The organism is Nocardia sp. NPDC058705, from assembly GCF_042749305.1.
In the GTDB taxonomy this organism is placed as follows: Bacteria; Actinomycetota; Actinomycetes; order Mycobacteriales; family Mycobacteriaceae; genus Nocardia.
This window is the reverse complement of sequence record NZ_JBHYRN010000018.1, coordinates 1-56,606: the sequence shown is the minus strand read 5'-3', so window position 1 is coordinate 56,606 and position 56,606 is coordinate 1. Positions and strand designations below refer to the sequence as shown.

The following is a 56,606-nucleotide window of genomic DNA, read 5'->3' as shown; positions in this document are numbered from 1 at the left end:
CAACCACGCTCGACCGGGAGCAGATCGAGGAGCTGGCCGCGGTATCCGATACCGAGCAGTTCTCGATGATCAGCGATCTGATCAAGCTGTCCGGCGCGAAGATCCCCGGTGGTGTGCTCGAACACCAGCGCACCTCGTGGCTGGAGAACCGCGCCCTGCTGGCGGTGGAGCCCCGTCAGTACGACGGCGATGTGGTGCTCTACCTGGCCGATCGCTACCACGACGGCGCGATCGAGCTCGAGCCCCGCTTCGCCGACCGCAGGCCGAACGGCGGCTGGGACGAGTATGTTCCGAACCTCGAGATCGTCCATATTCCGGGCGACCACCTGCAGATTGTCGACGAACCGCGGATCGGCCAGATCGGTGCCGACCTCGCTGCCAAACTGGCCGCGATTTCCGCCAAGGGAGAATAAGTAAGTGAGCACGACCGCCGAAAAGCTTGCCGATCTGCACGAGCGGCTCGAGCTCGCCAAGGAGCCCGCCGGCGCGAAGGGCATCGCCAAGCGGGCGCACAAGGGCATTCCCAGTGCTCGCGACCGGATCAACCAGCTGCTCGATCCCGGCACCTTCGTCGAGATCGGCGCGCTGGTGCGCAAGCCCGGCGACCCGACCGCGCTCTACGGTGACGGCGTCGTCGTCGGGCACGGCAAGATCGAGGGTCGCCCGGTGGCGGTGTTCTCCCATGATCAGACCGTGTACGGCGGTTCGGTCGGTGAGGCGTTCGGGCGCAAGCTGTGCGGGTTGATGCAGTACGCGTCGAAGGTCGGCATTCCGCTGGTCGGCATCAACGATTCCGGTGGCGCGCGCGTGCAGGAGGCGATCAGCTCGCTCGCCTGGTACGCCTGGATGGCCACCAATCTCGAGCCGCTGTCGGGCATGGTTCCGCTGGTTTCGGTGATCCTCGGCAACTGCGCCGGTGGTGCGGTGTACGAGCCGATCTGCACCGATGTGGTGGTCGCGACCGAGTCGGCGCACATGTTCGTCACCGGCCCGAAGATCATCAAAGAGGTCACCGGCGAGGACGTGAGCCTCGAGGAACTCGGTGGCGCGCGCACGCAGGCCCAGTACGGCAACATCCACCACGTTGCCAAGGACGAGGAGGCGGCGTTCGCCTGGGTGCGCGAGTACCTGGGTTACATGCCGAGCAGCTGCCAGGAACTGCCGCCGGTGGTGAACCCCGGCCTGGAGCCGGAGATCACCGATTCCGACCGCGAGCTGAACACGTTCATGCCCGATTCCGACAATGCCGGCTACGACATGTACGACATCCTGCTGCGCATCTTCGACGACGGTGAGTTCAAGGAGATCAGCGCCGACACCGGCCAGAACATCATCACCGGCTTCGCCCGCATCGACGGCCGCACCGTCGGCGTCGTCGCCAACCAGCCGATGGCCGCCGCGGGTGCCCTCGACGCCCGCGCCTCCGACAAGGCCTCGCACTTCGTGCGCCTGTGCGACGCCTTCGAGATCCCGCTGATCTTCGTCGTCGACACCCCCGGCTTCCTGCCCGGCGTCGAACAGGAGAAGGTCGGCGTCATCAAGCGCGGCGGCCGCTTCCTGTTCTCCTACGTCGAGGCCTCGGTCCCCAAGATCACCCTGGTGGTCCGCAAGTCCTACGGCGGCGGCTACGCGGTCATGGGCTCCAAGCAGCTGGGCGCCGACATCAACCTCGCCTGGCCCACCGCCCGCATCGCGGTCATGGGCGCGGAAGGCGCGGTAAGCCTCCTCGGCGCAGCCCAAATCGCGGCAGCCCCCGAAGACCAGCGCGCCGCCATCCGCCAAAACCTGATCAACTTCTACAACGAAAACGTAGCCACCCCCTGGGTAGCCGCCGAACGCGGTTTCATCGACGCCATCATCGAACCGGCAACCACCCGCCTCGAACTCCGCCGAGCCCTGAAGTTGCTCCAAGACAAGAAGATCCAGCGCAACCCCCGCAAGCACCACGTGTTGCCGCTGTAATCAGATCCCCCGAACGGGCCGCTACGGAAACCACCGAGCGGCCCGTTTTTGCGCGCGCAGGGTGCGACTGCGCGCTTGGGCAGTTGAAAGGCGCTTCGAGCGGCCCATTTGCGCAGGCCATTGGGTATCGTTGTGCCATGACCGCAGCGCCTGAGCCGCTCATGACGACCGGGGAGTTCGAAGAACTCGCTCGCGTTGCCGGTCACGTCTCGGAGGGTGTTCGGCTGGAGTACATCGAGGGGAAGCTGGGGGCGAAAGCAGTGCCGGACGGGGACCATGACTGCGTGCTCGAATGGCTGATGCGCATCCTGCTCGTGCTTCGGCCCGAACTGTGGCTCTTTCCGGAACGCGGCTTGAAGATCGACTCCTACCGCACGGGCCGAGCGCGACCGGACGGCACCCTGGCGCCGACTGGAGTATTCGCAGGCCAATCAGAGTGGGCAGACCCCGCCCCGGTCCTGATGGTCGTCGAAGTAACCTCCCACGACCAAGACACCGACCGTCGCGACCGCTGCGAAAAGCCTCGCGCGTACGCCCGGACGGGGATCCCGGTCTACCTCTTGATCGACCGAGAAAAAGGCTGCGTCGTAGTCCGCAGCAACCCGGTTGACGGAGAATACGAGCGAATCCTGATCCAGCCGTTCGGGGCCGAGGTCTCGATCCCGGCCCCGGTAGGTATCAGCCTCGACACCGAGCCACTGAAAGCGTGGGTTTCCTGAGTCGGGTCTGTCGCTGTCAGTAGTTCGATGCGCGTTGTACCCGGGCCGCCACCGAGGGAATCGGTGGCGGCCCGGTGCGCTGCGTCGAGAAGATTAAGCGACGGAAGCGGATTCGATGATGACGTCGTCGACGGGGACGTCCTGGTGGGGGCCCGCGCTGCCGGTGTTGACGGCGGCGATCTTGTCGACCACCTCGAAGCCGTCGGTGACCTTGCCGAAGACGGCGTAGCCCCAGCCCTGGCCCTGGGGGGCGGAGTGGTTGAGGAAGGCGTTGTCGGCGATGTTGATGAAGAACTGGGCGGTGGCCGAGTGGGGGTCGTTGGTGCGGGCCATCGCGACGGTGTACTTGTCGTTCTTCAGGCCGTTGGTGGCCTCGTTCTGGATCGGGGCCTTGGTCGGCTTCTGCTTCAGGCCGGGTTCGAAGCCGCCGCCCTGCACCATGAAGTTGGGGATGACGCGGTGGAACACGGTGCCGGCGTAGTGGCCCGAGTTCACGTAGTCGACGAAGTTGGCGACCGTGTTCGGCGCGGCCTGGTCGTCCAACTCGAGCACGATCGGTCCGTAATTGGTTTCGAGATTCACCTTGGTCATGCCGTCGAGTCTAGGGAGCGCGGAGGTCAGGAAGGGAGCGGGGGTCCGGGCGGGCGCGTCGCAACATCTACTCCCGCGTGCGCCCGGACTGGATAATCGCGGTAATCCCATCCGAGATGGATAACCATCCGGACTGATTCTCATGGGCATTCGAACCATATGGACGGCACCGGAAGAGTGTTTCGGACGCACCTGGGAAATGCCGAAATCCGCGCACTCACCGCAAGTGCACGGTATTGCCCGCGGAGTAGGGTTCGCAATATGTGGACCCGCGTGCGCATTACTGCGCACGCGGGTCTTTATCGCATGAATTTCACCGAATTCGAAGTGACTTCGTCGCGTTACCCGTCACCCGAATATTCCCGATGGAATCAGGGGCCGACCGTGATCGGCACCGCGGGTGTGGTGGAGTTGGCCACCTTGTAGGTACCCGTCACCGTGCCGGTGGTGGAGCTGGTCGGGCAGCCGAATCCGCCGGTCACCTTGATCGGTGCCGACGCATTGGACAGCGAGACCGTGGAAGGCGCCCCATTGGTCCAGGTGCCGGCGATCGAGGCAGGTGCGGTGGGCGCGACCACGGCGGTGCACGAGGCGAGGCCGCTGGTCTTGATCACCATGCCGCCGGTGGGAATCGCCAGGCTACCAGTGATGGGCGTGCCGTTCTGAGCGGTGATCCCCCAGCTGCCGCTGGTGGTGATGGTGGCGCTGACACCCCACATGCTGGTGGTGCAGCCGGAGAAGGTCGGCGCCCCGATCGACACCGAAACGGGTCCGCTCGGGTTCGTGTTCCCGGGTGCGGCGGGTACCGCGCCGGTCGTGCCGGAGCTGGTGCAGGTGACGGTCACGCTGCCCGCCACGAATTTCACCGTGCCCGAATTGGTCGCCGTCACATTCGCGCCCGCGGGTGCGATGGTGGTGGAGCCGGCCGCTTGGGCCGGTCCGATTCCGAAGGTGGCCGCCGCTGCCGCGCAACTCACGGAAACCATCGCCGCGCGCGCAAATACCTTTTTGTCGAACATTGCGTACTCCTAGGGTGAAACTGACAGCCATTCGAAGTGAAGCTGTCGTATTTAAGAATACAAGCGCAATTGTTTGGCGTGCATGATTCGTTCAGCTGATTTCGTGCGCGAAGGAACCTTGGTGATTTTCGTCCCGGACCTGCATTCTCGCCCTTAAAATGCGGGATCGCCATGCGGTCCGATGTTATTGCCACGCTTTCGATCAATATGTATTTTGCATACTGCTACCATCGGAAAACTTCTGTGCCGACTGGGGATGTCCACAGGCGCCGTGCCGATGGAAAAATTGATAGCCGATAGGCATGACACTAAAACGGCACGGTCCCGCCGCACCCGCCGACTGCTGTCAAGACGGCCTGACTCCACACCCGGTGAGAGCGACCCCTCAGAACCAGGGGCGGACAGATACCATGGCGAACCGTGCCAGACGCCGCAACAGCTGTTCTCACCAAGCCGCCCGCAGAACCGGTGGCATCCGCGAAGGACTTCCGGATCGCGCGATGGATCGCGATCGTCGCCGGGATCCTCGGTGCCCTGTTCGCGGTGGCAACGCCGTTCCTGCCGGTCACTCAGACGACCGCGCAACTGAACTGGCCACAGAACGGCACGCTCGGAAACCTGCAGGCGCCGTTGATGTCGCAGGTGCCGATCGATCTGAATGTGTCGATTCCGTGTAGCGCCGTGTCGACCCTGCCCGAACAGGGCGGGATGCTGCTGGCGACCGCGCCCCCGCAGGGCGATGCGGCGGCGTTGGAGGCGCTGTTCGTGCGCGTGTCCGATACCGCGGTGGATGTGGTGGATCGCAACGCGGTGGTGGCGACGGCGGAGCGGTCGGCGATGGACGGGTGTTCGGCGATCCACATCAGCTCCGATCAGTCGCGCACGAGTGCGGAGTTCGTGGGGCTGACCAAGCAGGTCGAGCGGCCGATCGCCGGTCAGCCGGGTGCGATGGAAACCGTGCAGGTGCCCGTGCAGGGTCAGCTCGCCGGTGACCTCCGCCCGCAGATCGTCGGTGTGTTCACCGATCTGAAGGGTGAGGTGCCGCAGGGTCTTTCGCTGACCTCGACGATCGACACCCGGTTCTCCTCGAGCCCGTCGCTGATCAAGCTGGTCGCGATCATCGCGGCCGTGCTGTGCACCCTGCTGGCGCTTGCCGCGCTGGGCCGCCTCGACGGCAGTGACGGGCGCGGGCACCGCCGCTTCCTGCCGCGTAACTGGTTGAAGCCGACGTGGGCCGACGGCGCGGTGATCGGCACGCTGCTGATCTGGCATTTCGTCGGCGCCAACACCTCCGACGACGGCTACATCCTGTCGATGGTGCGCGTGGCCCCCGACGCGGGCTATACGGCCAACTACTTCCGCTGGTACGGCGTCCCCGAGGCGCCGTTCGGCTGGTACTACTACGTGATCCAGGTGTTCGCCGAGATCTCCACGGCCAGCCCGTGGGTGCGCGTCCCGGCGCTGCTCTGCGCGATCCTGTGCTGGATGGTGATCAGCCGCGAAGTGGTCCCGCGCCTTGGCAATGCGGTGAAGCGCTCGCAGGTGGCGCTGTGGACCGGCGGACTGGTGTTCCTGGCGTTCTGGCTGCCGTTCGACAATGGCCTGCGCTCGGAACCGATCGTGGCGCTGGGCGCCCTGCTCACCTGGGTGTCGATCGAACGCGCCATCGCCACCGGTCGCCTGCTGCCCGCGGGTATCGCGGTGCTGATCGCGGCGTTCACCCTCGCCGCCGCACCCACCGGTTTGATGTGTATCGCCGCGCTGCTGGCGGGTATCCGGCCGCTGGTGCGGATCATCGTGCGCCGTCATCGCCAGTTCGGCACGACCGCGCTGCTCGCACCGATCGCGTCGGCCGGTCTGCTGGTGCTCACGGTCGTCTACGGCGACCAGACCTTCGCGGGCATCCAGGAAGCCAACCGGGTGCGTCAGGCCACCGGCCCGAACCTGGCCTGGTACGAGGACTACCTGCGCTACTACTACATGTTCGTCGAGACCGTCGACGGGTCGCTGGCCAGGCGCTTCGCCTTCCTGGTGATGCTGCTGTGCCTGTTCACCACGCTGCTGGTGCTGCTGCGGCGTCGTCAGGTACCCGGCATCGCGTCGGGTCCGACCTGGCGGTTGATGGGGATCGTCTTCGGCACGATCTTCTTCATGATGTTCAACCCCACCAAGTGGACCCACCACTTCGGTGCCTACGCGGGCATCGCGGGTGGGCTCGCGGCGGTGACCGCGGTGGCGGTGTCGCAGAGCGCGCTGCGTTCACGCAAGAACCGGGCGATCTTCCTGGCCGGGTTGCTGTTCGTGCTCGCGCTGTCGTTCTCCGGCATCAACGGCTACTGGTACGTGTCCAGCTATGGCGTGCCGTGGTTCGACCGCACCATCTCGCTGCGCGGCATCAACTCCAACACCGTGATGCTGATCCTGTTCGGTGTGGCCTTGGCGCTGGTCGGCTGGTACGCCCTGCGTGAGGATTACGTGAAGCCGGTGCCGTCGGCGAAGACCAAGCGCGGCAAGCGGATTCGCAAGTTCGCCGCCATCCCGCTGACCGTCGTGGTCGGGCTGATGGTGCTGTTCGAAGTGGTGTCGTTGATCAAGGGCGCGACCCAGCAGTACCCCGGGTACTCGCTCGGCCGATCCAACATCGACGCGCTGAGCAACAACTCGTGCGGCCTGGCCAACGATGTGCTGGTCGAAGCCGACCCCAACGGCGGCAGGCTCGACCCGATCGTCGACCCGGCCCGCCCGTTCACCAACCCCGACGATCCCCTCGCAGGCACCGGCTCGGTCGGCTTCACCCCCAACGGTGTGCCGGGCGACCTGTCCGCCGACGCGGTCGAGGTGAAGCCGGGCACCGGCAACACCAGCAACCAGTCGGTCGGCGCGGCCTTCGCCGAAGGTGAGAGCGCGGGCACCGGCGGCGGCGAGGGCGCACGCGGCATCAACGGTTCCACCGTGGCGCTGCCGTTCGGCCTCGACCCGGCGCAGACCCCGATTCTCGGCTCCTACCAGGAGGGCATGCAGCAGCCCGCCCACCTGGAATCGGCCTGGTACGGGCTGCCCGCCCGCTCGGACGACTCGCCGCTGGTCGTGATCAGCGCGGCCGGTCGCATCGCCTCCAAGGACGACGCCGGCGCCGACAAGTACGGGCAGGCGCTGTTCGTCGAATACGGCACCCGCAACCCCGACGGCAGCGTCAACGTCCTCGGCGCCTACCAGCCGCGCGATATCGGCCCTGCCCCGTCGTGGCGCAACCTGCGCGTGCCGCTGGCCGACCTCCCGGCCGAGGTCAACGCGGTGCGCATCATGGTCAACGACCCGATCCTGATCGGCGACCAGTGGCTGGCGTTCACCCCGCCGCGGGTGCCGAAGCTGCAGAGCCTCGACACCTTCATCGGCCGCGACCAGCCGGTACTGCTCGACTGGGCCGTCGGCCTGCAGTTCCCGTGCCAGCGTCCGTTCGCGCACCGCAACGGCGTGGCCGAGGTGCCGAACTACCGGATCCTGCCGGACCGTCCGCTGGCGATCTCGTCGACCGACACCTGGCAGGCGCAGGAGTTCGGTGGACCGCTCGGCATGACGCAGATGCTGGCGGCCCGGGTCACCATCCCGACCTATCTGAAGGACGACTGGGCCCGCGACTGGGGTTCGCTGGAACGCTACGACCAGTACGCGAAGGCGACTCCCGCCCAACTCGAGACCGGCACCGCAACCCGCAACGGCCTGTGGAGCCCGGGACCTCTGAGAGTCTTCTAGCCCGGTTTCCCTGTTCTCGGAGTTAAGCGCCGAGAACCGCGGCGCCAGCCGCAAAAGATAAAGGCGCGGACCACATAGTGTGGTTCGCGCCTTTTCGGTCGTGTGCGGCAGGAGTCAGACGTTGAGCATGCGACGGTTCAGGTCGCGGCGTAAAACCTCTTGTGAAGGCAGTCTTTCCAGTACCCGCATTACGGCCGGTCGTAGTTCCAGCTTCTCGTCGTTGCTGAGCAACTCGACGAGATCTCGTAGATCCATGTCATCGAAGGCTCCTGTCATACCCACCAGGGTACGTGCTCAAACGTGCAGGCACAGGTCCTTTACGCTGTCATTTACAGGTGTTTCATCTAATCGAAACCCTAACGGGCACTGAGTTTTTCGTAAGAGACACGCACAAGTGCCCGGTCACTGCCCTTGCGCTGCCACTGTCTCACTGTGCCCGAATTGCCGGTTCTTTCGCTAGACCCGACTGATCGATCACCCTCACCCCGATCTCCGCGGGCGGTGCGGGCTGATACGGCGTGAACCGCTCCAGCGAGCCCCAATCGCGGCCGAGATCGTGGTCGAGATAGGTGGGCACAGTCTCGGCCTTCAAGAGCAGATTTGTCCACCCGAGCGGGCCGCCGCCGATGTCGTCCTGCCAGGCATTGGATGCGTCGGACCCGACCCGATCGGGCAGAATCCGCCACTTCGGGGCCTCCGCGACGCCGTCGTGGTGTTCGAACGGGCGCTGGCAGGGGAACGCGAGGCCGACATGCCAGTCCAGCAGCACGGGGTCCTGATGGCCGACCACCGAGTCGAGGGTGACCAGTTTCGGCAGCCTGGGCGGGGTGACCGCGAGCCACTGCTTTCCGGTGATGTCGTTGTCCGCAGCGACCAAGCGCACCGCGTTCACCCCCTCGGGCAGCTGGTCGATCGGGACGCGCAGGTTGCGCCACGACGGCGACGGGCCGATGTCCAGGGGGGCCAAGGAGCCGGTCACGTCGACGGAACCGTCGGCGGCGCGGGTGCCGTATTCCACGCGCAGGTCCTGGCCGTAGTGCACGACGCCGTCGGTGTCGACGTAGCGGATGCGCCCGGCCGCGGTGATCACGAGGGCCTGGTAGGCGGGATCGTGGCGCACGCTGTCGCCGAGGTCGACGCGATACCACTGCGAGGTCAGCTTCGCCTGCTGCTGCACGCCGTCCTGGAAGGAACCGAGGACCGGCGTGCGGGCGGGGTCGAGGCCGAACGGGAGGGCGACGGTACTGCCGTTGATGCCGGGTTCGGCGCTGGTGCCGCCGCCCGTGCCCGCGCCGGTGGTCTTGGTGGTCTTGTTGGCGGAATCCTTGTCGACCGAGTTGGCGCCGCCGACCACGGTCTCGTCGGCGTCGGCGGTGAGGTCGTCGGCCACGCCGTCGGGGGTGAAGCCGGTGGATTCGGCGTTCAGGCCGTCGGCGGGGGAGCCGGTGTAGGGGGTGAGCAGGGAGTCGGCCGTATTCGACTCCACCAGAACATCATTGGCGAGGGCGCACGTATTGCCCTGCAGTGAATTGATATTCGACTTCGCGATGGAATACGCGGGGTACTGGGTGATCGCGCCCTTGGCCATCGACGCCACTTCGAACAGCACCAGCAGTGCTGCCGCGATGGTCAGCGGCATGGTGGCGAAGCGGTCGAAACGTGCTGTCGCTCTCAGCTTTCGATAGGGAGCGCGCAGGTGGAAATACAGTGCGACCAGCAGGGCGAGAATGCTGAGTCCGAGGAACAGCGTCGAAACACCCTTGCCCGCCACCATCGGCGCTTTGTCCCAGAACGGCACGCCGAAACTCGATACGTACCACCAGCCGTTGGAGCCGGTGAACGTCATCGCGAGCAGGAACAACACGGCAGCCGTGAAGAGCGCTCGGTTGCGTGGAGCCTTGATTCCGTTGGTGCCCACCGCAACCGCGGCCAGCGCCGCCAGCGAACCGGCCAGGCCCGCGTAGACGCCGAAGTGGTGGGTCCACTTGGTGGGCGTCCACATCATCAGCAGCAGGGCCGCGAAGACGATGCCGAGGATGCGCACCGACGGGCCGCGCGCGGTGCCGGGGATACGACCCTTGCGCAACACCTGCAGGATGCACACGAGCAGGCACAGCAGCATCACCAGCACGCCGAACCGGCGGGCCAGTGAGCCGTCGGGGGAGAGCATGAACAGCGAGTCCCAGCGGGTGCGTTCGTCGAACCAGGCGACGTTCGGGCCAACGAGGGTACGGACGCGGGTGGCCTCCATGACGGTGGCGAGCGTCTGGTCTGCGAAGACGATGATGAGCACCAGGGTGCCTGCGGCGATTCCTGGGGCCAGGAGTGCTGCGTAGCGGAAGATCTTGGTGCCCAACGACAATCGTGGTGCTGGTTCGTCCGATGTGACCCCCTCGTCGCTGTCCGCCGGGCGCAGACCCTGGGCGCGTTTGATGATGATCTGCATGACCGGCCGGGTGCCCGCGATCATGGCGGCGATACAGATCAGGCCCGTCGGGCCCGCTGCCAGCGAGAACGCGGCGACGAGGATCGCCAGTGCGGCAGGCAGCAGTCGCGCGGTGGCGATGGCGCGTTCGATGAGGCACCAGGTGAGCAGGGCGCCCGCCGCGATCAGCGGTTCGGGGCGAAGGCCGTTGTCGTAGGGGAGCCAGAAGGCCAGGAACACCAGGCCCGCCGTCCACAGCGCCACCTTGTCGCGGCGCACGCGAGCGCCCAAGCGGGGCAGCACCTCTCGGCTGATCACCGCCCAGCAGAGGAGTCCGGCGGCGAGCGCGGGCAGGCGCATCCACGGGCTGGCGTCGGAGATCTTCGTCATCCAGGCGAGTACCTCGTAGGACCAGCCGAACGGCGCCTCCGGCACCCCGAACCAGCGGTAGTAGTTCGCCATATAGCCCGACGGGCCCGACGCGCGGGCCATATTGAGGATGTAGCCGTCGTCGGAGGTGTTGGCGCCGATCACGTGCCAGCCGAGCAGCGTCGCGACCACCACCACATCGGTGGGGGTGATCCGCCACCAGTGCCGGGGCAGGAAGTGGCGGGCGCGGCGGCCGTCGGTGGTGTCGAGCAGGTGCAGGGCGATCAGCGCGAGCAGGGTGAAGACACCGGCGCCGATCATCGCCGCCAGTTTCAGCGTGGTCGGCGTGGAGGTGAAGCGGGAGTCGATATCGGCGTGCAGCCGGGCGCCGGTGAGAGCCGTCGCGTCGAGGTCGGTGTAGACGCCGACGATCTGCGGGCGCTTGTCGACGGTGACGGTGTTGCGGAACGGGGTGCCGTCCTTGCGGGTCACACCGACGAACTCCACCGTGGTGGCCTCGATGGTGGACTCGATCGAGATCCGGTCGCAGTGCGCGATCTCCTCGATCGGCGCCGACAGCATCGGCACATCGCGGGCCTGCACGGTGACCACCCCGTCGCGGGCGATCACACTCAGGCCACGCGCGAGCTGACCGGACTCGACCGGGATCGTGGTCAGCAGGGTCGTCGGCTGCGGGGTCGCGTTCTGGCCTTCGGGCCCGCGCACATCGCTGCCGGGTAGCCCGCGCAGCACCGGGCACGGCAGCTGCGCGTCGAGCCGCTGCGGCACATACGACACCAGCGGCGCCTCGACACTCGTCGCGCCTGCCTGCGGCCAGTCCAGGCTCGCGCGGTCTTGGCGAACCGGCAGTAGCGGAGTGAGCAGGGCGAGCACGAACCCGAGTAGCCCACAGACGAGGGCGATCAGGCGGTATCGGGTGAACGCACGTTCAGATCGGTCCGGCACGGGGGTGATGCTATCCATCGAACCTGTGCGCGAGTGGGCGCCGCTCGGTCGGACCCGTCGAGCGAGCCCGGTCATCGTCGCCTTCGACGGCGACGGGATCCGATCGTGTGATCGGAGGCGGCCGTCGGACGTCGCAGGTCAGCGGGTTGATCCGGGTGTCTAGCCGGTCTTGCGGGTGGCCCATTCGAGCTGGGAACGGGCCCAGTCGGGGATCTCGGCGTCGGGGCGCGGGAAGGCGGCGAATTCGGCGGTGAGATCGTCGGCCGTGACCTCCGGCATCCAATCCGCCACGGTGCCGGTGGAGTAGTTGGTCTTGTAGCGGGTGGGGCCCGCGATGAAGATCTCGGCGCTGAGCCAGGCGCCCGTTTCCGGGGCGTAGGACATGCGCTTGTGATCGGTGAGGTATTCGAGCACCTCGGTGGGCGGCATCAGGTTGGTGACCGTGCCGTCGCGCTCTTTGATCTGCACTCCGGCGACCGCGTGCTCGCCGACCTGCAGTGACCACAGCAGCGCGAACTTCTGGCCGGGGGAGAGCATGGCGATGGTGGTGTCGATGATGACCCGCTCGATCGCACCGAGTGACTCGAGCTGTTCACGCGGCTGAGGTTCCCGTGCCAGGCGTTGTGGGCCCGCCAGTAAGGCCTCGATCCGCTCCGGTCGGCTGAGCGTCATAGCAATACCTCTGCATCCGTACCGATCAGCGCTACCAAAAACTGATTTCGGTCGGCCGAACTTCCAACATTTCGCAGGGTACCCCCCACGCGACACCGACCGCGCGGTTTGTTGACCCTGCCCGCACATATTGTGGTCTATCGCGCGCCCGCACACCAGTGGCTACCGGGTGTCGATCAACACAGGTATCTGTTACACCGCCGAAGCGCGCAGGGCGAACCAGCCATCGCGGGGATCGGCGAAACCGTGATAAATCAACGGAATGCGCTGGTCGATCGCGAAATACCGGTACACCGCCGCCATCGCCTGCCGGATCGAATGTGCCTGGAAATCGTCGATACGCCGCACCCCGATGCGCCGTTCGGGCAGCATCTCCAGCCGGGTCAGCTCGTCCGGATCGTCCACATCGAGGCCCCACGGTTCTTCGATGAGATGGTCGTGCAGCACCTCGCGCGCGGCAGGCGGATCGTGGTGCGGTCCGGTGAACGCGACCTGCTGCGCGCGGGCCAGCCCACGCGTGTCCAGTGGTGTGCGGACGGCCTGGATCAGGTCGATCAGCTCGGTGTCCGGGGTGGGAACGGGTATTCGTCCGGCGACCGGCGTCTGTTCGAGCAGGTGCATCATCTGCCCGCCGCGAACCAGCGGTTCGGGCACCAGGAAAACGCTGATGCTCGGGCAGGAACAGTTCAGGCCGGTGAGGCACACCCTCGTGTGCAACGGATCGGACATACGTCCTCCTCCGGTAGCGGGTCGCGCGAGACCCGTGACGTGCAGGATCTGATTCCAACGCCATCCGCCGGGGGCCTGTGTGATCCGCCGGCGGCGACCGTGCCGCACTCGTCAGTGTAGTGCTGTCGAGCGGGATGAACACCTGGTTCCGGCACGGAACGGAAACGATCCGTAGCGGTCAGTTCGCGACCGATTCGGTGTAGCGGCGGGCCAGGGTGCGCAGATGCGCGACCAGTTCGGGTGGGCCGTCGACGCGGAAATCCATCATCAACATGCTGAGGTAGATCGCGATCGTCTCCATCGCGTCGGCGCCGGTCAGCAGTACGCAACTGTGCTCGTCGATCGGCTCCACGACGCCGACCGCCGGGTTGATCCTGGCGATCACGGTCTCGGCGGGTTCGAGGACGGTGACGCGGGCGTGGACGCGCCACGCGGTGGAGGCGATGCGACGCATCACGAAGGCGACGAGGTCGTCGCCGGGGAGAGTGCGTGGGGCGAAGACGCGCGCACCGGTCTCGGCCCGGGTGATCGTGGCGGCTGGAAGTGCCGCCCAGTCATGGGTTTTCATGCTGTAGGCGACCAGGTACCAGCGGCGTTGCCAGTTGATCAGACGGTAGGGCTCGAGTTCTGTTGTGCCGTCGGGTGTTTCGACGGTGACGGCGGTGGTGCGGCGGACCGCGTCGGCGAGGGTGGTGAGGATGCCCGCGGCGACCGGCGCGTCCGGTTCGCGTGAGCCAGTGGTGGCCGGGCCGATTTCGGTGGCGTCGCGCAGTGCGGAAACCTTGCGCTGCAGGCGTTTCGGGAGGATCTGTTCGATCTTGCGCAGGGCTCTGGTGAGCTGGTCGCCGATGTCGGAGACGGCGAGTGAGCCGTCGTGGGCGACGGCGATGGACAGGGCGACGGCGACGGCTTCCTCGTCATCGAGGAGTAGTGGTGGCATGGTCGCGCCGCGGCCGAGTCGGTAGCCGCCGATCGCACCCCGTTCCGCGTGCACCGGATAGCCGAGTTCGCGCAGTCGTGAAATGTCGTTGCGCACAGTGCGTTCGGTGATGTCGAGGCGGTCGGCGAGCTCGCGGCCGGTGTAGGCGCGGTCCTGCAACAGGGCGAGCAGACGCAGTACGCGTGGGGTTGTCGCAGCCAATTTTCACCTCGTTCGAGAATTAGGAAAGAAACAAGCCTAATAGGTTTCTAGGCTGGAGTCATCAACACCACTACGAAAGGCTCCATCATGAACAGCAACGACTCCCTCGAAATCGTCTGGCGCGACGTGGTCGCCACCTCCTACCGGGCCCTCAGCGACGTCGTCGCCGGCATCACCGACGACCAGTGGAACCTGCCGACCCCCTGCTCGGATTGGACCGTCACCCAGGTAATCCAGCACGCCGCAGGCGACCAACTCGCCTACGCCGCCGCCCTCGGCGTCGGCCCCGGCCCCACCTACAACCCCTTCGACCCCTCCGGTGAAATCGACGGCACCGCCATCGCCCTCGTCCACGAAGCCATCGACCGAACCGCCGAAGCCTGGACCACTGTTGCCGCCGACACCGCCACCGTGCCCACACCTCTCCCACACGGCGACCTCCCCACTCCGGTCGCGGCCGCCCTCGCGGCCCTCGACGCGGCAGTCCATGCCTGGGACATCGCGATCGCCACGGGCCAGCCGTCGCCCCTCGACGACGACCTGTCGACCCACCTCCTTGCGGCCGCCCGCACGATCCACCCGGCCCCCGGTTCGGGCGCCGACGCCGAAATCATCGAACCCCTCCGCCAGTGGGGCGCCTACGCCCCCATCGTCGAAGGATCGGCAAGCACCCCCACCGCCGAACTGCTCCACTACCTCGGCCGCACCCCCGCCTGAGGACGGATCACAGAGCTGCCCACCCCAGCGCTTCCATCGGCAAGGCGCTCAGGCGGTCGCCGAACGACCGTGAATGCTGGCCGGTGTACGCACTTGGACGGTACTTTGCTGCACGGATAGCACGGAGGTTCATGCACGCATAGACGCACTTCCGCGCACATAACCCGAGGAGGAGACGCTATGGACGCGATTGCTCGACTGACCTCGAACGGGCGAGTCTCGGTTCCCCTCGCTGTCCGTGAGGCATTGGGCTTGCGTGCGGGCGACGATGTGCACTTTCGCATCGAAGGAGATGAAGTGCTGCTGGCCAGGACTGTCGAGGCGCTCGAGGAGCGAACGGCCTGGCGTGCGTGACTGGGAGAGGAACGGGCTGCGCGCTCGGCCGGGTGCGTCCGATTCAGCGTGTCAGGCTCGGGCGGGGTTCGTCTGGGGTGGCGGGGCGGCCGTTGTCGAGCCAGAAGGCATATTCGACGAGGTAGGTTTCGAGGCCGTTGTTCAGGTAGGCCTCGTAATCTCGGAGACTATGGGCGGCGTCTTGGTCCCGGCCGGCGTCGCTACTGAAGGCGCTGGCCGCCTTGTCGATCCAAGCCGCGAGACGTGCACGGTCGGACCACCATTCGCGAATCAACTGCATTGTCCAATGGGTGTGGCCGTCGCTGCCGAAGCCGCTGAAAGGATCTGACCACATCCCGGTCAGCAGGGCGAATGTTTCGGCCGGGTTGGTCGGCTGCCGGTATACGATCTCACCCCAGTTGTCGTCCTCATACGTGATGTGGTCGGGTGCGAATTCGCGCCCGCTCCAGCAGGTATCGGTGCCTGCGCCGTAAAAGGGGCCCGGCACGTTGCGCCAATCCCTGTTCTCCCAGCGGCCGAGGAGAAACGAGGCAGGGGCCTCGAGTGTCCGCAGCGTTCCAGGTTTATGGGTCAGTTCGAAGGTGGCGCCTTCGGCGACGGCCACGACCGGCATCGGATCCCAATACATCAGCGGCGGACGGTGATCAGGGTGAAGGGGCCGAGTTCTGTTGTGGTGAAGGTGGGGTCGGTGAAGAGGGATTTGGGGAAGGCGACTGTGTAGCGCTTGACGTTGGGGTCGTTGGGGTAGACGTCTTCGGCCAGGCGGAGGGTGTAGTTGTCGCCGTCGGTGCGGAAGAGGAAGGCGTCGGGGGACGGCCAGGGGGACTTCGCGAGGGCTTCTACCAAGGCGGGGGAGTTGGGGAGTTTGCTCCAGGCGGCGATGGTGGCGGCGCGGGATTTGAAGTCCGACAGGGGGTTTGCGTAGTGGGAGGTCAGGGCTTGGAAGCCCCAGTAGGGGTAGTAGGCCAGGAAGGTGGTGTCTGCGGTGAGGACTATGGATTCGTCTCGGGGGCGGCCGGTTTGGGCTTGGATGGCCTGGTCGACGGCGTGGTAGTACGCGACTGCGGAGGGCTTGCGTTTGTCGGCGCGGACCCCGTACGTACCGTCGGCGTTCGGTACGTCGGTGGGCACGGTGTCGGTGTAGGCGGTGTCGATTTCGTGGGTGAGGACGGTGGGGATGGTTTGGGCGAAGGCCATGGCGCCGAGGACGGCGATCGCGGCGGCCGCTGTTCGCATCGGGGCGGGTTCGTTGAGGGCCTGGTAGATGGCGGTGGCGCCTTCGACGAAACCGAAAACGCCTGCGGCGGCTAGCAATGCGAGCAGGACGGGCTCGAGTCGGAAGGACAGGAGGGTGGTGCCCGCTGCGGTCGCAAGCATCGAGAGCAGTGTCCACAGGTAGATCGATACGACGCCGAGGCCCAATGCCTGTGCGCGCCTCGATGATCCAGCTCGAATCACGAGCCACAGCACGCCGATCATGCACAGGGCGCCGCGCAAAGAGAACTCGAGCATCGGGAAGGCCAGCTGTGCGCCGGATTCTGGCAGATAGTGGAATGCGCTGCCGGAAGGGATCTTCGCGCCCGCCAGCACCTTCAGCAGGAACGGCATCCACACGACAAGGGAGAGCACGACGGCGATACCGCCGATCGCCGCCAGCTTCGTCAACGGCATCACGCCCGCCCGCCACGCGGGTTGCCGCGCTGCCACGGACACCGCACCCGCAGGACCGTCGGCCGATGCCTCAGCGGCGCCGACCGAATCCTCGTCCGTGCTGTTCGATCCGGCGTCAGTAGACGGTTGCGCCAGTGCCTCGGCTTTCGTCCGGGGTCCGGCCCGGCGGATGTCGGCCCGCTGCGCGTAAATAGCGAGACCTGCCGCCACCACCGCCATGATCACCACGGTGAACGCCGCGATCGCCAGGTAGAGCGTGTAAAAACACGCCGCCACCCCGAGGAACACCCCGGTCCCGAGTACCGCGCCCCACCCGCCGGACCGGCGATGCAACGCACCCCACGCCAGCACCAGCACCGGCGGAATGAACACCACGAGCACCGCGCCATAAGCCTCCGGCGAGGCGTAAGCCACCGTCATCGCCGTGACAGCGGCAGCCGCACCCACCGCCATATCCGCGCGAACCAACTGCATCCACAACACCAGCGCGACAGCCGCGGCAATGGCGAGCAGCCCGATCGCATACGGCTTGAACACTTCCCAGCCGTCCATGCCGAGCACATTGCCCACGCGCCCGCCGATCCAGAACCACCCGGCCGGGTAGAACGGCGGCAGATCCACATAGGTCATGTCCCGCAGTGCGGCACTGTCGGTGAGTCGCGTCAGGTACTCGGTCCGGAATTCCTGATCCACCGAAACACCGAACAGATACAGCTTGGTCGCGGCCAGGGGCATCCCCAGCGTGACGGTGACGAAACTCGAAATGCCCACCCAGGAAAGCAGTTTCGCGACCACGGGCCACTTCCGCAGCCGGATCAACAGCACCGAGACCACCAGCAGCGCAACAGAAACAACCTGCCCCACCGTGGTCAGCGCACGAGTCACATTGGAGGAGTTGAACGCAGGCCACTGCACCGCCGAAAACGCGAACAGCCCCACCACAGCCACAACCAGCGCCACCCCCGCGGCAGCAGCCCCTTCACCGACCCCGGCCCAGACCCTGCGCCCCGCCCGCACCTCGTCATTGGTCGTCATCGGCGCGCAATCCTCCGGCTCCACTGTGCTCCACGGTCCGGGCCAGCCTAGTGGAGCCGCAAAGCAGAACTGCCGCACCATCCGGGGATGATGCGGCAGTCCGAAACGCAGTCGATCAGATCGGGAGCTTGCGGAAGATCGGGCGCGGCACGTGGCGCAGGGCCGACATCAGGAAGCGGGCCTCGTTCGGGGCCCAGACGATCTCGGTGCCCTTTTCCGAGGCGGCGACCGCGAGGCGAGCCACGTCTTCCGGGTCGACGGTGAGGGGGGCTTCCTTGGAGCCGGTGGCTTCCCAGTGGGCCTTGGTCGCCGACGTGCGGACCTGCATCGGCCGGATGACGGTGACGCGCGGGCCGAAGGGACGCAGCGCTTCACCGAGGCCGAGGTAGAAGCCGTCAAGGCCCGCCTTGGTGGAGCCGTAGACGAAGTTGGAGCGGCGAACGCGCTCACCGGCCACCGAGGACATCACGATGATCCGACCGTGGCCCTGCGCCTTGAACTTGTCGCCGACCAGCACGCCCACCGAGACACCGGCGGTGTAGTTGATCCCGACGGTCATGACCGCCTTGCGCTGGTTCTGCCACAGCTCCTCGGCGTCGCCGAGCACACCGAACGCCACGATCGCGACGTCCACGTCACCGGCGGCGAACGCGGAGTCCACGACCTTCGGGTGCGACTCGGTGTCGAGCGCGTCGAAGTCGATGACGTCGACCTGGGTCGCGCCTGCCGCCTTCAGCGTGGTGACGGCGTTCTCGAGCAGCGGATCGCCGGGCAGGTTCGCCAGGATGATCCGGGCCGGACTCTTGCGCAGGTACTCGGCGCAGATCGCGAGACCGATCTCGGAGGTGCCGCCGAAGAGCAGGATGGTCTGCGGGTTGCCAACTGCGTTGATCACTGGAGCTCCAGCCTCCTGGCCATATCGGACATGAAAACGCCATTCGGGTCGACGCTGCGGCGGACCTTGATCCACTCGTCGATCCGCGGGTACATCTTGTGGAAGTTCTCGGCGGAGGTGCGCGAGTCCTTCGCGGTGTAGAGCCTGCCGCCGAACTCCATCACGCGCCGGTCGAGGTCGGTGACCAGCTCGTTGAGGCCGCGGCGGATGGGGAAGTCGACGCAGATGTTCCAGCCGGGCATCGGGAAGCTCAGCGGCGCCGCGTTGCCCTCGCCGAACAGCTTGAACACGTTCAGCGCCGAGATGTGCCCGGACGCCTGGATGTCGATGATGATCCGCTTGAACTCTTCGACGGCCTCGGTCGGCACCACGAACTGGTACTGCAGGAAACCTGCGGGCCCGTAGGCGCGGTTCCAGTCCGAGATCATGTCGAGCGGGTGATAGAACTGCGTCAGGTTCTGGACCTTGCCGGTGTAGGTGCCGCCCATGGCGTAGTACGCCTCGCCGACCGCGCCCAGCGACAGCCGGTTGGCCGACCAGCTGGGGAAGATGTTCGGCACGGTCAGCAGCTGCGGTGCGTCGAACTTCAGCGGGTTCTTCTGCAGCTTCTTCGGCAACTCGTCGACGGTGGCCAAGCGGCCGCGGGTCAGGCAGGAGCGACCCAGCTTCGGCAGCGGGTTCATCACGTCGAACCACGCGCTCGAGTAGGTGTAGTTCGCCTCGCTGCCGTCGCTGTGGACCGCGATGGTCTCGTCCAGCGTGGAGGTCTTGATGCCGTCGTTGAGGAAGTAGGCGGTCTCCGTCGGCGCCATCTCGATGGTCGCGCGCAGGATGATGCCGGTCAGCCCGTTGCCGCCGACCGTCGCCCAGAACAGCTCGGCATCCTCGGTCGGCGAGATCGTGCGCACCGAACCGTCGGCGGTGAGCAGGTCGATCGAGCGGACGTGATTGCCGAAGCTGCCTTCGCTGTGATGGTTCTTGCCGTGGATATCGGAGGCGATGGCGCCGCCGATGGTCACCTGGCGGGTGCCGGGAAGCACGGGAACCCACAGGCCGAACGGCAGCGCGGCCTTCATCAGCTGGTCCAGGCTCACGCCGCCGTCCACCTCGACCATGCGGGAATCGCGGTCGATGCGGTGGATGCGGTTGAGCGCGGGCATGTCGATGACGAGGCCGCCCGCGTTCTGGGCGTGATCGCCGTACGAGCGGCCGAGGCCACGCGCGATCACGCCGCGTCGCAGATGCGCCGGCTTCGAGTCGTTGTCCTGCGCGACCATGCTCACGGCCTTGGCGATCAGTTCCGGATCGCCGGTCGAGAGCACTTCTGCGGAGGTGGGTGCGGTGCGACCCCAACCGGTGAGCTTGCGGGTACGCGTGGGGAGCGCGAACGCAGCGTCGGCGGTGGTCGAAATCTTCTCAGACATCGGCTTAGAGGCTACATGCATGGCACGACCACGCGCTGGTCTCGTACTCTTCTCACGTGCAAGCCCAACCGCATCTGCCGCTGCCCGCCGAAATTCCCCTGGTCGACGAGCCCGGCGGAACCGATGTCGACCTCAAGACGCAGATCGTGCGGTTCACGCTGACCGGTGGGTTCTCGGCGATCGTCGACTTCGGTCTGCTCACGCTGCTGTCGAACGTGCTCGGCGTGCCGGAGATCCTCGCGAAGGTGATCAGTTTCATCGCGGGCACGACCACCGCGTACCTGATCAACCGGCGCTGGACGTTCAAGGCCGAGCCGAGCAGGTCGCGGTTCATCGCGGTGGTCGCGCTGTACGCGGTGACGTTCGCGGTGCAGGTGGGGATCTACGCGCTGTTGTTCTTCGCGCTGGCCGACGAGTGGTGGCGTCAGCCGGTGGCGTTCGTGGTCGCACAGGGCACCGCAACCGTCATCAACTTCATCGTGCAGCGGGTAGTGATCTTCAAGATCAAGTAGTCAGCTGGCCTCGGCGACGGCCGGGGCACGCTTGCCCGCCTTGACCCCGAAGTAGTCGCCGCCTTTGGCACGAACGTTGTCGGTGCCCCATTCGCGCTGATCCCGCGCCACCGGCACCATCTGCGGAATGTGCTTGCGGCAGTGGATATAGGCCTCTTCGACATCGACGACCACCCACACCTGCGAGGTCTTGCCCCGCTCGGCGGGCGGCAGATCGCTGACGGTGTCGCGCAGCTCGGTGTCGGCGACCATGCGAGCCTTACCGTTGATGTGCAGGCCGATGAGGTCGCGAACGAAGTCGATCATCAGGATCCCGACGTGCGGGTTCTCGAGCACATTGCCCAGACTGGCCATCACCCCGTTACCTCGATATTCGGGGTACGCAATCGTGCGATCGTCGATCACGTGCAGGAATCCGGGGGTGCCCGCGCGGAAGCTGGCGTCACATTCGCCGTGCGAATCGGAGGTGGCGATGAAGGCCATGTCCATCCGGGCGACGAAATCCAGCATCGTGGGGTTCAGATAGTCGATCACCTGGTCGTCGTAGAAACGCTCAGCGCGCTCGGTGGTACCCAATGTTTCCTGGAGCTCGTGTTCTCCGTCGCTACCGACGAACTTTTCGGGCATCAGGTCCCCTCTGCTAGCCGTACCGGTTGATGCGGGTTTCGAGATGAAACCCCCGCTGTGACCGCAATCTCACTCAGTCTAGGGGACGCCAACAGACCGTGGGGCGTGTCCATTGTTGCGAATGGGATGAAAGCCGAGTTTGCGCAACGGTTTCCGGAACCGGACCGATCAGGCCGGACCTACCGTCACCGGCACCCCGTTGAACACCGCGGTCCCCGAGACCATGTCGACCACCGAATCGTCGGTCAGCACATTGGCATTCACCCCGGCATGCGCCACCGCGACCGACTGGGTGGTGCTCGCGCCGTGGCCCCAGCCGTGCGGCAGGCTCACCACGCCGGGCATGATCGTCGCCGTCAGCTCGACGGGCACCGTCAACGAACCTGCCGCCGAGGTGATCTCGGCCTGTTCGCCGAGGCCGAGGCGGGTCGCGTCGTCGGGGTGAACCTGCAGGGTGCAGCGGTTGGAGCCGCCGACAAGACCGGCGATGTTGTGCATCCAGCTGTTGTTGGAGCGCAGCTGACGTCGTCCGATCAGCACCATCGCGGGCCTTTCACTCCCCAGACCGGCCCGAAGGCGCGTCACGTCCGCGAGCAGTTGCGGCGGCGCCAGTTCGACCATTTTCGACGCGGTGCGCAGCGCGCCGGGCAGGCGGGGGCGCAGCGGGCCGAGGTCGATGCCGTGCGGGTTGTCCAGGAGCGTTTTCAGGCTCAGGTCGCCGCCGTTCCACGCACCGTAGGGGCCGAGCTTGAGCATCAGGTCCAGGCGCTGTTCGGTGGTGTTCGCACCGGTCAGCTCGTCGCGGCGCTCGCTCATATCCGCCTTGTGCAGTGTGCCGGCGATGACGAGTTCGTCGACCATCGCGATCGGGCTCGCCGCGCCCGTCCCGGCGTGCGGCTGACCGCTCACCGCGGCCGCCAGCCGGGCCACCACGGCCGCTTCCGACGGCCGCTCGCCGAGCGGAACCAACGGCGGCGAGTAGCGCGCGTAATTGCGCACAGCGAACTGCAGCAGCGCGAAATCGTAGTGCGATGACTGCACCGAGCGTGGCGGCGGCAGGATCACATTCGCGTGTCGGGTGGTCTCGTTGACGTACCGATCCACGCTGACCATGAACTCCAGCCCGGCCAGACTCTTGTCCAGCCGCGCACCGCTCGGGGCGGAGAGCACAGGGTTGCCCGCCACCGTCACCAGCGCCTTGATCTGGCCCTCACCGGGGGTTTCGATCTCGTCGGCGAGGGTGGCGACGGGCAGCTCACCCATCGCCTCGGGCAGTTCACGGACCCGGCTGGTCCAGCGGCCGAGCCGGAACGGCCTGCTGCGCCCCACCCCGCCCGCCGCCGCGTCGGCGAACATGGCGCCGCCGGGGGAGTCCAGGTTGCCGGTGAGGGCGTTCACGGCGTCGACGAGCCACTGGGTGAGCGTGCCGAACTCGGCGGTGCAGGTGCCGATGCGCGCGTAGACGGCGGCGGTGGGCGCGGCGGCGAGTTCGCGGGCGAGCGTGCGGATGGTGTCGGCGGGGATGCCGGTGCGCTCGGCCACGGCAACGGGTGGGAAGTCGAGGGCGGCGGCGCGCAGTTCGTCGAGCCCGGCGACGTCGACGCGCACGTCGGTCAAATCCTCGTCGAACAGCGTGTGCACCACCCCGAACAGCAGATACGCATCCGAACCCGGCCGGATGAACAGGTGTTGGTCGGCGAGAGCGGCGGTTCTGGTCTCGCGCGGATCGACAACCACCAGCTTGCCGCCGCGAGCCTGCAGGGCCTTCAAGCGGCCCGGAAAGTCCGGTGCGGTGCACAGCGACCCGTTGGATTCGAGCGGATTGGCGCCGAGCATCAGCAAGTAGTCGGTGCGGTCGAGGTCGGGAACCGGCACGGTCAGCGGATCGCCGAACATGAGCCCGGCCGCAACCTGCTTCGGCATCTGATCGGCGGAGCTCGCGGTGTAGATGTGGCGGGTGCTCATGGCGCGGATCAGGACGGGCAGATAGAGCGCCCCCGCGACGGTGTGGGCGTTGGGATTGCCGAGGTAGACCGCCGACGAACCCTTGGGGATCTCGGCGAACGCGGCCGCGATCAGATCGAACGCCTCGTCCCAGCTCGCTTCCCGGAACCCCTCGCCCTCGCGGATCAGCGGGGTGCTGACCAGATCGGGATCGTCGTCGAGCTTGCCGAAGCTCGCACCCTTCGGGCAGAGGAAGCCCTTGCTGAACGGGTCGTCGCGATCGCCGCGCACCGATAACACCCGGTCGGCGTCATCCAGGGTGACGGTGAGCCCGCAGACGGCCTCGCACAGCGGACAGGTTCGGAGCAGCGAACGTGGAGCCATATCTCATGCTTAGCGCAGGTGAGGCAGCCGATGTCCGGAAACGCCGAAAACCCGCGATCGGCGACGTCGGGGAGGCGTCGGATCGCGGGTTCGGTGAGTTTCAGGCTCAGCAGGCCACGGTCAGCTTGCGCGCACCGCTCTGCTTGCGGGACCGGGCGATGGCCGAGCGAACGGCCGCACCGAGGGCGACGACCGGCGGGATCCAGCGGGCCTCGGTGGGAGCGACGCCCCAGGAGGCGCTGCCCGCGGCGAGCTGGGTCGGCGGCAGCGGGATGCTGGCACCGTCGGTGTGCACGATGACGCCCGCTTCACGCATGGCCTCGATCGCCATGGCGGCCTTGCGGACGCCGGTGACCAGGTGGATCTCGCGACGCTCGGCGCCCGGGATCTCGATAACGGGACCGGAGAGGTTGTTCGCGCGCAGGAACCGACGGACATCGCCTGCGATCTCACCGGTGATCTCGATGGCCGAGACCTCGTCGTCGGTGATCAAGCAGAGGCCGTTGGTGGTTTCGGCGACCGTCCATCCACGCGCGGCGTACTCCTGCGCGGCGGCACCCTTGTCGGCGGCCGTAGTGGTGGTCGGAAACGTCGTGCGCACTGTTTTCTCCATTCCCCGAAGAGCTGTCGTTGCTGCGTTCATGGGCCCGATGATTTGTCCTCATGGGCTCAGAAGAGCTGTCGTTGCTGCGTTCATGGGCGTATCGGCGCGAGGTGGCCGAGTCGTTACGCCGTTACCAAAAAATGTTCGTGAGTGTATGGTTCGTCTCAATCTCGCGACCTTCGCTATCGCAGGTTCAGTCGCTCCTGGGTTGGCGTGGGGCCGGAAACGGGGCAGGATTCGGCGCATGACCGAAGTGCCGGGTACGCCTGAGCCGACCGAAGCCGACGCCGAGGAGTTCGAAGCCGAATCACGGTGGCTCTCTTGGAAAGAGGCCGACGGCAAGCGCCGGGGTCCGCGACCGAGCCGAGATGACGAAGATACCTACGAGGCGCAACTCGCGCGTGATTCGGGGTTCGAGGAGCCGTTCCGCAGCACCGGATCGGCGAAGGAGTGGGCCGCCGAGGCGGGGCGTTCGCTGCTCGATGTGCAGTTTCGCAGGCCCGCGACCAGGACTTTGTTGCCGCTTGCCTATGTATTGGGCGTCGTTTCCTTCGGTATCGGCCTGCCGATCGCGTTCACGGTGCTGATGTGGAAAACCTCCGTTGTGTTGGGGGTGCTCGCGGTGTTCGTGGCGGTGCCGTTGGGGCTCACCATCGCGGCCTCGGTGCGGCTGATGCTCGAATTCGCCGACAACGCAGCGCGGTTGGCGGGGCGGGTCGAGCACATCAGTGACCTGGCCGATGGCCTGTTCCAGGCGCTGTCGGATGTGGCCGAGCCGGTGAACCAGCTCTCCGAAGACGTTCGAGCCGTGCAGTTCTGGCGGTTCAGAAAGAAAAAATAGGTCTTGCGCGGTGTCCGATTCATTGTGAAACAATCCGTACGCAGATCCGACGATATGTCGGCTGCGCAGGGCGGCTTCCGAAAGATCTTTTCCGGAGCCGGAGTTCGGATACAGGGGGGAAGTATGGCTTCACCACAGGGCGTCACCGGTTCGACCATGCCACGCAGGCAGTTGGGCAGGCACTTACGTGACCTGCGTAATCGCGCGCGGATGACAACGAGAACCGCTGCGGCGCAACTGGAGTGGTCGGAAGCGAAGATCTGGCGGATCGAAACGGGGCAGACGTCGTTGCGCAGCCTCGACGTCGAAGCCATGTGCAAGGTGTACGGCGCGCCGACCGATCTGGTCGAACCGCTGGCCGCCTTGGCTCGGGAAACCAAAGCACGGGGTTGGTGGACGAGCTACAACGATGTGATCGCGGAGGGATTCGAGGTCTACATCGGGCTAGAGGAGGCCGCGTCGGGCCTGTGCCTGTACGAGGACGGCCTGATCCCGGCGCTGTTGCAGACCGAGGACTACGCGAAAGCCCTGCTAGAGCAGACGATTCCGGAGCTGACCGAGTCGGAGCTGGACCGCAGGCTGCGGGTGCTCGCGGCCAGGCAGGCGCTGGTCACCAGGGCCGACGCCCCACTGCGGTTGGACGTGGTGCTGGCCGAGTCGGTGCTCGCGCGCGCGATCGGCGACGACCGCGTGCGGGCAGGTCAGCTCGCGCGATTACGGGAGCTGGCCGAGCGTGAAACGGTGCGCATACAGGTGGTTCCCGGCGACTGCGGCTATCACGCCGGGCTCGAATCGGGCCGGTTCGTGATCCTGGACTTCGGGGTCGACGATTCGGTGGATCGACCGGAGCCGCCGGTGGTCTACGTGGAAACCTTCGCAGGCAGCAACTATCTCGACAAGCCCGCCGACTGTGACCGCTACCGCCGCGCGTTCACCGACATCACCGTGGCCGCTACGGGCACGTTGTAGGGCTGTCCCAGGAACCGGCGAGCACCGATCGGTGGGTGGGCAGGGCCCGGTCGTAGACCTCCCTGCCCTTGTCGGTGAGCTGGACGAAGATGGCGCGGCGGTCGAGATCGCACATGCTGCGTTCGACGAGGCCGTCGCGTTCCAGCCTGGCCACTGCGCGCGACAGCGCGCTCTGGCTCAGGTAGATGTCGTGGGCCAGCTCCGTCATGCGGTACTTCTGACAGGCCGCGTCGACCAGGCGGTCCAGCGTTTCGAATTCGCTGAGGCCGATCTCGTGGTCTCTTTGGAGCGCCTTCTCCAGCGCGCAACTCACGGCGGCATGCCTGCCGAGTAATTCGCGCCACTGACCAACCAGCTCGGGGGGCGCTTCGTTGCGCCGAGCTGAGGTGACAGCCGGGTTCATGGGGCCATCCTAGAGGTTCGAGCATCTTCATGCAACGGCATTTTATGTGTTGGCAATTAATGCGTGCGCATGTAATGTCCCTCGCATGACTTCGACAGCCTCGCTCTCGGCCGCAGATCAGGCGACCGATCCCACCAGATGGCCCCTCCGGCTCTGGGGCTTGCTGATCACCCTGTGCATCGTCCTTTTCCTCGACGGCCTCGACGTCTCGATGATCGGTGTCGCCCTGCCGTCCATCGGCGCCGAACTCGATCTCGACACCTCCACCCTGCAGTGGCTCGTCAGCGGCTACATCCTCGGCTACGGCGGCCTGCTGCTGCTGGGCGGACGCACCGCCGACCTGCTCGGCCGCCGCAAGGTCTTCCTCATCGCCCTCGCCGTCTTCGCCGTCGCCTCGCTCGTCGGTGGACTCGTCAGCGACCCCGCCCTGCTGATCGCCACCCGATTCATCAAGGGCCTGGCCGCCGCGTTCACCGCGCCGACCGGTCTGTCGATCATCACCACCACCTTCGCCGAAGGAAAAGCGCGCAACAAGGCGCTGTCGATCTACACCGTGTTCGGTGCGGGCGGCTACTCCATGGGCCTGCTGTTCGGCGGCCTGATGACCGGCGTCGGCTGGCGCTGGACCTTCCTGCTGCCCGTCCCGATCGCCATCGCCGCCCTGATCGCCGCGTTCGCGCTGATCCCCAAGGACGGTAAGGCCGAGGAAGGCGGACACGACCTACTGGGCGCGTTGCTGTCCACCGCTGGCATGTTGTTGCTGGTCTACACCGTGGTCACCGCGCCGGAAGTCGGTTGGGCCTCAGGCCGCACCATCGGATCGTTCCTCGCCGTGATCGCCCTGTTCGCCGCGTTCGTGATCACCGAGAAGCGCGTGAAGCACCCGCTGGTTCGCCTCGGCATCCTGCGCAAGCCCACGCTGCTGCGGGCCAGCCTGGCCATCGTCGCAGTCGCCGGTTCGTACTTCTCCTGGCAGTTCATCGTGACCCTGTACATGCAGGACACCCTGGAATGGTCGGCGCTGAAGCTGGCGATGGCCCTGCTGCCGGTCGGCATCATGGTCGTGGGTTCGGCGTTCTTCTCCGAGAAGCTGATCGACCGCTTCGGCACCGGACCGGTCATCGCGGTCACCCTGAGCGTGATGGCCATCGGCTACCTGCTGTTCCTGCGTCTGGACACCGCGCCCGATTATTGGACCATGCTGCTGCCCGCCATCCTGCTGATCGGCATCGGCTGGGTCGGGTTCCCGGCCATCAACGTGCAGGCCACCAGCGGTATCGACGACGACGAGCAGGGTCTGGCGGCCGGCGTGCTGCAGACGTCCATGCAGGTCGGCGCGGCCATCGTGCTCGCGGTGACCACCGCCATCGTCACCTCCGGCGGGCACGGCACGAGTGCCACCCCGCAGGAGATGCTCGACACCTACCGGCCGGGCCTGGAGTTCGCGGCAGGCGTCACGATCGTGGGTGCGCTGTTCGCGCTGACGGTCTTCCTGCCCCGGTTCCGCAAGCCGGTGGTCGACGGACCGGTCGTCGAGGAGAAGGTTCTCGAACCGGCCTGATCTGGGAAAAGCCTGAACGGCACCACCTTTCGCGGGTGGTGCCGTTCTTCTATGCGCGGAACTTCGGCGCCGCTTCATCTTTCGCCGAGCGAATGTAGGTGAGCGGGCGGCCGTCGCGGCCCTCGGTCGGCCAGTCGATGCCGAGGTTCGGATCGAAAGCGTCCATGTCCCGGTCGAATTCGGGGGAGTACTCGAGCGAGCACAGGTAGGTGACCGTCGAACGGTTCTCCAGCGAGAGGATGGCGTGGCCGAGCCCCTCTGACAAGAACACCGAGCGCCGGGTTACGTCATCGAGCTGCACGCTGTCCCACCGCCCGTAGGTAGGCGAGCCGGGCCGCAGATCGACCACCACGTCGAGGAACGCCCCGCGCACACAGGTCACATACTTGGCCTGACCGGGCGGATCGTCGGTGTAGTGGATCCCGCGCAGCACCCCGGCCGCCGAGACCGAGGTGTTCACCTGGTGCAGTTCGAACGGGCGCCCGGTGGCCTTCTCGAACTCCGAGGCCTTGAACGACTCACAGAACATCCCGCGGTCATCGCCGAGCAGGCGTGGCGTCACCACCCAGGCGCCAGGGATCGCCAGTTCACGAAACTCCATGCGCTACCAGTCTTTTCCGCGGTCGATCAGGTCCAGCAGGTAGCGGCCGTAACCCGAACGCACCATCGGTTCGGCGAGCTCGCACAGCTGCTCGTCGGAGATCAGGCCGCGCCGCCACGCCACTTCCTCCGGCACACCGATTTTGAGGCCCTGTCGTTCCTCGATCGTGCGCACGTAGTTGGCGGCGTCGAGCAGCGAGTCGAAGGTGCCGGTGTCGAGCCAGGCGGTGCCGCGGGCCAGCACGTCGACGCTGAGCCTGCCCTGGTCGAGGTAGGCGCGGTTGATGTCGGTGATCTCGTACTCCCCACGCGCCGACGGCTTCAGCTCGCGGGCGATCTCCACCACGTCGTTGTCGTAGAAGTAGAGGCCCGGGATGGCGTGGTTGCTGCGCGGGACCTTCGGCTTCTCCTCGATGGAGATCGCGCGACCCTGCTTGTCGAACTCCACCACGCCGTAGGCGGTCGGGTCCTTCACCCAGTAGGCGAACACCGCGCCGCCGTCGATGTCGTGGAAGCGTTCCAGGCTGGCGCCGAGGCCGGGGCCGTGGAAGATGTTGTCGCCGAGCACCAATGCCACCGGTTCGGTGCCGATGTGGTCGGCGCCGAGGACGAACGCGCAGGCCAGGCCGTCCGGCGCGGCCTGCACCACATAGCTGATGGAGATGCCGAACTGGCTGCCGTCGCCCAGCAGGCGCGAAAACGCGTCGGCGTCCTCCGGCGTGGTGATCACCAGAATGTCGTCGATCCCTGCCAGCATGAGGGTGGACAGCGGGTAGTAGACCATGGGTTTGTCGTAGACCGGGACGAGCTGCTTGCTCACCCCGCGCGTGATCGGGTGCAACCGTGAACCGGTGCCGCCCGCCAAGATGATTCCGCGCATAGGTGGCAAGTCTGCCAGTTCCATCCGCCCCGGAGTCGGGGAGGTTCCGACACGTCGGCGAATTGATCACGAAGGTTTGGTGACCGGGCGTGTCGGGCGATAACTGAGACAGACGCGGTGCTCATCTGATTATGTGAGCCCCGATGTGTGAAACATCACTGTGTTAGATGTCAGCGCCGACATCCGCTCCGAGGGTTCCAGCCTGGTCAGGGGTCGACGCGCCAGCTGTAGAGGTAGGTGCGCGATGGTTGCCACGAAGATCACCGCAGTGTTGGGCGGGCTCGCACCCGTCTCCCCGATCGGCTCCGTCACCGCCAGACCCGAGCCGGGAATCATCGTCAACTCCGGCCGGACCAGCACCGCCTCGCGCGTCCTCATGGGCGCCTGCCTCGGTCTGGTCGGGCCGCTGCTGCGCACTGTGCCGATCAACCGGGCCACCATTCCGGTCGGCGCCGTCGCGGTGGACCTGCTCGCCCGGCTGCGCCCCGAACCGCAGGGTGTGGAACGCGAGCAGATCACGCTCGACGGGTTCCTGATGGAAATGCTGCGCCCCGCGGGTGGCTCGCGCGCGCTGCGCCACGGCGCGGTGCTCTACCTGCACGGCGGCGGTTTCGCGGTCTGTGGGCTGCGCACGCACCGGCCGATCGCGGCCGGGATCGCCCGCCGCACCGGGCTGCCGGTCCTCAATGTCGAATACCGGCAGCTGCCCGGTTCGATCGACGCCTCGATCGAGGACTGCGTCCTTGCCTACCGCTGGCTGCTGCGCCACGGCGCCGACCCGGCCCGCATCGTGATCGCCGGTGACTCGGCGGGCGGGTTCCTCACCTTCGCCACCGCGATCCGCGCCCGCGAACTCGGCCTGCCGCTGCCCGCCGCGCTCGTCGGCCTCAGCCCACTGCTCGATCTGGATTACCGGGCCAAGGAGGGCTACGTCAATGTCAGCCGTGACGCCTACATTCCGCTGAAGGGACTCGAGGCGGTCGTGCACCTCGGTGCCGAGCACGAAGGTCCCCTCGATCCCGCGCTCTCGCCGGTGAACGCAGACCTGGCCGGGATGCCGCCGGTGCTGATGATCGCCGCCGAGGACGAACTGCTGCGCTACGACTGTGAACTGATGGCCCACCGGCTCACCGCCGCGGGCGTGCCCAACACCCTGGAACTGTGGCGCGGGCAGGTACACGCGTTCATGAGCATCCTGCCGGGCATGCCGGAGAGCCGGTCGGCGCTGGGGCGGGTGGCGAAATTCATTCGGGGTGCGGTGGAACCGGCCCAGCGAGCACGGACGGCATAGGCGTACCTCCGCATTCGCTCCGGCCGTGCGCGGCTGAGGACCGCTTCGCGCCTGTGTCATTCAGGCGTACCTCCGCATTCGCTCCGGCCGTGCGCGGCTGAGGACCGCTTCGCGCCTGTGTCATTCAGGCCAACTGAACCGGCTCGGACGGTCCTGATCGCGATCGGCCGGACGAGCCGACTCGGGCCGGGGGGCCTGCGGTGTTCGTAGGCCCCTGGGCCCTTGGTCCGGAAACGCAGAAGCGGCCCCGCCCGGATTTCTCCGAGCGGGGCCGCTTTCCTTCTGTCCTACGGCGAAATTACTTGGCCGGGGGGGTGAAGGGCTGGTTGATCGTGGTGAAGTACTGGATCGCAGCAGCGATCGCGACCGGGCCGGTCACGAACAGCTGGCCGGCCAGCACACCGATGAAGCCGGTCAGCGATGCGCCGACGATGCAGCCACCGATCGGGCCCGCACCGAACATCAGCAGCAGCGGGGTGGTCGCAACGAAGCCGACGCCGGCGCCGATGGCGCAACCGAGGGCGGCGCCGCCGATGCCACCGACGAGGGTGCCGATGGTGGCGCCCATGGAGATGGTGGAGGTCAGACGGCTCCAGGCAGCCTGCTCACGCTCGTACTCGGTCTTCCAGGGAGCCTTGTCCTCGTAAGGAAGGGCGACGGGCTTGTAGACGGCCTTGGCCGGGTCGAGCTGCGGGCTCAGGGTCGCGGTGTTGCCCGCGATCTCGGCGGCGATCGGGAACTCGAATTCGTCGAGCTTGAAGGACAGCGCGGTGCCGGCGACGGTGGTGCCGTCGGCAGCCTTGATCTTGAAGACACCGTCTTCGACGACCATCGAGCCGGCGTCGGTGGTGATGACGGACTTGGAACCGTCGACAACCTCGGCGGTGTAGTTGATCGGTGCAGCGGCCTCTTCGGCCGGCGCGGCGTTGACGGTACCGGCGGTGACGCCCATGGCAGCGATCAGCAGCGCCGAAGTGGCGGCGAATTTCCTCATCAGCATTTTTGGTGAACCTCAAAGTTGGAGCGTGCGGAGGGGACTCGTAGATCAAATGCGCCCGCAGCTAACCGGAGGTGAACCTGCTGTGACTGTTAGTTCAAGTTATGTTCACCATTGATACCCCGATGTCAGTGCGCTGATAGAAACCTGAGCGTTGACCGGGCTTTTTCTCAGGAAAACCAACTCTGAGTCTTAACCTACCTGCAGGTAGCGTGACGGAGATCACAGTGTAAATAGATGCCCGGTCTCAGCTCGAAGACGTTCTGACAACGCATAACGGCGCCGCATTCGTCGCGAGGGCCCGCGGAATGCACGTATCGTTGACCGCGTGCGAGTGCTCGTAACCGGCGGAGCCGGGTTCATCGGTGCCAATTTCGTCCAGCAGACCGTGGCCACGCGCCCGGATGTCCAAGTGACAGTGCTCGACGCACTCACTTACGCGGGCAACCGGGCATCGCTGGATCCGGTCGCGGATCGGATCGAATTCGTGCACGGCGATATCGCCGATCTCGACCTGGTCGACAATCTGGTCAGCGGGGTGGACGCGGTCGTGCATTTCGCGGCCGAATCCCACAACGACAACTCCCTGGCCGAGCCGTGGCCCTTCGTGCAGACCAATATCGTCGGCACCTACTCACTGCTGCAGGCGGTGCGCCGCCACGACGTGCGCTATCACCACGTCTCCACCGACGAGGTGTACGGCGATCTCACCCCCGACGAGCCGGGTTTCACCGAATCCACCGCCTACAACCCGTCGAGCCCGTATTCGGCGACCAAAGCAGGCAGCGACATGCTGGTTCGCGCCTGGACCAGGTCTTTCGGTGTCCGCGCGACCCTGTCGAACTGCTCCAACAATTACGGCCCGTATCAGCACGTGGAGAAATTCATCCCCCGTCAGATCACCAATCTGATCGACGGTGTGCGCCCGCGCCTGTACGGCGCCGGTCATCAGGTGCGCGACTGGATCCACGTCGAAGACCACAATCGCGCGGTCTGGGACATTCTCGAGCGCGGTCGCACCGGTCAGACCTACCTGATCGGCGCGCAGGGCGAACTCGACAATCTCACTGTCGTGCAACTCATTCTGCAAGCTTTCGACCGCGAACCGACCGATTTCGATCACGTGACCGATCGCCCCGGCCACGACCAGCGCTACGCCATCGACGCGAGCCTGCTGCGTTCCGAACTCGGCTGGTCACCGCGCTACGCGGACTTCCGCGCCGGCCTGGCCGACACTGTCGCCTGGTACCGCGACAACGAGGACTGGTGGCGCCCGAAAAAGGCCGATACCGAACGCGCCTACGCGGCTGCGGGCGAGAAGACGCTGTAATTCCCCCCTGCAGCCGGGGGTCTGGGGAATTATCCCCAGACGACGGTGTAATACGTTGCGGCAGTAGCGATAAGCGCGAAAGTCGACGCACACGCGACGGTGATCCCGGTCCCTCGGGTCGGAATCACGCCGTCGGAATTCGTGAGCCGCAGCGGCACCATGCGAGCCAGCACGGCCAGTCCCATGATCGCCAGCGGCACGAAATACCGGCCCTGCACCCCGTCGATGATGTAGTAATCGACCGGCGTGAACGACAGGTACAGCGTCACATAGATCATCGCCACACTCGCGAGAACCACCAGCGCCACGATCAGCGTGCGACGGAAAGTCGCTGTGGCAGTACTCATCCGGTCGACGATCCCGAAACTCACCGCGAACGCGAGCAGGCACGCCAGCATCGACAGCGCGGGCACATCCACATACGCGAAACCGAGTTCACCGAAGAACTGGTTGAACCAGCGATGGTCGCGCAGCGCGATACTCTCGCCGAACACGTGCACGAATTGCACTGGGTCGCTGATGATTCCCTTGAGCTGATCGCTGGGCCGAACCTGACCCCACTGGTGCGGCGGACGCATCAGACCCATGCCGTCGCCGGTGGGTGCGGCGATCTTGGTCCAGGCGAGGAAAAGCACACCGCCGGTCACCGCGAATGCCCACGGGACGAATTTCAGTTTTCCGGTGAATCCGAGCCGGTCGGCGGGCACGACGACAACGAGCATCGCCAGCAGCACATAGGTCGGTTTACTCAGCGGCAGCGCGATGGTCGCGGCGAGCAGTGCGGCGGTTTCGGTGCGGTGCAATCGATCACCGACGAAAAGCGCTTTCAGCAGCAGCGCCGACACCATGATGGCGAGCGCGTTGGTGAGCGTATCGGCGGTGACGGTGCCCGCCTGGAACAGCGCGATCGGCAGCACCGCGACGGTGAAAACCAGCCACTGCGAACGTCGTTCACGCAGCGCGTAGAGCCCGAATCCGACGACCGCCAGATAGGCGAACAGTCCGGCGAAGCGGGTCAGCAAATACATGCCGCCCACATTCAGACCGAGCGCCTCACCCAACCGAATGCCAATGGCCGCAGGCACATACGGCACCGGCGAGTAGGCGGCGGTGTTGGTGAACCACATCTGCCGGGTCTTGTCCGAGACCTCGGCGGCGCCGAGCCGGTCGTAGGCGCCGGGGTCGGCAACCATCGCGTCGGGCTCGTCGGGGTTGTCGCCGTAGTCTTTGAAGGCATAGCCCATCAGCTCGTCGACGCTGACCGGGATCTGCCCGCCGTAGGCCACACCGCGATCGTCGACGATGCGCTGCGGGAACACACCGCCGTGCGCGACCTGGTAGGCGCGACCGAACTGGGTGATCTCGTCGTGGCCCCAGAACGCGGGCGTGAGCACGGCGAACAGTGCGCCGAACACGGTGGCGACCACCGCGAACGCGACCGTCGCGGCACCGAACCGCTGGGTCAGCGCGCGCACCGGCTTCAGTGCTCGATCCTTGCGTGCGGGGGTTTCGGCGATCTCGACAGTGGGTTCGGTCGTGGTGGTCACCGACGCTCTCCGGCCCCGATGTCCTCGCTCACCCCGGCGGCCGAATAACGCAGGTAGACAAGCCGCGCCGTCTCGTGCCGCGAGCGGCGGATGCCGTCCAGGATCAGCCCGGCCGTCCACGCGAGGCTGCCGAGCAGCAACAGCGTGAAGGCGAGGAACAGCGTCGGGAACCGCGCCACCTCGTGGGTGTTGTAGAACTCGATCACGATCGGCACGGTGAGGATCACCGAGACCAGCCAGGCCACGGTGCCGAACAGGCCGTAGAACGCGACGGGGCGTTCGTGGCGGGCAAGGCCGAGGATCAGCGCGAGGATCTTGGTGCCGTCGCGGTAGGTGCGCAGCTTGGACTCGCTGCCCGCGGGACGGTCACGGAACCCGACCGACACCGAGGTCTGCGGCACGCGCAGGTGCAGCGAGTGCACGGTCAGCTCGGTCTCGATCTCGAATTCGCGCGACACCGCAGGGAAGCTCTTCACGAACCGGCGCGAGAACACCCGGAACCCGCTCAGCATGTCTTCGACGTTCTCGCCGAACACCTTGCCGACCACGCCGTTGAGCACCTTGTTGCCGGTCTCGTGACCGCTGCGGTAGGCGCTGGAATCGGAGTCGTCCTGCTTGCGGACGCCGAGGATGTGGTCGTAGGGGCCCTCGAGCAGGGTCTTGATCATCAGCGGTGCGGCCGACGCCTCGTAGGTGTCGTCGCCGTCGATCATCAGGTAGACGTCGGCATCGATATCGGCGAAGGCGCGGCGCACCACATTGCCCTTGCCCTTGGTGTTCTCGTAGCGCACGATCGCCCCGGCCTCGCGGGCGCGTTCGGCGGTGCGGTCGGTGCTCAGGTTGTCGTAGACGTAGACGACGATCCCCGGCACGGCGGCCTTGAGGTCGGCGACGACCTTGGCGACGGCGGCCTCTTCATTGTGGCAGGGGACCACGGCGGCAATGCGAAGCTCGGTGGAGTCCACCTTGGTCAATCCTCGGTGTTAGGCAGCAAGTGGGACACGGGGAGGCTACACAGCGCGCGGCCGATCCGCTCATTCCGGTTCCGAGAGCTTATCGCGGGAGCGTTCAGGCGATCGGTGTACGGTCGGCCCGTGTCTCAGCCCGATCTGTCCGAGTCTCCCCGCGCGCCGTTGATGTCAAGGGTGGTGGCAGGGCTGCGGCAAGGGGCGGCGTTCCTCGTTGTCGGGGCGGTCGGGTTTCTCGTCGATGCCGGGACGTACAACCTGCTGGTGTTCTGGGGTGGCGGATTCGGGTTCTCCGAAGGTGTGCTCTATCACTTTCCGTTGCTCGCCAAGATCATCGCGATCGTGGTGGCGACGGTGGTCACCTACTTCGGCAACAAGTGGTGGACCTACTCCCATCGCAAGTCCGACAGCCCCGGCCGCGAATATCTGCTGTACGCGATCGTGAATGTCGTAGCGATCCTCCTGCAACTCGGCTGCCTCGGCTTTTCCCGCTATGTGCTGGATCTGTCGTCGCCGCTGGCGGACAACATTTCCGCCACCGTCGTGGGCCAGACCATGGCAGTGATATTCCGCTATTGGGCCTACAGCAAATTCGTTTTCACCGGCTCATCGGCAAGCGATGAGCAACACGCGCGGGGTGCGGCAACACCTCACTGACGACGCGAGGGTGGCGCGCGATTGATATCCTCGCCCCGCCCGCCGCGCCTTTCTATACGTGCCTGCCTGCGCCGGCGCAGTCGATACCGAGAATTTCGAGGACTTCATGGAGCAGTCGGCTACCAAAGCCGTGACCGAATCGAACGATCGGCGCGAGGCCGCGCCCGCATCATTGCGGGGCGAACACTCAGCGCCCGAACGGCTCGTGCTGGCCAGAGGCATTTTCACCGGGCCGTCGGCGCGGGTGAACGATGACCTCTACGCGGTCGTCAAGGGGGGTGCCGCGGTTCGCGAACGGCACTCGCTGCACCTGCCAAAGGGCGCCACCGCGCACACCAACACCTACTTCGGCCGGTTGGCCGCCAGCTACTGGCAGCGCTGGACCACCGTCACCGAGGTGACGGTGGGTGCGCATCTGGTGGTCGGCGGCAAGGCCAACGTGCGCCTGGTCGCCTCCGATATCGCCGGGCACCGCCGCATCATCGCCTCGCTGGTAGCGACCAGCAGCGGGCACGTCTCGCTCACGGCGCCGCTGGATCAGTACGTCGACGGTGGCGCGCTGTGGCTCGAGTTCGACGCTGTCGGGGGCGAACTCGACATCACCGAGCTGGCCTGGACCGCCAAGGCACCCGAGACGGTGCGCCCGGTCGCGATCGCGATCTGCACCTTCAACCGGGCCGAGGACTGCGCGCACACCGTGGCCGCGCTGGCCTCCGACGCGACCGTGCTGGCCGCGATCGACGCGGTGTACGTGGTGGATCAGGGCACCGACCTGGTCGAGGACCGGCCGCTGTTCCAGCAGGTGCGTCCCGACTTCGGCGACAAGCTGCGCTACATCCGTCAGCCCAACCTCGGCGGTGCGGGTGGTTTCACCCGTGGCCTCTACGAGGTGTCGGCGGCCAACGAGCACGCCGACGTCATCCTGATGGACGACGACATCCTCTGCGAGCCCGAAACCGTCCTGCGCCTCCAAGCTTTCGCCAACCTCACGGTCGAGCCGACGCTGGTCGGCGCGCAGATGCTGTTCCTGCTGAACCCCGACTTCCTCAATGTCGGCGCGGAGGAAGTGCATCTGGGCGAGCTCAAGCACGGCCAGAAGGTGCCAAAGGCGCTGCGCAACACCTCCATGCTCAAGAAGAACCAGGAGCGCCGGGTCGACGCCGGCTACAACGCCTGGTGGACCTGCCTGATCCCGGCCGAGGTCGTGAAGAAGATCGGCCTTCCGGTCCCGATCTTCTTCCAGTGGGACGACGTCGAATACGGCATCCGCGCGCGGGAGCACGGTTTCGTCACCGTCACCCTCCCCAACGCGGCCGTGTGGCACGCCGACTTCTACTGGAAGGACTACGACGACTGGGCCCGTTACTTCTCCACCCGTAACTCGCTCATCGTCGGCGCCCTGCACACCGACCTCGACGGCAAGGCCATCACCCGCGAGTTCTTCCGCTACATCGCCGAGCACCTCGTCGGCATGCAGTACGGCCTGGTCCACACCACACTGCAGGGCATCGAAGACTTCATGAAGGGCCCGAAGACGTTGCGCGACGGCGGCATCGACGCCCTCGCGGCCGCCCGCTCCACCCGCAACGACTACCCCGAAACCATCAAGCACCCCGCGGCCACCCCGCCGGTGAACTCCGCCGAGATCTCCGTGCGCCGGGCCAGCGGCGAACCCAGCCGCATCACCCTGGTCCTGATCAAGCGCGCGATCACCCAGTGGACCGGCCGCACCCAGCCCGGCCTCATCGGCGTCACCCGCGAGGACGCCCACTGGTGGCACGTCGGCCTCTTCGACCACGTGGTCGTCACCGACGCCTCCCAGTCCGGCGTCCGAGTCCGCCGCCGCGACAAGGCCCGCGCCCGCGCGCTTCTGGTGCGCACCTACCGCACCCTGCGCAAACTCCGCAAGGAACTCCCGGCCCTCCAGGCCGAATACCGCGCCGCGGTCCCGGAACTCACCAGCCGCGAAAACTGGGCCCGCCTCTACGGCATCGACCCCAGCTGACCATCCCACGCACAATCGCCGTCTTCTGATCAAGATCACCATGCACTCATGCAGGTGCCCTCTCGGGCGATGCTTGCATGATTACATGGTGATCAAGTGCCCAGGTCGCCGACGGGCGTGCAGATCGAGCGCGGGACTCGCGAGATGGCGGGTTGTCTGTGAGGGCGGCGCGTCGGCCGGTGAGGGCGTTGGGGTGGCGAATGTTCGCCGGTCAGTGGCGGCCCCGTTCCCGGTATTGCTTGCGGTGTTGCTTGGTGATGTCGCGCCAGGCCCGTTCGCGTTCGGCGGCCAGGCGTTTGTCGGTGCGGGCCGCCATCCATTCGTTCTCCCTGGCCAGCTTGCGGTAGCTGGTCAGCCTGCGTTCGGTGATGGTGCCGTCGGCGAGAGCAGCCTGGACCGCGCAGCCGGGTTCGGACTCGTGGGCGCAGTCGGCGAAACGGCAATCAGCGGCGAGGGATTCGATGTCGCTGAAGGTTTTACCGATGCCGTCGGCGGCGTCGTAGAGGCCGATGCCGCGCAGACCCGGGGTGTCGATGAGCGTGCCGCCCCCGGGCAGTGGGCGCAGCTCGCGGTGCACAGTGGTGTGGCGGCCTTTGCCGTCGACCGCGCGAACCGCGTTGGTGGCGAACACTTCCGCACCGAGCAGCGCATTGGCGAGCGTGGACTTGCCCGCCCCCGACGGCCCGATCAACGCGACGGTGCCGCTGAGCACAGCGGTGAGCACATCCAAGCCCACCGCAACGGCGGCACTGACCGCGACCACCGTCGCACCCGGCGCCACCGCACGCACTTCATCGAGCGGAAGATACTCCGCCGCATCGGCTTTGGTGAGCACGACCACCGGCTGCGCATTGCTCTCCCATGCCAGCGCGAGCATCCGTTCGATCCGCCCCAGGTCGACATCACCGTCGGCGGCAGAACAGATCAGCACAGTATCCACATTGGTAGCCAGCACCTGAGCCACCGAACGCCCCGACACCGACGACCGCATGATCGCCGACCGTCGCGGAAGCAATTGCCGCACAGCACCTTCGGCATCGAGCCCCACCCAGTCGCCGGTACACAGCCCGGTGATGTCACGAGGGCAGGAGGCTCTGGCCGGTCCGCGCGGTGTCACCACATCGCATTCACTGCGATCCATCCGCACGATGCGGGCAGGCACGAGATCGCCGACCAGCAGCAGATATTCAGAAGCTACGGCTTCGGTCCAGCCGTAAGGGACAAGCAGGTCGTAGTCGACCATTGTAAGAATTCCTTCGTCGGATGCCGAACCCGACGAACGGGTTCAGCGAGTAGAGGTGATGTCCGGAGCGGCCAGGGCAGGCGCGCAATCGCGCCGGCCGGGCACGGCAATCCACACGTGCGTACTCACGGACATCCACCTCCTCTCCAACGTTCGAAACCCGATTCTGCCGGACCACGACAGGACCCGGCAACCTATTTTCGCCGACTACGGCACGAAGACCTCGGTGGACTGGGGTGGGCGCCCAGTTGCCGAGGGGGAGAAGCCCTGCGAGATGCGCAAGGCGGTGCAGTGGGCGGCGGCCACGCTCGGGGAGTCGAGCGGTCCGTCGACGGCAGTCACACCCGAGCGTTGCGGACTAGTCGGGCTTGCCGAAGTGTTCGTTGCGGCCGAGTGAGCGCAGGCGGAACCATTCCTTGAGGCCTGCCGGGTCGCGGCGGGTCACCAGGAAGAACCAGGAGAACCGAATCCACTCCTGCGGCAACAGCTTGCGCATACCCGGCTGTGACATCAGGTAGCCGCGGTTACGGTAGGTGAAGTAGCGCTTCACCGGGTCGTCCGGGTACTGGGTGTGCATGCGCCCGCCCAGGATCGGCTTGAACTCCTCGGCACCGTTGGGGTGCAGGTAGGCGGTCCGCAGGCAGGTGCCGAACGGCAGCCCGGAGCGGACGAGGCGACGGTGAACCTCCACCTCGTCGCCACGCACGAACAGTCGCAGGTCGGGCACGCCGATCAGATCCACGGCCTTCGCCGAGATCAGCGCACCGTTGAACAGCGACGCGATACCGGGCAGGAAGTCCTCGTCGCCGAGCTCCGAGCGCAGCCGCCGCCACACCACGCCACGGCGCAGCGGGAACGCGAGACGATCGGGTTCGTCGATATCGCAGACCACCGGCGATACCTCGACGAGGTTGTGCCTGCGCGCGCAATCGATCAGTGTCGCAAGCACTTCGGGCCCGTCGGGGCGGCCGTCGTCATCGGCGAGCCACACCCAATCCGCGCCCTGGGTGAGGGCGTGCAGCATGCCGAGCGCGAAACCGCCTGCGCCACCGAGGTTATGGCGCGATCCCAGGTAGGTCGCCTCGATCGGCTGCTGGGCGACCAGCTCGGCCACCGCGTCCTCGTTGGCGTTGTCGACGACGATCAGATGATCGACCGGACGAGACTGCGAGGCAAGCACTTTCAGCGACTCGGCGAGCAGTTCACGCCGCTTGTGCGTGACGACCACCGCTATGATCCGCGCGTTCGGGCCGGTCTCGGTCGACAGGTCAGCGGGTTCGGCATCGGGGGGAAGTTCCGCGTCATCGGGCAGAACAGCCGCAGGCTCAACACGCGCAGGGGTCGAGGCCTCGAGCCGATCAGTCATGCTGAACCCACCCGGCACGGCAGCCGGGGCAGCCTCATCACGTGAACCGCTCATGCGTTGTTCTGCTCCAGCTTCTTCTCGCCCGTCGCGCCATCAGCGCCCTCGGTTTCCAGATCGCGCAGCACCTGTGCCACGTGATTACCCGCCTCGGGCCCTTCATACGCTCGCACAACGTCTTCGATTCCGCCTTGTTCGCGGATCTGACCGTGGTCGATCCACATCGCGGTGTCGCAGAGCTGGGCGAGGAATTCGTTGGAGTGGCTGGCGAACACCAGGATGCCCGAGCGCGCCACCAGCGACTGCAAGCGTGTGCGCGCCTTCTTCATGAACTCCGCGTCGACCGCGCCGATACCTTCGTCGAGCAGCAGGATCTCGGGGTCGATCGAGGTGACAACGCCCATCGCCAGCCGCACCCGCATACCGGTGGAGTAGGTGCGCAGCGGCATCGACAGGTATTCGCCGAGTTCGGTGAAGTCGGCGATCTCGTCGATCTTGGCCATCATCTGCTTGCGGGTCTGTCCGAGGAACAGGCCGCGGATGATGATGTTCTCGTAGCCGGAGATCTCCGGATCCATGCCGACGCCGAGGTCGAACACGGGAGCGACGCGGCCGCGGATGCGCGCACTGCCGCGTGAGGGTTCGTAGATGCCGGAGAGCAGGCGGAGCAGCGTCGATTTACCGGCGCCGTTGTGGCCGACCAGCCCCACCCGGTCGCCTTCCTTCAGCGACAAGTTGATGTCACGCAGCGCCTCGACCACCACCACATCGGAGCTGTTGCGCCCGATCGCGCCGCCCGCCTTGCCGAGGAACGCCTTCTTCAGCGACCGCGACTTGGCGTCGAAGATGGGGAACTCGACCCACGCATCCTGGGTTTCGATACTCACACGGCTCATCGAGAACTGCTCCTAAACCCAGTACGGGACGCGGGCACGGTACTGCTTGAGCGCCAGGATCGCCACGGCCCAACCGACCACGGTGATCGCGATGACGATCGCCCAGTGATGCCATTCCGAGGGCTCGCCGAGCAGGGGTGCGCGCACGATCTCGAGGTAGTGGAAGGTGGGGATGATCTCGATCAGCTTGGCCCGATCGCTCATCCCGCCGACCGCGTTCTCCAGCGCCTTCGTCGACCACATGACCGGGGTCAGCACGAACAGCATCAGCGTCATCGAGCCGAGGATCGGGGCGATGTCGCGGTAGCGGGTGGAGAAGATGCCGAAGACGATCGTCACCCACATGGCGTTGAGGAACAGCAGCGCGATCGCGGGTATCGCCAGCAGGATCGACAGGTCCAGATCACGCCAGAGCGAAAACGCCACCACCAGCACCGCGTAGATCGCCGCATTGTGGATGAAGAACAGGAACTGCCGCCAGACCAGGCGATACACGTGCACGCTCAAGGCCGACGGCAACTGCTTGATCAAGCCTTCATTGGCGATGAAGACATCGGAGCCCTCGAGGATCGCCCCGTTGATGACGTTCCAGACGATCAGGCCCACCGTCACGTACGGCAGGTACTCACTGATCGGCTGATTCAGCAGGGTCGAATACAGCAGCCCCATCGCCAGCGCTTGCAAACCGGTCGCGATGGTGATCCAGAACGGCCCGAGCACCGACCGGCGGTACCGCTGTTTGATGTCCTGCCAGCCCAGTGAGAGCCAGAGTTCGCGTTGGTGGAAACCCTCGCGCATGTCCTTGAACGCACGCCCGAACGTCTGCGAATCCGACACCATCGGCGTCTTCACCAGCAGCGGCGCATCGGAAGTGTGCTCATCGGCGGCGGCTTCGGCCAGCTCGGCGTCGGTGGGAATTTCGTCAGAATGCACGGGGCTCTCTTCGGTACGCACGTCACCCTCCTCGGAGACCGAATCGGGACGAGCGGCAGCGGCGGGCACGGTCCCCGACCTTACAGGTACTGCCCACCGCCCACATGGCCGCCGGTCTTCGTCTCGGCGGCATGCATCCCCGGCGGCAGCGCACCCTGACGCATCTGCTCGAGCTGCGCCCGCGCGGCCATCTGCTGGGCGAACAGCGCTGTCTGGATCCCGTGGAACAGGCCCTCCAACCAGCCGACGAGCTGTGCCTGGGCGATGCGCAGTTCCGCGTCCGAGGGCACCGAGTCGTCGGTGAAGGGCAGGGTGAGGCGTTCGAGTTCCTCGCGCAGTTCCGGCGCCAAGCCCTGTTCGAGCTCACGGACCGAGGACTTGTGGATCTCCTTGAGGCGCGAGCGGCTGGCGTCGTCAAGGGGAGCGGCGCGCACCTCTTCGAGCAGCTGCTTGATCATCGTGCCGATGCGCATCACCTTGGCGGGCTGCTCGACCATGTCCGACAGCGACTCGCCCGCGGACTTGTCGTCGTCGGGCACGACCTGTCCGGTCAGCGCCGCGTCGGAGTCGGCGGGCACGGTGACCGGACGGCCGTCGGGACCGATCACGACGATGGATTCGGGGACATCCTCCGAGTGCGTCATGTCCCCATCATTGCGTGTGTGTTGGGTTCGCGCTAAAACCCCCACGCGGTTACACCGGGACGGCCGCTGCCCTTAAAGTGGCCACCATGACTTATGACGTCGCGAGGGTTCGGGGCCTGATACCGTCCCTGGGCGACGGCTGGATCCATCTGGACCCGCAGGCGGGGATGCTGGTTCCCGATTCGGTATCGCGTGCCGTCTCAACAGGTTTCCGTACTTCCTCGTTTTCCCACATCGGCCGCCACGGTGCGGCATCGCGCAGCGGCGCGATCCTCGACGCCGCCAGGGAAGCGGTCGCCGATCTGGTCGGCGGAGATCCGGCCGGCGTCGTCCTCGGGCCCGATCGTGCGGTCCTGCTGGCCTGGCTGGCCGAATCTTTGAGCTCGCGCCTCGGCCTCGGCACCGGCATCGTGCTCTCCCGTTTGGACGACGAGGCCAACGTCGCCCCGTGGCTGCGCATCGCCAACCGCTACGGCGCGCACGTGCGCTGGGCCGAGGTGGAGATCGAGACGTGCGAGATGCCGTCGTGGCAGTTCGAGGAGCTGATCGGGCCTACCGCGCGTCTGGTCGCGCTCACCGCGGCGTCCCCGATCGTCGGCTCGGCGCCGGGCGTGCGGGTGGCAGCCGATCGGGTGCACGACGTGGGCGGACTGCTGGTGGCCGACGCGTTCGGTGCGGCGCCGTACGCGCTGATCGACATCGACGAACTCAACGCCGACGTGGTCGCCCTGAGCGCACCGTCGTGGGGTGGGCCACAGGTGGGCGCGCTCGTTTTCCGCGACCCCGCGTTCCTCGACCGCATCCCCTCGATGTCGTTGAACCCCTACGCCAAGGGCGCTGAACGCCTCGAAGTCGGCGGCCATCAGTACGCCCTGCTGGCCGGTCTCACCGAGTCGATCGAATTCCTCGCAGGCCTCGACGAACGCGCCACCGGCACCCGCCGCGAACGCCTCGAGATGTCGATCACCTCGCTGCAGGACTACCACGATCAGCTCTTCGACCACCTGATGCAGGTGCTGGAGAAAGTCGAGAACCTCACCGTGATCGGCCGCGCCTCCACCCGCATCCCGACGGTCAGTTTCACGATGGCCGGGATGCAGGCGGAGAAGGTGGCGGCGAAGCTGGCCGATGCCAGGATCGGCACGGTCAGCGGGGTGCACGGCGGTAGTCGACTGCTGGACGCGCTCGGTGTGAACGACGAGGGCGGGGCCGTGACGATCGGGTTGGCGCCGTATACGACGCGGTATGAGATCGACCAGCTCGGGCGGGCGCTCAGCGCGTTGGAGTAGTCCGCGCCAGTCGCTTCGCGGAAGCGGTCGAATTTCGTTCGACGGCGGCGTGAACGCTCGGTCCGGCCTTTGCGGTGCGGGCGAATTCCCTCGCGATGAGGTGGCCCGCACAGGTCGGGTGTTCTACTCCCGGACCCGCAGGATCACCTTGCCGAAGGTCTGCGATTCGTCGAGCAGCTCGTGCGCTCGGGCCGCCTCGGTGATCGGCAACTCGGCGGAGATCACCGGCACGATCTCGCCCGCGACCACCTGCGGCCACAGCTGTGCGCGGACCGCCGCGATGATCTCGGCCTTGCTCCCAGGTCCCAGCCGTGGCCGACTGCGAACGTTCGTCGCCTGAACGGTGCCCCACTTACGCAGCAGCGCAGCGATATTCAGCGTCCCACTGACGCCACCCTGCATCCCGATCACCACCAGTCGCCCATAAGGTGCGAGCGCCTCCACATTCCGTTCCAGATACTTCGCGCCCATATTGTCGAGAATCACGTCGGCCCCACCCTGGTCCGCGAGCACCGCGACGAAGTCCTCGGTCCGGTAGTTGATCAAGATCTCGGCCCCCAGCTCCGCGCACTTGGCGAGCTTCTCGGCCGACCCCGCCGTGACCGCCACCCGCGCCCCGAGCCCGCGCGCCACCTGGATCGCGTGCGTTCCGATCCCGCCGCCACCACCGTGAATCAGCACCAGCTGCCCCGACCGCAGACCCGCCGTCATCACCAGGTTCGACCACACCGTCGCCGCCACCTCCGGCAACCCCGCCGCGGCCACCGCGTCCATCCCGTCCGGAATCGGCAACAACTGCGTCGCGGGCACCGCCACGAACTGCGCGTACCCACCCCCGGCCAGCAGCGCGCACACCCGATCCCCGACCTGCCAGTCCGTCACCCCCGCCCCCAACTTCACGATCGTCCCCGAACATTCCAACCCGAGAATCGAACTGGCATCGGCAGGCGGCGGATAGAACCCCATCCGCTGCATCACATCAGCCCGATTGACCCCCGCCGCAATAACTTCCACGAGTACCTCACCGGGCCCCGGCTCCGGATCGACCGCCACGGTCCACTCCATGACCTCCGGCCCACCGAACCCGTTCAACGCAATCGCATCCATAGGTGTAATCCTCCACCCGCGAACCGTCCCGCCACCAGAACAGAGCGGCCAAGTCGCCACCGATCTCGCCCAGGAATTCGCGCCGGGCCCACGCGCACGCCGTCCCGACGACCGGCGCACCGCCCCCGACGCGTGGCCTGCCCGGAATCCAGGCGAGCCGGGACAACCCCATCGGTTACCATCTCCTCCTAGGGAGACGTGGCAGAGCGGCCGAATGCACTCGCCTTGAAAGCGAGCATGGGTAAAACCATCGGGGGTTCAAATCCCTCCGTCTCCGCAAAAGGCCGGGCTCGGGGTCCGGCAGTCAGCTCGAGGGGAAATCTCATGACCGGTGTCGTACCCGGGCCCGCCGTTCCGGCGCAGCAGCAGTTCCGCACGTTGCCGGGGGAGACCGGCATCGTCGTGCACACGTGGAAGCTGCCGATCGCCTTCGGTATCGGTACGAAGATCACGGTGAACGGCTATCCGATCCCCAACACCAAGTGGGGTGCCAACTTCGTGCCGGGGCCACCCGGTGTGCACACGGTGGCGGTCGACGCGACGCAGTGGGGAATGGCCTACGGCGGCAACTTCGCTCGGGTCGAGGTGTTCCCGGGACGCACCACCGAGGTGCACTACACCGCGCCCGCGCAGATCTACATGAAGGGTGCGGTGTCCGCCGAGCGGCAGAGCGCTCCCGGGCTGGTGTACACCTACCTCGCGCTGGCGTTCGTCGTCCTCATGCTTGCGGCGTTCGTGGCTTTGATGGTCGTCTGATCGGCGCGGACCTCCAGCCGCCCACCGGTTGGTGGGCGGCTGGAGCCGACTGATCTGACGCTGCTCCGTTGGGGTTACGGCGCCTTCGGGCGTCGGTCGTCGACTCCCTCGGTTTCGATGCGTTCCTTGCGGACGGTGTCGGAGACGGTCTTCTCGTCGGCGACCTCGTCGACCGCCAGGCGCACCCGCTCCACCGGGACGGCTTCCTTCTGGACGTGTACCTGGTCGGCGTGCAGGGTGACCTCGCGTTCGTCCTCGCCGATGGTGGTGCGGCCGGTGCGGTCGCCGGTGATCGGCTCGCGTTCGATGTGCACCTCTTCGTGCGTGACCGGCACCTTGATGGTCTGTTCCTCGGTGACCACGTACTTGCGCAGCCGGGCGGTGCCGACCTCGGTGTTCTCGGTGTCGACGCGCAGCTGCTCTTCCGAGCGCACCATCGAGTCGTCGGTGCGGCCGGGTTGCGCGTGCTTGCCCTGTGCTGGATTGCCCTGGGCGGGGTTGCCGTGGGTCATCGGGGTGTCGCCACCGGGGCGAATCTGCTGGCGGCCGTAGGTGTTCCAGCCCGCGGCGCGCGGGTCGACGTGGTAGTGCTTGAACAGTTCCTGTTCGGACTGGGCGCTGATCCGGCCGCCGTTGTCGAGGTGCGGCGCGGACTTCACCTGTTCCTTGTCGACGTGCAGGCGCAGCGTGTCATCGTCGGCTCGGTGGTCGGCGCCGGCCAGCGGGACCAGCGAGTCGCCGCTGAACAGTCCGGTCGAGACGGCGGCCCAGGTCGGCGAACCGGTGTTGTTGTCGATGTAGATCTGCTTGACCTTGCCGATCTTGTCGCCGTGCTCGTCGAAAGCGGTGGCGCCGATCAGCGATTCCAGAGTTGCCTTGCTCATGATGATTCCCTCCTACCTGGTGCGGAATCCGATCGCGGACATGTGGCGTCCACGTGTCGGCTCCACTGGTTATTGGGTGATCAGTCGGTTCGTAGCTCTCGTTCGGCTACATGACAGCAAATACCCGGTCGATCCGAGGCCAAACAGCCTGTCGTGGATCAGTCTCGCCGGACGAAATTCGGTCGAATGTCCAGGTCGGGGGCATCGTAGTAGCGGTGAAAGGTGGGTGTCAGGCCCGAGGAGATGGGCGGATTGACCCAGCTCCAGTCGGTCGGGCAGGCGCGCCCGGCAGCCTCCTCGCGCTGCACGTGATCACAGAACTGCTTGGCGACGGTGTGGTGGTCGACCATGTGCACGCCGGAAGACCGAAAACTGTGCAGCACAGCATGATTGAGCTCGATCAGCGCCTTGTCCCGCCACAGCGTCCGTACCGATGACGTGTCAAGTCCCATCATGTCGGCGATCAGCGGCAGCATGTTGTAGCGGTCGGTGTCGCTGAGATTGCGCGCGCCGATCTCGGTGCCGACGTACCAGCCGTTGAATGGAGCGAAGGGGTAGCTAACCCCGCCCACGTCCAGATCCATGTTCGAAACAGCGGGCAGCGCATGCCATTTCAGGCCGAGTCCGGCGAACCATGGGTAGTCGGGGTGAAGCAGGTCGACCTCGCGGACCAGTTCGCGCGGCACGTCGAAATACCGCACGTCCTCGGTCGGCGTGCTGATCAGCACCGGCAACACGTCGAACGGGGTCCGCGCCCCGCGCCAGCCCAGCGCGAGCGCCTGCTCGGTGGCCGCGATATTGGCCGGATCGCCGGTGACGGTGCCGTCGCCGTTGCGGTAGCCGGCGTAGCGAATCAGCTGCGAGCTCTCGATCCGGTACTCCGCACCGCCGGGTTCACGCGCCGGGCCGACCGTGATCATCGACTGGATCGCGCCGCCATTGGTGGCCAGGCGCAGATGCTGCCAGCACACCTCGGCAAGTTCCCGCGCGGAAGTAACTCGGCGGGCATCGAGCAGCTTCAGTGAACGCCAATGTTTGCGGCCGACACAGCGAGCATGGTTGCGCCACGCCAGTTTCGCGCCGATCAAGATCTCTTCGGCGGTCTGGCGATAGGTGCCGGTATCGCGCAATTCGGCGAGTGCTCCGAGGCGACGCTGGGTGGGCAGGTGCCCGAGTTCGGGGTAGCGGAAGAACTCGTCGCAGTCGCGTAACCGGCGATTCAGATCGGCCTCGGTGTCTACCAAAGCGACTGTAGGGGTTGGCTTTTCGCAGACGGCGGGGCGAGATCCTTCGTTCACGGTACATCTCCGCTCGGGCAGCAGGGTGCGGGGCCGTGCGGGCGTGCCCTTCGATGCGGGAAGGTTGCCCGCCGAGAGCACACTCACTCGACCGGTGGCGCGCGCCGACCGGGCAATCGGTCGACGTGAATCAGCTTCGAGTCAGCCTACGACCGGTGTGCTGGCAGTGTGCTCGAATTCGCGGTAATCCCACCGCGACCCACGTCAAGGGTGGCTGACGGCATGCCGAGCTAACGGAAGCGGGCCGCCGTTTCAGGCGCCGTGGCGAAGGCGAGGAACTGCTCGTTCTCGTGCGGATCGCCGACCGTCACCCGCACGCCGTCGCCGGCGAACGGCCGAACCAGCACGCCCGCAGCGGCACTCGCCTCGGCGAAGGCGACACTGCGCTCGCCCAGCGGCAACCACACGAAGTTGGCCTCGCTCGACGGCACTTCGTAGCCTGCGGCCAGCAGTGCATCGCGCAGCCGATTCCGTTGCGCCACCAGCACATCGGTGCGATCCAGGAGTTCGCCGCGCGCCTGCAGCGAGGCGATGGCGGCGGCCTGTGCGACCCGGTTCACGCTGAACGGGATGTGCACCTTCAGCAGCGCGGTGATCACCTCGGGATCGCCCACCGCGTAACCGACGCGCAGCCCGGCGAGACCGTACGCCTTCGAGAAGGTGCGCAGCACAACCACATTCGATCGGGTGCGGCCGATCTCGACGCCGTCGGGGCGGGTCTCGGGGGTCAGTCGCAGGTACTCGTAGTACGCCTCGTCGAGCACCACGAGAACATGCGCGGGCACCCGATCCAGGAACCGCTCCAGCTCGACGCGACCGTATGCGGTGCCGGTGGGGTTGTTCGGATTGCAGACGAAGATCAGCTTCGTGCGCTCGGTGACCGCATCGGCCATCGCGTCCAGATCGTGCAGGTAGCCCTCGGCCAGCGGCACAGTCACCGCGGTCGCGTTGCCGACCTGGGTGACGATCGGGTACGCCTCGAACGAGCGCCACGCGAACACCACCTCGTCGGTGGGTGCGTCGCAGGTGATCTGCACGAGTTCCTGGCACAGCGCCACACTGCCGCAGCCGACCGCCACATTCGCGACAGTCACCCCGAGGAACTCGGCCAGCGCTGTGCGCAGCTCGGTGACCTGGTTGTCCGGGTAGCGGTTGGCCTGCTCGGCCGACTCCGCGATCGCCTTGGCCGCGCTCGGCAACGGGCCGAAGGTCGTCTCGTTGGACGCGAGCTTCACCGCACCCGGGTGATTGCGGCCGGGAACGTAGGCCGGGATGGTGGCGAGGTCGGGGCGGATATGCGCGGTCACGCCCCCACCCTACGACGATCGGCCGTCCTGGCCTTCGGTGTGTGCGGGCGGCCGCAAGCGTGACCATGTAGGCCGCCGACCACGCCGGTAGGACACGGCGCGGGCGGCTAGACCTACCCAAGTTCAGTTCTGCCGCCTACGCTGGGTTTATGCCGGGCACTTACGATGATGTAGCCCCCTTACGTTCGGCCGATGCCGAGACGGTCACACTCGTTCGACGCACCGCCGTGCCCATCACGGTGGTCGAGCCCGAACGGGTTGCCCGCGGTGGCATCGTCGTTCTGCACGAATCCCGTGACTTCCCACCCCAGCTGCTGGAGCTGATGCGAGCGTTGTCGCTGGAGGGCTGGATCGTCATCGCGCCGCACCTGTTCGACCGCATCACCGACCCGCAGGTGCACGAGGTGTTCGGCGAGGAACTCTTCGACGATTTCGACGCCGGTTTCGACTGGCTCACCGGCCGCGGCGTCTTCCCCGACACCATCGGCGTCCTCGGCTTCGACAGTGCGGGTACCGCCGCCTTCCTCGTCGCCGCCACCCGTCCGATCGGCGCCGCGGTGAGCGTGTCCGCCCCCGGCATCACCGAACCGCTGCCCGACCAGCACGCGGCCCTGGTCGACGTCGCCGCCGATCTCCAAGCCCCCTGGCTCGGCCTCTTCGGCGCCGACGACCCCGCCACCCCACCCGAGGCGATCGAGCGCCTGCGCGAGGCCACGGCCAAAGCGAATGTGGCCAGTCTCACCATCACCTATCCCGGCCTGAGCCACCGCGCCGACCGCCCCGATCCCGACGACGAAGCGGCAGCTGCCATTCGCATCGAATCCCAGACCCGCATCTACGACTGGTTCGACAGCAATTTACGCTGATTGACCAGGCGTTTTGGACTACTACCCACGCTCGTGTAATCTTCATTCCCGGCGGTTCGACAAGGACCGGTGCCCTCGAAAGAGAAGGCTCCAGGAGGCGTGCCAGAGCGGCCGAATGGGACTCACTGCTAATGAGTTGTCCCTTCACGGGGACCGGAGGTTCAAATCCTCTCGCCTCCGCCACACCCAGCTTGCTGGGTAACAACTGAAGATGCACCACCATGCGCCCGTAGCTCAACGGATAGAGCACTTGACTACGGATCAAGAGGTTAGGGGTTCGAATCCCTTCGGGCGCACAAAAAAACCGCCCCTCACCAGGTATTTCCGGTGAGGGGCGGTTTTTCTTTTCGGGGGAATCTCGCCAGATCCACTACTTTCCCACTACAAACGATCCGCTACTTTCCCTGCGTGAACTTGTCGAGGGCCTTCCTCGCGTCCGGTCCGACAGTCCGCCGTTCGAGGTTTGGACACCGTCGATGCATTGGTTCTCGGTGACTCGTCGGTCATCGTCGGTCAGCGCAGCGGGAAGTCGTGGCGCACACAGACGACCGGCTTTCACAGCTCGACCTGCCCGAGGCAGACCTGTACCGAAGTTTCCTCTCGTCGGGATGTGGCTACACCGGTCGGCACCGGAAAATCCTCTTGGAACTCCAAGTTGCCGAACGGGCGCAACGCAACCAGCCTGGCGGATATTGGATTGCCGAGGCAGACCCTCGTGCGGCCAGACACGCACTGCACGCCCGGTTCCCACGCGGTGAGCTCTCGTGGATCGTTGTGGACACCGACGGCGTCGTCGACCTCATGCCAATGCTCGGCTTGAACTGGTCCGAGGTTGCTCAGATGTCCACGCCACAGCTCCGCGCACTTCTCGACCGTATCCACACCTGGGAAGCCGAGACAGACCCGGACGGCCAGGCCTTGCCACGCGCGAAGCGTCACGACGACAAGACCGTTGCAGTCCTGCACTTCTGAGCGCGGAGCACACCAGTCGCTTCACGGAGTAGTTGCTGAATTTCGCTATATAGAGTCAAGGCGCCTGCGGCGGCGGCGCGCAACCCAGGCTGGTAAGGCGCCGCCTGGGCGCGTCGGCACGTCGGCGACGAGCACGCGCTATCGGCAGACGCCGGAGACTCCCGACAACTCAAGACGGCATCGACCCGAGCTGTCGACGTGGCTCGGGGAGCACCCAGCCGAAATCACCGAACGGATCACCGAACCCCGAATCAGCTGGCAATCTGCGACGTCGACGGCAACCAGCGCACCGACTCCCATACGGTGCTGCCGCACGAGCTTCGCTCGTTTGCCTCGTAAGACCAACCTGCCAGACTCGCGTACGGGGTCACCGAGCCGCCATCGGTCAGCCGAAGAGGCCGGGCCTATTCCGCGGTCACCTCAACCCATCACCGAGTGCGACTCAATTGCTGAACGGAATCCGCCGGCTTTCGGGTGGTACCGCGACCGTTGGCCGCATGGCCATGTTCCGTCTTGGCCTACATCGTGATGCCACCCGCCTCACACCTCAACGCGTCAGCGAGCCCGCCCCGGTGTGCACACCCAACCCAGAGCAGGGCTAAGACGCGAGCGACTGAATCAGTGGCGCCGCCAACTGCATCAACTGTTGCCCACCCGCGCTGTTTGCGAGAGCGCCAATTCCGACAACAGCGCTCAACAAGGTCTGGAGCTTGCCTCGATTTGCGACTGGATCGGAGCCCGCTTCACGCAGCTCATCGGGCAGGTTACCTACACGTCCTGCCGCTTCCGGGCTCTGCGCCGCGTACTCATCGAGGGCGGTCGCGACCGCATCGATCTGCTGCCGCTGGCCTTCGACAGTCAGGGTCTGTGTGAAGTCTGTACTTTGGATCGCCATCTGGCTGGGCCCGTTGTTCGTGATGTTGAATGTGTTGGTCACGCCAGTTGTGGCAGCAAACCGTTCAGGCCCCGGCTGGACCGATACCCCTCGTGCCGCGAAGTCCGAACCGCGCGCGGTGATCAAGGGGCGGAGCATGACCCCTTGCATGGTCGCTGTAGCCCGCATGTAGCCACTTTCAATCAAGTAGCGACAGTCTCGGCTGAGCTCCTCATCTGTGATTGGAGCAGCCTGCCAGCTGACCGACTCTTGAATTCTCTCGGCATCGACGTGTGTGGGCTCCCTGAGCGCCGCATCCTCCTGATATAGCCAGGCCAGTATCGCGTCGCGGATACTCCACATCCGGCTGATCTCGGTCGTCACGTCTTCTCCATTCATTGTCGGAGCCGCAGGAGGGGCAGGGCTCGTGACAGCAACCGATGGTGACGAATCGACACCTGGCCGTACCGATATTCGGTTGCTGGCCTTCTGAACACCGCTAGCGGTCATCGTCGGCATGATTAGCATGCCGTTGGCTTGTGTCATATGAGAACGGACAAATCCCGCACGAACCAGATACTCACTTGCCGCGATGATCTCAAGCTCGTTGATCGGATCCCAGCCCCAGTCTGACACGCGGCTGACCGCAGCGGCGCTGATCGAGTACAGTTCCTGGCCAGCGATCTCCGCGTGGTAGAGCAGGCCTAAGACTCCGTCCCGGATTGCCCAAGCCCGGTCCTCTGCATCCGCCATCGGCATCCGCGTTGTCCTTCCGATCGAGGGGCTCTTAGTCTGGTCCACGCCGACAAAGGTGGACAACTTCCTGCAGGCAGCAGAAAAGCAGCAAGAGCGCCGATACAGCCTAGAACTGAACCGCAGGGGAAGGTATTCATTACCAGCTCCACGACACTGAGCGACCTCACCTGAGACACCGGAGCAACGTTCGGGACGAAGAAGCTGGGTCTCTGCCGCCCGCATGGGTCGCCCTTCCTGAGTGGACGGCAGGGTGCCAATCCGCCGGCTACTTCTCCTCGGCGTCGTCGACCACGGTCGGAGCGGCTAGATGCCGTGCCAGATCGCCGCGTGATCGCCGGTCGGTGCTGTTTCCAGCGCCGGTTCGTACTGCGGCACTGGCCGAGCTACTACGTGACGTACGGTGCCTGTCGTGCCTGGCTAGACGTTGCCGAACAGCAAACGGTTCCATCGAGTTTCGTGGCGAGCGGAGGCTTGACCGAGGCCGGATCGCATCTGCTGATAGGTCGGTCGATAGTCAAGCGTAAGGCTTGCAGATACGAGCGCGATGTGGCGCGAATATAGGAACTTTCACTTTTACGGAGTCAGCGGGAGGCGTCGGCCCTTTCGGATAATTTCGGTCAGTTCCCATATATTGCTGCTTGGGTTGCAGGGCCGGGGTGTCCCATCACCATAGTGCTTCTTATCAAGTGCGACTGCCCTGGTGGTGGCGAGTTCATGTGCGTTGTGAAGGATCGGCATATGCTTCTGATTGAACTGAGATTTTGTGCAGCCGAGATGGTCATATGCCAGCCGCTGCGCTTCATGTCGGTCCAGGTACTTAGTTTGGTCATAGAAATGGAGAAGGAACCAAACCTCTAGGCACGGATTTGATAGCGCGACGTAGATGCCGTTGTCTTTTGCCATCTGGAGCGCTTCGGCAAGGTTCTCATGTTCATCCACATCGATGACACACCAGTACTCGTCGTATGGGCGTCCCTCTCGGTGAGCCTTTCTAAAGTCAGACTTCTTTCTAAGGCATGCCGCCCTGACCACAGACATAGGTGCAGACCCCGCGTGGTCTGCGATTATTACAGCTACTTTGTCGCGATATCTTCTATGCCAATCGTTCAGGTATGTACATTCCGTGCTTATGCCCTCAGCAAAGACGAGTATTTGATATTTTCGGTCCTCGTCCTTCGACTTGCTTGAGCGAGACTTCGGGCCAGAATTTCTGGTTTGTCGACCCATCAGCCAGTCGCCGCCTCGGAGGCAAGGTTTCGGAATTCAGCACTACTTACGATCGGCGTAGCGCCGTATCTTCCCTCAGTATAGCGTCGCGCAATTGCCTCAGATTTCCTCGGAGCGAAGTCGGTCAGGGGGTAGATTCTCGTCGAACCGTCGTTGGATTTCTCGGCAAACCAAGCTTGGTCTCGCCCGAGGATTCGATCTTCCGCAGAGTTGCCAAGTAGCTTAGCTTCGTGAGAGTTGAAGATAATCTGTGCGCCGTTTGGATTTGAGACAGGGCTCTGGAATATGCTTACCAATTGAGCGACCAGCGATGGGTGCAGGCTTGATTCCAGCTCGTCGACCAGTAGGACGGTACCATCGTGAAGTGCATTTAGTACCGGTCCGACGATTCCGAACCAAACTAGTGTCCCAAGCGATTCCTCTCCGCTGTCCAGTGCGACTGTATTACCATCGGCATGATGGCTCATCTCGAAGTGCACCATGGAGTCTAGTTTGATCTCAAATACTTCCGATTCATCGTCTTCATCTCGAAATACCTGCACCATTTTTTGGATGCGCTCAAGCATTTCGGGAGGTGGCTTGAGCGTTGTTATATCTGTGATTCCTAGATCGGCGATTCGAATTAGTTCGAGAACTTTTTCACGCAGCACCGGATCGTCAAGCATTTGCGCCGTGTAGTTCCATCGAGCTTCTCGGCTGGAGGCTGCACAGAAATCAAGATTGTTGTCGAACCATTCATTCAGTGGGGCCAATTCGGGAACTTCAAGGGCGCCTGCCACCGAGAGAAATAGCGTGTCGATTCGTGTTAGTTTTTTGAATTGATTGGCTTGCGCGTCCATGCTTTCGGTGAAATGGAATTCTCGCCCTTTCCGGGAGAATATCGTTACTGCGCGGCCGTTTGGGTAGTTGACTGCGTGCTCGGACAGAACCTCGTAGTCATCAACTTCAAACCCGTATTCGTGCCGAATTCCATCAATAATTACCTCGATTTCAAACTTGGATGGTGTTTCTGCCCAGTTGGGATCCAGCTTGAATGAGTGTCGATGAACTCGGCGTGTTCGCTTACGCCGCGGGCTGCCCGATCCAAATGAGGTTTGCACGAGCCGTCGCATATCGTCCATTGCGCGTAGTAGGTTGGTCTTCCCCGACGCGTTTGCGCCAAAGATGCCAGCGGCAGGCAATAGGCGAACACGTGTTCGACCCCCCAGTCGCCATGGGACCTCTCGTGGCACCTCCGGTTCGGCGAGCGCGGTAGCCTCCATCGAGAACTCCATCGAGTCACGGAACGACCGCACATTCGTGGCTCGGAAGGCGACCAACATGCTCATGGCCTTCGTTTCCTTGTCGTCGGTCATGACCGCATTGTCGCAGGAATCTTGCGATTTTTCAATCAATCGGGGTCAAGTTGAGGCTGCTAAATGATGATTTTGCGTGAAGTGTGCAGATCGTCACCCGTGTAGGAGTTGTTTGCGGCGTGGTGTCGGGAACTGGGGGCCGTCGGGGCCGTCAGCGAGCCTCTGACAGCTGCCCGCGCCTAGTGGGATGATTCCAAAGTTGTTGGACAGTAAACGATCTGATTGAATCGGTACGTGCGAGCTACCCCTCTGGTGTTGCGTGACGGTGACCGAG

Annotated in this window: 51 protein-coding genes and 3 tRNA genes (1 of these 54 running past the window's edge); 21 read left to right on the top strand and 33 right to left on the bottom strand. The window is 65.6% G+C overall.

Annotated elements, in window-relative coordinates; translation table 11 throughout:
- The 3 genes from pks13 to ACFW6D_RS20725 all read left to right on the top strand — a co-directional run.
- A protein-coding gene (pks13, locus tag ACFW6D_RS20735) for a polyketide synthase Pks13 (RefSeq protein ID WP_379330427.1) crosses the window boundary here: on the top strand, positions 1-413 show its 3' end. Its footprint begins 4,849 nt before the window's first position; 413 of the gene's 5,262 nt are visible here — the last part of the coding sequence; its start codon lies off the left edge, out of view; its stop codon occupies positions 411-413.
- Between the two features lie 4 nt (positions 414-417).
- Complete coding sequence (locus ACFW6D_RS20730; RefSeq protein WP_379330425.1) at positions 418-1,962, top strand: acyl-CoA carboxylase subunit beta; 1,545 nt, start codon at positions 418-420, stop codon at positions 1,960-1,962.
- Positions 1,963-2,099: 137 nt separating this feature from the next.
- The gene (locus ACFW6D_RS20725) at positions 2,100-2,681 is read left to right on the top strand and encodes a Uma2 family endonuclease (RefSeq protein ID WP_379330423.1); all 582 of its coding nucleotides are present in this window, start codon (positions 2,100-2,102) and stop codon (positions 2,679-2,681) included.
- 93 nt (positions 2,682-2,774) lie between these two features.
- Here the strand turns inward: ACFW6D_RS20725 and ACFW6D_RS20720 are convergent, their stop codons facing one another.
- Together ACFW6D_RS20720 and ACFW6D_RS20715 are read right to left on the bottom strand one after the other, a co-directional pair.
- Positions 2,775-3,272, bottom strand: a complete 498-nt coding sequence (locus ACFW6D_RS20720; RefSeq protein ID WP_379236357.1) for a peptidylprolyl isomerase — start codon at positions 3,270-3,272, stop codon at positions 2,775-2,777.
- 371 nt (positions 3,273-3,643) lie between these two features.
- Positions 3,644-4,291: a hypothetical protein gene (locus ACFW6D_RS20715; protein WP_379330421.1), complete on the bottom strand. Its 648-nt coding sequence runs from the start codon at positions 4,289-4,291 to the stop codon at positions 3,644-3,646.
- A gap of 420 nt (positions 4,292-4,711) precedes the next feature.
- Between ACFW6D_RS20715 and ACFW6D_RS20710 the strand changes: the two genes are divergently transcribed.
- Positions 4,712-8,044 carry an arabinosyltransferase domain-containing protein gene (locus tag ACFW6D_RS20710; protein ID WP_379330419.1) on the top strand — a complete coding sequence of 1,111 codons (3,333 nt, stop codon included), beginning with the start codon at positions 4,712-4,714 and terminating at the stop codon, positions 8,042-8,044.
- 114 nt (positions 8,045-8,158) lie between these two features.
- Here ACFW6D_RS20710 and ACFW6D_RS20705 read toward each other — a convergent pair whose 3' ends face one another.
- The 5 genes from ACFW6D_RS20705 to ACFW6D_RS20685 all read right to left on the bottom strand — a co-directional run bounded on the left by ACFW6D_RS20705 (position 8,159) and on the right by ACFW6D_RS20685 (position 14,346).
- Positions 8,159-8,299 (bottom strand): hypothetical protein, encoded by a 141-nt coding sequence (locus ACFW6D_RS20705; RefSeq protein WP_379330417.1) that lies wholly within the window; start codon positions 8,297-8,299, stop codon positions 8,159-8,161.
- Positions 8,300-8,471: 172 nt separating this feature from the next.
- The gene (locus ACFW6D_RS20700) at positions 8,472-11,822 is read right to left on the bottom strand and encodes an arabinosyltransferase domain-containing protein (RefSeq protein WP_379330415.1); all 3,351 of its coding nucleotides are present in this window, start codon (positions 11,820-11,822) and stop codon (positions 8,472-8,474) included.
- Positions 11,823-11,963: 141 nt separating this feature from the next.
- Positions 11,964-12,476 carry a hypothetical protein gene (locus ACFW6D_RS20695; protein ID WP_379330413.1) on the bottom strand — a complete coding sequence of 171 codons (513 nt, stop codon included), beginning with the start codon at positions 12,474-12,476 and terminating at the stop codon, positions 11,964-11,966.
- A 192-nt stretch (positions 12,477-12,668) separates the two neighbouring features.
- Positions 12,669-13,205, bottom strand: coding sequence for a hypothetical protein (locus tag ACFW6D_RS20690; RefSeq protein ID WP_379330411.1), 537 nt, complete (start codon positions 13,203-13,205; stop codon positions 12,669-12,671).
- Between the two features lie 178 nt (positions 13,206-13,383).
- Positions 13,384-14,346 (bottom strand): helix-turn-helix transcriptional regulator, encoded by a 963-nt coding sequence (locus tag ACFW6D_RS20685; protein ID WP_379330409.1) that lies wholly within the window; start codon positions 14,344-14,346, stop codon positions 13,384-13,386.
- Between the two features lie 87 nt (positions 14,347-14,433).
- On the opposite strand from ACFW6D_RS20685, the gene ACFW6D_RS20680 reads away from it, so the two are divergent.
- Both ACFW6D_RS20680 and ACFW6D_RS20675 read left to right on the top strand, forming a co-directional pair.
- A complete protein-coding gene (locus ACFW6D_RS20680; protein ID WP_379330407.1) occupies positions 14,434-15,063 on the top strand; it encodes a TIGR03086 family metal-binding protein in 630 nt (209 codons plus the stop codon).
- Between the two features lie 180 nt (positions 15,064-15,243).
- Entirely contained in the window at positions 15,244-15,417 is a 174-nt protein-coding gene (locus tag ACFW6D_RS20675; protein WP_379330405.1) for an AbrB/MazE/SpoVT family DNA-binding domain-containing protein, read from the top strand.
- Between the two features lie 43 nt (positions 15,418-15,460).
- Here the strand turns inward: ACFW6D_RS20675 and ACFW6D_RS20670 are convergent, their stop codons facing one another.
- The 4 genes from ACFW6D_RS20670 to ACFW6D_RS20655 form a co-directional block, all read right to left on the bottom strand.
- Positions 15,461-16,030: a ferredoxin gene (locus ACFW6D_RS20670; protein WP_379330403.1), complete on the bottom strand. Its 570-nt coding sequence runs from the start codon at positions 16,028-16,030 to the stop codon at positions 15,461-15,463.
- 14 nt (positions 16,031-16,044) lie between these two features.
- Positions 16,045-18,123, bottom strand: coding sequence for an arabinofuranosyltransferase (locus tag ACFW6D_RS20665; protein ID WP_379330401.1), 2,079 nt, complete (start codon positions 18,121-18,123; stop codon positions 16,045-16,047).
- Positions 18,124-18,238: 115 nt separating this feature from the next.
- Positions 18,239-19,018: a decaprenylphospho-beta-D-erythro-pentofuranosid-2-ulose 2-reductase gene (locus tag ACFW6D_RS20660; protein WP_379330399.1), complete on the bottom strand. Its 780-nt coding sequence runs from the start codon at positions 19,016-19,018 to the stop codon at positions 18,239-18,241.
- The gene (locus ACFW6D_RS20655) at positions 19,015-20,430 is read right to left on the bottom strand and encodes an FAD-binding protein (RefSeq protein WP_379330530.1); all 1,416 of its coding nucleotides are present in this window, start codon (positions 20,428-20,430) and stop codon (positions 19,015-19,017) included. The genes ACFW6D_RS20660 and ACFW6D_RS20655 overlap by 4 nt, the downstream gene beginning before the upstream one ends.
- 68 nt (positions 20,431-20,498) lie before the next feature.
- Here ACFW6D_RS20655 and ACFW6D_RS20650 point away from each other — a divergent pair, with 68 nt between their 5' ends.
- Entirely contained in the window at positions 20,499-20,954 is a 456-nt protein-coding gene (locus ACFW6D_RS20650; RefSeq protein ID WP_379330397.1) for a GtrA family protein, read from the top strand.
- On the opposite strand, the gene ACFW6D_RS20645 is transcribed toward ACFW6D_RS20650, so the two are convergent.
- The 3 genes from ACFW6D_RS20645 to ACFW6D_RS20635 all read right to left on the bottom strand — a co-directional run bounded on the left by ACFW6D_RS20645 (position 20,955) and on the right by ACFW6D_RS20635 (position 24,510).
- Positions 20,955-21,581 carry a pyridoxamine 5'-phosphate oxidase family protein gene (locus tag ACFW6D_RS20645; protein WP_379330395.1) on the bottom strand — a complete coding sequence of 209 codons (627 nt, stop codon included), beginning with the start codon at positions 21,579-21,581 and terminating at the stop codon, positions 20,955-20,957.
- 168 nt (positions 21,582-21,749) lie between these two features.
- Positions 21,750-23,909 carry a molybdopterin-dependent oxidoreductase gene (locus tag ACFW6D_RS20640; RefSeq protein WP_379330393.1) on the bottom strand — a complete coding sequence of 720 codons (2,160 nt, stop codon included), beginning with the start codon at positions 23,907-23,909 and terminating at the stop codon, positions 21,750-21,752.
- Positions 23,910-24,015: 106 nt separating this feature from the next.
- Positions 24,016-24,510, bottom strand: coding sequence for a hypothetical protein (locus ACFW6D_RS20635; RefSeq protein WP_379330391.1), 495 nt, complete (start codon positions 24,508-24,510; stop codon positions 24,016-24,018).
- A 247-nt stretch (positions 24,511-24,757) separates the two neighbouring features.
- Here ACFW6D_RS20635 and ACFW6D_RS20630 point away from each other — a divergent pair, with 247 nt between their 5' ends.
- Positions 24,758-25,354, top strand: coding sequence for a DUF4282 domain-containing protein (locus ACFW6D_RS20630; protein WP_379330389.1), 597 nt, complete (start codon positions 24,758-24,760; stop codon positions 25,352-25,354).
- 123 nt (positions 25,355-25,477) lie between these two features.
- Positions 25,478-26,323, top strand: a complete 846-nt coding sequence (locus ACFW6D_RS20625) for a helix-turn-helix domain-containing protein (protein WP_379330387.1) — start codon at positions 25,478-25,480, stop codon at positions 26,321-26,323.
- On the opposite strand, the gene ACFW6D_RS20620 is transcribed toward ACFW6D_RS20625, so the two are convergent.
- Entirely contained in the window at positions 26,307-26,726 is a 420-nt protein-coding gene (locus ACFW6D_RS20620) for a MarR family winged helix-turn-helix transcriptional regulator (RefSeq protein WP_379330385.1), read from the bottom strand. The genes ACFW6D_RS20625 and ACFW6D_RS20620 overlap by 17 nt on opposite strands.
- An 85-nt stretch (positions 26,727-26,811) precedes the next feature.
- Here ACFW6D_RS20620 and ACFW6D_RS20615 point away from each other — a divergent pair, with 85 nt between their 5' ends.
- Positions 26,812-28,287, top strand: a complete 1,476-nt coding sequence (locus ACFW6D_RS20615) for an MFS transporter (protein WP_379330383.1) — start codon at positions 26,812-26,814, stop codon at positions 28,285-28,287.
- Positions 28,288-28,336: 49 nt separating this feature from the next.
- Here ACFW6D_RS20615 and ACFW6D_RS20610 read toward each other — a convergent pair whose 3' ends face one another.
- Both ACFW6D_RS20610 and rfbA read right to left on the bottom strand, forming a co-directional pair.
- The gene (locus ACFW6D_RS20610) at positions 28,337-28,888 is read right to left on the bottom strand and encodes a dTDP-4-dehydrorhamnose 3,5-epimerase family protein (protein WP_379330381.1); all 552 of its coding nucleotides are present in this window, start codon (positions 28,886-28,888) and stop codon (positions 28,337-28,339) included.
- 3 nt (positions 28,889-28,891) lie between these two features.
- Positions 28,892-29,767 (bottom strand): glucose-1-phosphate thymidylyltransferase RfbA, encoded by an 876-nt coding sequence (rfbA, locus tag ACFW6D_RS20605; protein ID WP_379330379.1) that lies wholly within the window; start codon positions 29,765-29,767, stop codon positions 28,892-28,894.
- Positions 29,768-30,011: 244 nt separating this feature from the next.
- Between rfbA and ACFW6D_RS20600 the strand changes: the two genes are divergently transcribed.
- Complete coding sequence (locus ACFW6D_RS20600; protein ID WP_379330377.1) at positions 30,012-31,058, top strand: alpha/beta hydrolase; 1,047 nt, start codon at positions 30,012-30,014, stop codon at positions 31,056-31,058.
- A 298-nt stretch (positions 31,059-31,356) separates the two neighbouring features.
- Here ACFW6D_RS20600 and ACFW6D_RS20595 read toward each other — a convergent pair whose 3' ends face one another.
- Complete coding sequence (locus ACFW6D_RS20595; RefSeq protein WP_379330375.1) at positions 31,357-32,058, bottom strand: hypothetical protein; 702 nt, start codon at positions 32,056-32,058, stop codon at positions 31,357-31,359.
- A 325-nt stretch (positions 32,059-32,383) separates the two neighbouring features.
- On the opposite strand from ACFW6D_RS20595, the gene rfbB reads away from it, so the two are divergent.
- Positions 32,384-33,385, top strand: coding sequence for a dTDP-glucose 4,6-dehydratase (rfbB, locus tag ACFW6D_RS20590; protein ID WP_379330373.1), 1,002 nt, complete (start codon positions 32,384-32,386; stop codon positions 33,383-33,385).
- A gap of 29 nt (positions 33,386-33,414) precedes the next feature.
- Here rfbB and ACFW6D_RS20585 read toward each other — a convergent pair whose 3' ends face one another.
- Together ACFW6D_RS20585 and ACFW6D_RS20580 are read right to left on the bottom strand one after the other, a co-directional pair.
- Positions 33,415-34,932: a DUF2142 domain-containing protein gene (locus ACFW6D_RS20585; protein ID WP_379330371.1), complete on the bottom strand. Its 1,518-nt coding sequence runs from the start codon at positions 34,930-34,932 to the stop codon at positions 33,415-33,417.
- Complete coding sequence (locus tag ACFW6D_RS20580; RefSeq protein ID WP_379236302.1) at positions 34,929-35,897, bottom strand: glycosyltransferase family 2 protein; 969 nt, start codon at positions 35,895-35,897, stop codon at positions 34,929-34,931. The genes ACFW6D_RS20585 and ACFW6D_RS20580 overlap by 4 nt, the downstream gene beginning before the upstream one ends.
- 129 nt (positions 35,898-36,026) lie before the next feature.
- On the opposite strand from ACFW6D_RS20580, the gene ACFW6D_RS20575 reads away from it, so the two are divergent.
- Both ACFW6D_RS20575 and ACFW6D_RS20570 read left to right on the top strand, forming a co-directional pair.
- Positions 36,027-36,557 (top strand): GtrA family protein, encoded by a 531-nt coding sequence (locus ACFW6D_RS20575; protein ID WP_379330369.1) that lies wholly within the window; start codon positions 36,027-36,029, stop codon positions 36,555-36,557.
- Positions 36,558-36,663: 106 nt separating this feature from the next.
- Complete coding sequence (locus ACFW6D_RS20570) at positions 36,664-38,562, top strand: glycosyltransferase (protein WP_379330367.1); 1,899 nt, start codon at positions 36,664-36,666, stop codon at positions 38,560-38,562.
- Between the two features lie 211 nt (positions 38,563-38,773).
- Here ACFW6D_RS20570 and rsgA read toward each other — a convergent pair whose 3' ends face one another.
- The 6 genes from rsgA to ACFW6D_RS20540 form a co-directional block, all read right to left on the bottom strand.
- Positions 38,774-39,805: a ribosome small subunit-dependent GTPase A gene (gene rsgA / locus ACFW6D_RS20565; protein ID WP_379330365.1), complete on the bottom strand. Its 1,032-nt coding sequence runs from the start codon at positions 39,803-39,805 to the stop codon at positions 38,774-38,776.
- A gap of 207 nt (positions 39,806-40,012) precedes the next feature.
- Positions 40,013-40,147, bottom strand: coding sequence for a hypothetical protein (locus ACFW6D_RS20560; RefSeq protein WP_379330363.1), 135 nt, complete (start codon positions 40,145-40,147; stop codon positions 40,013-40,015).
- 16 nt (positions 40,148-40,163) lie between these two features.
- A complete protein-coding gene (locus ACFW6D_RS20555) occupies positions 40,164-41,171 on the bottom strand; it encodes a glycosyltransferase (RefSeq protein ID WP_379330361.1) in 1,008 nt (335 codons plus the stop codon).
- Positions 41,172-41,221: 50 nt separating this feature from the next.
- On the bottom strand, positions 41,222-42,064 hold the full coding sequence (locus ACFW6D_RS20550) for an ABC transporter ATP-binding protein (RefSeq protein WP_379330359.1): 843 nt from the start codon (positions 42,062-42,064) through the stop codon (positions 41,222-41,224).
- Positions 42,065-42,076: 12 nt separating this feature from the next.
- Positions 42,077-42,904 carry an ABC transporter permease gene (locus ACFW6D_RS20545; protein ID WP_379330528.1) on the bottom strand — a complete coding sequence of 276 codons (828 nt, stop codon included), beginning with the start codon at positions 42,902-42,904 and terminating at the stop codon, positions 42,077-42,079.
- Between the two features lie 173 nt (positions 42,905-43,077).
- The gene (locus tag ACFW6D_RS20540; RefSeq protein WP_379330357.1) at positions 43,078-43,641 is read right to left on the bottom strand and encodes a bacterial proteasome activator family protein; all 564 of its coding nucleotides are present in this window, start codon (positions 43,639-43,641) and stop codon (positions 43,078-43,080) included.
- 86 nt (positions 43,642-43,727) lie between these two features.
- Here ACFW6D_RS20540 and ACFW6D_RS20535 point away from each other — a divergent pair, with 86 nt between their 5' ends.
- Positions 43,728-44,930 carry a cysteine desulfurase-like protein gene (locus ACFW6D_RS20535; protein WP_379330355.1) on the top strand — a complete coding sequence of 401 codons (1,203 nt, stop codon included), beginning with the start codon at positions 43,728-43,730 and terminating at the stop codon, positions 44,928-44,930.
- 123 nt (positions 44,931-45,053) lie between these two features.
- Here ACFW6D_RS20535 and ACFW6D_RS20530 read toward each other — a convergent pair whose 3' ends face one another.
- The gene (locus ACFW6D_RS20530) at positions 45,054-46,037 is read right to left on the bottom strand and encodes an NAD(P)H-quinone oxidoreductase (protein WP_379330353.1); all 984 of its coding nucleotides are present in this window, start codon (positions 46,035-46,037) and stop codon (positions 45,054-45,056) included.
- A gap of 192 nt (positions 46,038-46,229) precedes the next feature.
- Here ACFW6D_RS20530 and ACFW6D_RS20525 point away from each other — a divergent pair.
- Together ACFW6D_RS20525 and ACFW6D_RS20520 are read left to right on the top strand one after the other, a co-directional pair.
- Positions 46,230-46,314: transfer RNA gene (locus tag ACFW6D_RS20525), tRNA-Ser, on the top strand.
- Positions 46,315-46,361: 47 nt separating this feature from the next.
- The gene (locus tag ACFW6D_RS20520) at positions 46,362-46,793 is read left to right on the top strand and encodes a hypothetical protein (protein ID WP_379330351.1); all 432 of its coding nucleotides are present in this window, start codon (positions 46,362-46,364) and stop codon (positions 46,791-46,793) included.
- A 74-nt stretch (positions 46,794-46,867) separates the two neighbouring features.
- Here the strand turns inward: ACFW6D_RS20520 and ACFW6D_RS20515 are convergent, their stop codons facing one another.
- From ACFW6D_RS20515 to hisC, 3 genes are all read right to left on the bottom strand, one after another.
- Positions 46,868-47,677, bottom strand: a complete 810-nt coding sequence (locus ACFW6D_RS20515) for a DUF2382 domain-containing protein (protein WP_379330349.1) — start codon at positions 47,675-47,677, stop codon at positions 46,868-46,870.
- 158 nt (positions 47,678-47,835) lie between these two features.
- On the bottom strand, positions 47,836-48,921 hold the full coding sequence (locus tag ACFW6D_RS20510; RefSeq protein WP_379330347.1) for a nitric oxide synthase oxygenase: 1,086 nt from the start codon (positions 48,919-48,921) through the stop codon (positions 47,836-47,838).
- A 284-nt stretch (positions 48,922-49,205) separates the two neighbouring features.
- Complete coding sequence (gene hisC / locus ACFW6D_RS20505; protein WP_379330345.1) at positions 49,206-50,282, bottom strand: histidinol-phosphate transaminase; 1,077 nt, start codon at positions 50,280-50,282, stop codon at positions 49,206-49,208.
- A 149-nt stretch (positions 50,283-50,431) separates the two neighbouring features.
- Here hisC and ACFW6D_RS20500 point away from each other — a divergent pair, with 149 nt between their 5' ends.
- From ACFW6D_RS20500 to ACFW6D_RS20485, 4 genes are all read left to right on the top strand, one after another.
- Positions 50,432-51,148, top strand: a complete 717-nt coding sequence (locus ACFW6D_RS20500; RefSeq protein WP_379330343.1) for a dienelactone hydrolase family protein — start codon at positions 50,432-50,434, stop codon at positions 51,146-51,148.
- A 93-nt stretch (positions 51,149-51,241) separates the two neighbouring features.
- Positions 51,242-51,331: transfer RNA gene (locus ACFW6D_RS20495), tRNA-Ser, on the top strand.
- Positions 51,332-51,371: 40 nt separating this feature from the next.
- Positions 51,372-51,444: transfer RNA gene (locus ACFW6D_RS20490), tRNA-Arg, on the top strand.
- A gap of 346 nt (positions 51,445-51,790) precedes the next feature.
- Positions 51,791-52,120 (top strand): hypothetical protein, encoded by a 330-nt coding sequence (locus ACFW6D_RS20485; RefSeq protein WP_379330341.1) that lies wholly within the window; start codon positions 51,791-51,793, stop codon positions 52,118-52,120.
- 598 nt (positions 52,121-52,718) lie between these two features.
- Here the strand turns inward: ACFW6D_RS20485 and ACFW6D_RS20480 are convergent.
- The 3 genes from ACFW6D_RS20480 to ACFW6D_RS20470 all read right to left on the bottom strand — a co-directional run bounded on the left by ACFW6D_RS20480 (position 52,719) and on the right by ACFW6D_RS20470 (position 56,332).
- Positions 52,719-53,753 (bottom strand): hypothetical protein, encoded by a 1,035-nt coding sequence (locus tag ACFW6D_RS20480; RefSeq protein WP_379330339.1) that lies wholly within the window; start codon positions 53,751-53,753, stop codon positions 52,719-52,721.
- A gap of 570 nt (positions 53,754-54,323) precedes the next feature.
- Positions 54,324-54,977 carry an RloB family protein gene (locus ACFW6D_RS20475; RefSeq protein ID WP_379330337.1) on the bottom strand — a complete coding sequence of 218 codons (654 nt, stop codon included), beginning with the start codon at positions 54,975-54,977 and terminating at the stop codon, positions 54,324-54,326.
- The gene (locus ACFW6D_RS20470; RefSeq protein WP_379330335.1) at positions 54,977-56,332 is read right to left on the bottom strand and encodes an ATP/GTP-binding protein; all 1,356 of its coding nucleotides are present in this window, start codon (positions 56,330-56,332) and stop codon (positions 54,977-54,979) included. The genes ACFW6D_RS20475 and ACFW6D_RS20470 overlap by 1 nt, the downstream gene beginning before the upstream one ends.
- Between the last annotated feature and the right edge of the window lie 274 nt (positions 56,333-56,606).

Excerpts from the sequence above, each read along its gene's own strand:
- ACFW6D_RS20725 (WP_379330423.1), top strand. The coding sequence starts at position 2,100 with ATGACCGCAGCGCCTGAGCCGCTCATGACGACCGGGGAGTTCGAAGAA.
- ACFW6D_RS20720 (WP_379236357.1), bottom strand. The coding sequence starts at position 3,272 with ATGACCAAGGTGAATCTCGAAACCAATTACGGACCGATCGTGCTCGAG.
- ACFW6D_RS20715 (WP_379330421.1), bottom strand. The coding sequence starts at position 4,291 with ATGTTCGACAAAAAGGTATTTGCGCGCGCGGCGATGGTTTCCGTGAGT.
- ACFW6D_RS20705 (WP_379330417.1), bottom strand. The coding sequence starts at position 8,299 with ATGGATCTACGAGATCTCGTCGAGTTGCTCAGCAACGACGAGAAGCTG.
- ACFW6D_RS20700 (WP_379330415.1), bottom strand. The coding sequence starts at position 11,822 with ATGGATAGCATCACCCCCGTGCCGGACCGATCTGAACGTGCGTTCACC.
- ACFW6D_RS20695 (WP_379330413.1), bottom strand. The coding sequence starts at position 12,476 with ATGACGCTCAGCCGACCGGAGCGGATCGAGGCCTTACTGGCGGGCCCA.
- ACFW6D_RS20690 (WP_379330411.1), bottom strand. The coding sequence starts at position 13,205 with ATGTCCGATCCGTTGCACACGAGGGTGTGCCTCACCGGCCTGAACTGT.
- ACFW6D_RS20680 (WP_379330407.1), top strand. The coding sequence starts at position 14,434 with ATGAACAGCAACGACTCCCTCGAAATCGTCTGGCGCGACGTGGTCGCC.
- ACFW6D_RS20675 (WP_379330405.1), top strand. The coding sequence starts at position 15,244 with ATGGACGCGATTGCTCGACTGACCTCGAACGGGCGAGTCTCGGTTCCC.
- ACFW6D_RS20670 (WP_379330403.1), bottom strand. The coding sequence starts at position 16,030 with ATGCCGGTCGTGGCCGTCGCCGAAGGCGCCACCTTCGAACTGACCCAT.
- ACFW6D_RS20665 (WP_379330401.1), bottom strand. The coding sequence starts at position 18,123 with ATGACGACCAATGACGAGGTGCGGGCGGGGCGCAGGGTCTGGGCCGGG.
- ACFW6D_RS20645 (WP_379330395.1), bottom strand. The coding sequence starts at position 21,581 with ATGCCCGAAAAGTTCGTCGGTAGCGACGGAGAACACGAGCTCCAGGAA.
- ACFW6D_RS20640 (WP_379330393.1), bottom strand. The coding sequence starts at position 23,909 with ATGGCTCCACGTTCGCTGCTCCGAACCTGTCCGCTGTGCGAGGCCGTC.
- ACFW6D_RS20630 (WP_379330389.1), top strand. The coding sequence starts at position 24,758 with ATGACCGAAGTGCCGGGTACGCCTGAGCCGACCGAAGCCGACGCCGAG.
- ACFW6D_RS20625 (WP_379330387.1), top strand. The coding sequence starts at position 25,478 with ATGGCTTCACCACAGGGCGTCACCGGTTCGACCATGCCACGCAGGCAG.
- ACFW6D_RS20620 (WP_379330385.1), bottom strand. The coding sequence starts at position 26,726 with ATGAACCCGGCTGTCACCTCAGCTCGGCGCAACGAAGCGCCCCCCGAG.
- ACFW6D_RS20615 (WP_379330383.1), top strand. The coding sequence starts at position 26,812 with ATGACTTCGACAGCCTCGCTCTCGGCCGCAGATCAGGCGACCGATCCC.
- ACFW6D_RS20610 (WP_379330381.1), bottom strand. The coding sequence starts at position 28,888 with ATGGAGTTTCGTGAACTGGCGATCCCTGGCGCCTGGGTGGTGACGCCA.
- rfbA (WP_379330379.1), bottom strand. The coding sequence starts at position 29,767 with ATGCGCGGAATCATCTTGGCGGGCGGCACCGGTTCACGGTTGCACCCG.
- ACFW6D_RS20600 (WP_379330377.1), top strand. The coding sequence starts at position 30,012 with ATGGTTGCCACGAAGATCACCGCAGTGTTGGGCGGGCTCGCACCCGTC.
- ACFW6D_RS20595 (WP_379330375.1), bottom strand. The coding sequence starts at position 32,058 with ATGCTGATGAGGAAATTCGCCGCCACTTCGGCGCTGCTGATCGCTGCC.
- ACFW6D_RS20570 (WP_379330367.1), top strand. The coding sequence starts at position 36,664 with ATGGAGCAGTCGGCTACCAAAGCCGTGACCGAATCGAACGATCGGCGC.
- rsgA (WP_379330365.1), bottom strand. The coding sequence starts at position 39,805 with ATGGTCGACTACGACCTGCTTGTCCCTTACGGCTGGACCGAAGCCGTA.
- ACFW6D_RS20555 (WP_379330361.1), bottom strand. The coding sequence starts at position 41,171 with ATGACTGATCGGCTCGAGGCCTCGACCCCTGCGCGTGTTGAGCCTGCG.
- ACFW6D_RS20550 (WP_379330359.1), bottom strand. The coding sequence starts at position 42,064 with ATGAGCCGTGTGAGTATCGAAACCCAGGATGCGTGGGTCGAGTTCCCC.
- ACFW6D_RS20545 (WP_379330528.1), bottom strand. The coding sequence starts at position 42,904 with ATGGTGTCGGATTCGCAGACGTTCGGGCGTGCGTTCAAGGACATGCGC.
- ACFW6D_RS20540 (WP_379330357.1), bottom strand. The coding sequence starts at position 43,641 with ATGACGCACTCGGAGGATGTCCCCGAATCCATCGTCGTGATCGGTCCC.
- ACFW6D_RS20535 (WP_379330355.1), top strand. The coding sequence starts at position 43,728 with ATGACTTATGACGTCGCGAGGGTTCGGGGCCTGATACCGTCCCTGGGC.
- ACFW6D_RS20530 (WP_379330353.1), bottom strand. The coding sequence starts at position 46,037 with ATGGATGCGATTGCGTTGAACGGGTTCGGTGGGCCGGAGGTCATGGAG.
- ACFW6D_RS20520 (WP_379330351.1), top strand. The coding sequence starts at position 46,362 with ATGACCGGTGTCGTACCCGGGCCCGCCGTTCCGGCGCAGCAGCAGTTC.
- ACFW6D_RS20515 (WP_379330349.1), bottom strand. The coding sequence starts at position 47,677 with ATGAGCAAGGCAACTCTGGAATCGCTGATCGGCGCCACCGCTTTCGAC.
- ACFW6D_RS20500 (WP_379330343.1), top strand. The coding sequence starts at position 50,432 with ATGCCGGGCACTTACGATGATGTAGCCCCCTTACGTTCGGCCGATGCC.
- ACFW6D_RS20480 (WP_379330339.1), bottom strand. The coding sequence starts at position 53,753 with ATGCCGATGGCGGATGCAGAGGACCGGGCTTGGGCAATCCGGGACGGA.
- ACFW6D_RS20475 (WP_379330337.1), bottom strand. The coding sequence starts at position 54,977 with ATGGGTCGACAAACCAGAAATTCTGGCCCGAAGTCTCGCTCAAGCAAG.
- ACFW6D_RS20470 (WP_379330335.1), bottom strand. The coding sequence starts at position 56,332 with ATGACCGACGACAAGGAAACGAAGGCCATGAGCATGTTGGTCGCCTTC.